The organism is Curtobacterium sp. PhB191, assembly GCF_004346515.1.
Lineage (GTDB): Bacteria > Actinomycetota > Actinomycetes > Actinomycetales > Microbacteriaceae > Curtobacterium.
In genome coordinates, this window is record NZ_SMBV01000014.1 from 1 (window position 1) to 48,218 (window position 48,218).

Annotated in this window: 42 protein-coding genes and 1 rRNA gene; 14 read left to right on the forward strand and 29 right to left on the reverse strand. The window is 68.9% G+C overall.

Annotation, left to right across the window (positions count from 1 at the left end):
• Positions 1-202: 202 nt before the first annotated feature.
• From EDF48_RS17785 to nrdH, 7 genes are all read right to left on the reverse strand, one after another.
• On the reverse strand, positions 203-787 hold the full coding sequence (locus EDF48_RS17785; protein ID WP_123701525.1) for a recombinase family protein: 585 nt from the start codon (positions 785-787) through the stop codon (positions 203-205).
• 80 nt (positions 788-867) lie between these two features.
• The gene (locus tag EDF48_RS17790; RefSeq protein ID WP_243698140.1) at positions 868-4,230 is read right to left on the reverse strand and encodes a right-handed parallel beta-helix repeat-containing protein; all 3,363 of its coding nucleotides are present in this window, start codon (positions 4,228-4,230) and stop codon (positions 868-870) included.
• Positions 4,231-4,575: 345 nt separating this feature from the next.
• Positions 4,576-8,226 carry a hypothetical protein gene (locus EDF48_RS17795; RefSeq protein WP_131881695.1) on the reverse strand — a complete coding sequence of 1,217 codons (3,651 nt, stop codon included), beginning with the start codon at positions 8,224-8,226 and terminating at the stop codon, positions 4,576-4,578.
• Positions 8,227-8,518: 292 nt separating this feature from the next.
• A complete protein-coding gene (gene nrdF / locus EDF48_RS17800) occupies positions 8,519-9,520 on the reverse strand; it encodes a class 1b ribonucleoside-diphosphate reductase subunit beta (RefSeq protein WP_111086559.1) in 1,002 nt (333 codons plus the stop codon).
• A gap of 94 nt (positions 9,521-9,614) precedes the next feature.
• Positions 9,615-11,720, reverse strand: coding sequence for a class 1b ribonucleoside-diphosphate reductase subunit alpha (gene nrdE, locus EDF48_RS17805; protein WP_123673615.1), 2,106 nt, complete (start codon positions 11,718-11,720; stop codon positions 9,615-9,617).
• A gap of 17 nt (positions 11,721-11,737) precedes the next feature.
• Positions 11,738-12,154, reverse strand: a complete 417-nt coding sequence (gene nrdI, locus EDF48_RS17810; protein WP_131881697.1) for a class Ib ribonucleoside-diphosphate reductase assembly flavoprotein NrdI — start codon at positions 12,152-12,154, stop codon at positions 11,738-11,740.
• A gap of 110 nt (positions 12,155-12,264) precedes the next feature.
• The gene (gene nrdH, locus EDF48_RS17815; RefSeq protein ID WP_017886897.1) at positions 12,265-12,498 is read right to left on the reverse strand and encodes a glutaredoxin-like protein NrdH; all 234 of its coding nucleotides are present in this window, start codon (positions 12,496-12,498) and stop codon (positions 12,265-12,267) included.
• Between the two features lie 333 nt (positions 12,499-12,831).
• Between nrdH and EDF48_RS17820 the strand changes: the two genes are divergently transcribed.
• The 3 genes from EDF48_RS17820 to EDF48_RS17830 all read left to right on the forward strand — a co-directional run bounded on the left by EDF48_RS17820 (position 12,832) and on the right by EDF48_RS17830 (position 15,674).
• Complete coding sequence (locus EDF48_RS17820; RefSeq protein WP_123673613.1) at positions 12,832-14,037, forward strand: MFS transporter; 1,206 nt, start codon at positions 12,832-12,834, stop codon at positions 14,035-14,037.
• 194 nt (positions 14,038-14,231) lie between these two features.
• Positions 14,232-15,050, forward strand: a complete 819-nt coding sequence (locus EDF48_RS17825; protein WP_131881699.1) for an aldo/keto reductase — start codon at positions 14,232-14,234, stop codon at positions 15,048-15,050.
• Positions 15,051-15,101: 51 nt separating this feature from the next.
• The gene (locus EDF48_RS17830) at positions 15,102-15,674 is read left to right on the forward strand and encodes a hypothetical protein (RefSeq protein ID WP_131881701.1); all 573 of its coding nucleotides are present in this window, start codon (positions 15,102-15,104) and stop codon (positions 15,672-15,674) included.
• Here the strand turns inward: EDF48_RS17830 and EDF48_RS17835 are convergent.
• Positions 15,671-15,922 (reverse strand): hypothetical protein, encoded by a 252-nt coding sequence (locus tag EDF48_RS17835; protein WP_123294958.1) that lies wholly within the window; start codon positions 15,920-15,922, stop codon positions 15,671-15,673. The genes EDF48_RS17830 and EDF48_RS17835 overlap by 4 nt on opposite strands.
• A gap of 105 nt (positions 15,923-16,027) precedes the next feature.
• Between EDF48_RS17835 and EDF48_RS17840 the strand changes: the two genes are divergently transcribed.
• From EDF48_RS17840 to EDF48_RS17850, 3 genes are all read left to right on the forward strand, one after another.
• Entirely contained in the window at positions 16,028-16,858 is an 831-nt protein-coding gene (locus EDF48_RS17840) for a LysM peptidoglycan-binding domain-containing protein (RefSeq protein ID WP_131881703.1), read from the forward strand.
• A gap of 70 nt (positions 16,859-16,928) precedes the next feature.
• The gene (locus EDF48_RS17845) at positions 16,929-17,450 is read left to right on the forward strand and encodes a ribonuclease H (protein ID WP_123294960.1); all 522 of its coding nucleotides are present in this window, start codon (positions 16,929-16,931) and stop codon (positions 17,448-17,450) included.
• Positions 17,451-17,536: 86 nt separating this feature from the next.
• The gene (locus EDF48_RS17850; RefSeq protein ID WP_131881705.1) at positions 17,537-18,574 is read left to right on the forward strand and encodes an NAD-dependent epimerase/dehydratase family protein; all 1,038 of its coding nucleotides are present in this window, start codon (positions 17,537-17,539) and stop codon (positions 18,572-18,574) included.
• Positions 18,575-18,605: 31 nt separating this feature from the next.
• Here the strand turns inward: EDF48_RS17850 and EDF48_RS17855 are convergent, their stop codons facing one another.
• Together EDF48_RS17855 and EDF48_RS17860 are read right to left on the reverse strand one after the other, a co-directional pair.
• On the reverse strand, positions 18,606-19,118 hold the full coding sequence (locus tag EDF48_RS17855; protein ID WP_131881707.1) for a GNAT family N-acetyltransferase: 513 nt from the start codon (positions 19,116-19,118) through the stop codon (positions 18,606-18,608).
• Complete coding sequence (locus tag EDF48_RS17860; protein ID WP_131881709.1) at positions 19,118-21,742, reverse strand: DEAD/DEAH box helicase; 2,625 nt, start codon at positions 21,740-21,742, stop codon at positions 19,118-19,120. The genes EDF48_RS17855 and EDF48_RS17860 overlap by 1 nt, the downstream gene beginning before the upstream one ends.
• An 87-nt stretch (positions 21,743-21,829) precedes the next feature.
• Here EDF48_RS17860 and EDF48_RS17865 point away from each other — a divergent pair, with 87 nt between their 5' ends.
• Complete coding sequence (locus EDF48_RS17865) at positions 21,830-22,846, forward strand: LLM class flavin-dependent oxidoreductase (RefSeq protein WP_131881711.1); 1,017 nt, start codon at positions 21,830-21,832, stop codon at positions 22,844-22,846.
• Positions 22,847-23,294: 448 nt separating this feature from the next.
• Here the strand turns inward: EDF48_RS17865 and EDF48_RS17870 are convergent, their stop codons facing one another.
• On the reverse strand, positions 23,295-25,754 hold the full coding sequence (locus EDF48_RS17870) for a glycoside hydrolase family 3 C-terminal domain-containing protein (protein WP_243698137.1): 2,460 nt from the start codon (positions 25,752-25,754) through the stop codon (positions 23,295-23,297).
• Between the two features lie 48 nt (positions 25,755-25,802).
• A complete protein-coding gene (locus EDF48_RS17875) occupies positions 25,803-27,071 on the reverse strand; it encodes an MFS transporter (protein ID WP_243698138.1) in 1,269 nt (422 codons plus the stop codon).
• A gap of 131 nt (positions 27,072-27,202) precedes the next feature.
• Here EDF48_RS17875 and EDF48_RS17880 point away from each other — a divergent pair, with 131 nt between their 5' ends.
• Positions 27,203-27,793: a TetR/AcrR family transcriptional regulator gene (locus tag EDF48_RS17880; protein WP_123341243.1), complete on the forward strand. Its 591-nt coding sequence runs from the start codon at positions 27,203-27,205 to the stop codon at positions 27,791-27,793.
• A 47-nt stretch (positions 27,794-27,840) separates the two neighbouring features.
• On the opposite strand, the gene EDF48_RS17885 is transcribed toward EDF48_RS17880, so the two are convergent.
• Positions 27,841-28,272, reverse strand: coding sequence for a hypothetical protein (locus tag EDF48_RS17885; RefSeq protein ID WP_131881715.1), 432 nt, complete (start codon positions 28,270-28,272; stop codon positions 27,841-27,843).
• Positions 28,273-28,412: 140 nt separating this feature from the next.
• Between EDF48_RS17885 and EDF48_RS17890 the strand changes: the two genes are divergently transcribed.
• Entirely contained in the window at positions 28,413-29,273 is an 861-nt protein-coding gene (locus EDF48_RS17890) for an NAD(P)-dependent oxidoreductase (RefSeq protein ID WP_131881717.1), read from the forward strand.
• A 34-nt stretch (positions 29,274-29,307) separates the two neighbouring features.
• Here the strand turns inward: EDF48_RS17890 and EDF48_RS17895 are convergent, their stop codons facing one another.
• Complete coding sequence (locus EDF48_RS17895; protein ID WP_207913295.1) at positions 29,308-30,855, reverse strand: methyltransferase; 1,548 nt, start codon at positions 30,853-30,855, stop codon at positions 29,308-29,310.
• A gap of 38 nt (positions 30,856-30,893) precedes the next feature.
• Positions 30,894-31,259: a helix-turn-helix domain-containing protein gene (locus EDF48_RS17900; protein ID WP_131881720.1), complete on the reverse strand. Its 366-nt coding sequence runs from the start codon at positions 31,257-31,259 to the stop codon at positions 30,894-30,896.
• A 100-nt stretch (positions 31,260-31,359) separates the two neighbouring features.
• On the opposite strand from EDF48_RS17900, the gene EDF48_RS17905 reads away from it, so the two are divergent.
• On the forward strand, positions 31,360-32,613 hold the full coding sequence (locus EDF48_RS17905; protein WP_131881722.1) for an MFS transporter: 1,254 nt from the start codon (positions 31,360-31,362) through the stop codon (positions 32,611-32,613).
• A gap of 97 nt (positions 32,614-32,710) precedes the next feature.
• Here EDF48_RS17905 and EDF48_RS17910 read toward each other — a convergent pair whose 3' ends face one another.
• Positions 32,711-33,166: a TIGR02611 family protein gene (locus EDF48_RS17910; RefSeq protein WP_243648858.1), complete on the reverse strand. Its 456-nt coding sequence runs from the start codon at positions 33,164-33,166 to the stop codon at positions 32,711-32,713.
• A gap of 131 nt (positions 33,167-33,297) precedes the next feature.
• Positions 33,298-33,630 (reverse strand): TraR/DksA C4-type zinc finger protein, encoded by a 333-nt coding sequence (locus tag EDF48_RS17915; RefSeq protein WP_111086578.1) that lies wholly within the window; start codon positions 33,628-33,630, stop codon positions 33,298-33,300.
• 50 nt (positions 33,631-33,680) lie between these two features.
• On the opposite strand from EDF48_RS17915, the gene EDF48_RS17920 reads away from it, so the two are divergent.
• Positions 33,681-34,718, forward strand: a complete 1,038-nt coding sequence (locus EDF48_RS17920; RefSeq protein WP_131881724.1) for an LLM class flavin-dependent oxidoreductase — start codon at positions 33,681-33,683, stop codon at positions 34,716-34,718.
• 9 nt (positions 34,719-34,727) lie between these two features.
• Here the strand turns inward: EDF48_RS17920 and EDF48_RS17925 are convergent, their stop codons facing one another.
• A complete protein-coding gene (locus tag EDF48_RS17925) occupies positions 34,728-35,198 on the reverse strand; it encodes an ASCH domain-containing protein (protein ID WP_243698139.1) in 471 nt (156 codons plus the stop codon).
• Positions 35,199-35,321: 123 nt separating this feature from the next.
• On the opposite strand from EDF48_RS17925, the gene EDF48_RS17930 reads away from it, so the two are divergent.
• From EDF48_RS17930 to EDF48_RS17940, 3 genes are all read left to right on the forward strand, one after another.
• Complete coding sequence (locus tag EDF48_RS17930) at positions 35,322-35,768, forward strand: DUF2510 domain-containing protein (RefSeq protein WP_165932463.1); 447 nt, start codon at positions 35,322-35,324, stop codon at positions 35,766-35,768.
• A gap of 112 nt (positions 35,769-35,880) precedes the next feature.
• Positions 35,881-36,717: a hypothetical protein gene (locus EDF48_RS17935; RefSeq protein ID WP_131881731.1), complete on the forward strand. Its 837-nt coding sequence runs from the start codon at positions 35,881-35,883 to the stop codon at positions 36,715-36,717.
• 16 nt (positions 36,718-36,733) lie between these two features.
• A complete protein-coding gene (locus EDF48_RS17940) occupies positions 36,734-36,988 on the forward strand; it encodes a hypothetical protein (RefSeq protein WP_131881733.1) in 255 nt (84 codons plus the stop codon).
• A gap of 55 nt (positions 36,989-37,043) precedes the next feature.
• On the opposite strand, the gene EDF48_RS17945 is transcribed toward EDF48_RS17940, so the two are convergent.
• The 11 genes from EDF48_RS17945 to rrf form a co-directional block, all read right to left on the reverse strand.
• Positions 37,044-38,060, reverse strand: a complete 1,017-nt coding sequence (locus tag EDF48_RS17945) for a site-specific tyrosine recombinase XerD (protein WP_243698141.1) — start codon at positions 38,058-38,060, stop codon at positions 37,044-37,046.
• Between the two features lie 19 nt (positions 38,061-38,079).
• Entirely contained in the window at positions 38,080-38,661 is a 582-nt protein-coding gene (locus tag EDF48_RS17950) for a DUF1349 domain-containing protein (RefSeq protein WP_131881738.1), read from the reverse strand.
• Positions 38,658-39,233: an NUDIX hydrolase gene (locus EDF48_RS17955; RefSeq protein ID WP_194673126.1), complete on the reverse strand. Its 576-nt coding sequence runs from the start codon at positions 39,231-39,233 to the stop codon at positions 38,658-38,660. Before EDF48_RS17955 ends, EDF48_RS17950 begins: the two co-directional genes overlap by 4 nt.
• Positions 39,234-39,396: 163 nt before the next feature.
• On the reverse strand, positions 39,397-41,112 hold the full coding sequence (locus tag EDF48_RS17960) for a CTP synthase (protein ID WP_173170571.1): 1,716 nt from the start codon (positions 41,110-41,112) through the stop codon (positions 39,397-39,399).
• A 131-nt stretch (positions 41,113-41,243) separates the two neighbouring features.
• Positions 41,244-42,938, reverse strand: a complete 1,695-nt coding sequence (gene recN / locus EDF48_RS17965; protein ID WP_131881740.1) for a DNA repair protein RecN — start codon at positions 42,936-42,938, stop codon at positions 41,244-41,246.
• Positions 42,939-42,963: 25 nt separating this feature from the next.
• Positions 42,964-43,893: an NAD kinase gene (locus EDF48_RS17970; protein WP_111086586.1), complete on the reverse strand. Its 930-nt coding sequence runs from the start codon at positions 43,891-43,893 to the stop codon at positions 42,964-42,966.
• The gene (locus tag EDF48_RS17975) at positions 43,890-44,702 is read right to left on the reverse strand and encodes a TlyA family RNA methyltransferase (protein ID WP_243692515.1); all 813 of its coding nucleotides are present in this window, start codon (positions 44,700-44,702) and stop codon (positions 43,890-43,892) included. Before EDF48_RS17975 ends, EDF48_RS17970 begins: the two co-directional genes overlap by 4 nt.
• A gap of 13 nt (positions 44,703-44,715) precedes the next feature.
• Positions 44,716-44,883 carry a hypothetical protein gene (locus tag EDF48_RS19250; RefSeq protein WP_165932464.1) on the reverse strand — a complete coding sequence of 56 codons (168 nt, stop codon included), beginning with the start codon at positions 44,881-44,883 and terminating at the stop codon, positions 44,716-44,718.
• A gap of 10 nt (positions 44,884-44,893) precedes the next feature.
• Positions 44,894-45,865 (reverse strand): HAD-IIA family hydrolase, encoded by a 972-nt coding sequence (locus EDF48_RS17980; RefSeq protein ID WP_131881744.1) that lies wholly within the window; start codon positions 45,863-45,865, stop codon positions 44,894-44,896.
• 31 nt (positions 45,866-45,896) lie between these two features.
• The gene (locus EDF48_RS17985; protein ID WP_131881746.1) at positions 45,897-46,712 is read right to left on the reverse strand and encodes a hypothetical protein; all 816 of its coding nucleotides are present in this window, start codon (positions 46,710-46,712) and stop codon (positions 45,897-45,899) included.
• 1,419 nt (positions 46,713-48,131) lie between these two features.
• Positions 48,132-48,218: ribosomal RNA gene (gene rrf, locus EDF48_RS17990) — 5S ribosomal RNA — on the reverse strand; the annotation flags it as partial.

The window sequence follows — 48,218 nt, forward strand, 5'->3', positions numbered from 1 at the left end:
AGCGACAGTAGGCGGGCAGCGTGTCAAGCGCGGCGACTGTCCGTCGTCCCTCTCGTGAGAATCGAGCCAGCGCAAACCGTCCCGGTAGCCGGTCGTTTAGCGGACGAGCTTGCTCGAAACTGCCTGGCCGCGTCCGTTACGGTTCCGGTCGCAGGTGAGGCTCCGCTCTCGAACGCCTGCGTTTGAGAGCGGAGCTGAGGGATTAGCGGTTGGGGTGTGCTTGTCGTTCGATGCAGCGGTAGACAGTGGCTCGTCCGATACCGAACAGCTCGGCGAGTTCGGCGACCGAGTGAGTGCCGGCTTGGTGGACCTCAAGGAGGTGGCGTTGTTGCGCGTAGCTGAGTTTGGGTTGCCGGCCGCGGAGATGGCCCTTGGCTTTCGCGATCTGCATCCCTTCCCGTGTTCGGGCTCGGATCAGGTCGGATTCGAACTCGGCCACCATGGCGAGGACGTTGAACAGTAGCCGGCCGACGGGATCGTTCGGGTCGTGGACGGAACCGCCGATGTTCAGCTTGACGTTCTTCGCAGTGAGCTCGTCGACGATGTCCTTCGCGTCGCGGAGGCTTCGTGCGAGCCGGTCGAGCTTCGCGATTACGAGAGTGTCCCCGTCACGACAAGATGCGAGCGCTTCGCGCAGCCCTGGTCGAGATCTGTTCGTGCCAGTCAGGCCATGATCGGTGTGGATGTTGGGCGGGAGGACTCCAAGCCGTTCAAGCGCGACTCGCTGAGCGGTGAGGTCCTGTTCGTAGGTTGAGACGCGGGCGTACCCGATGAGTAGAGCGTTCATGGCGCGAGGATCCGCCGACTTCCCGAGTCCGCCTCGTCTCGCACCGCGACCCCCAACCGGCATCGAAGCTCAATGAAGCCCTACAGTCGATGATTCGCAGTCCGCCGACGGCGTCGCTCGATCAGCCCCGTGACCGTCCCGGCGATGAGCAGGAGGACCGCTGCGGCGAACGGCGCGGCAAGTGACACACCGGTCCATGCGAGTGTTGTGGCCTCGCCGTAGGGGTTGTATCCGCCCGGGATGCCGATGTCTGATGCATTGGCAGGCGCGATTCCGCTGCCGCCCGGCACTCCATCAGAATCCTGGTCGCCACCGCCACCGCCACCGCCGCCGCCTCCGCCTCCGCCTCCTGGTGTCGGCTCATCGGCGGCGATCGTCCAGACGCCGTCGGCGTCATTGTCGGTCGGCGATGCGACCGCGTCTGTGTCGACGGTGGGCACGACGAGGGGGTTCGTCCGTTCGATGATCGGGTCCTCGTAGCCGTCACCGTCGACGTCCCGAGCCGCCGCGGGTGCGAGGAACGCAACGTTGTGCAGCGTTGCCTTAGACGTCCCTCCGATGCGGACGGTGACGGTGATCAGTGATCCATCCGCGCCGGACGGCAGCGGGGCCTCCGCCGTGCCGGTGGTGCCAGCGAACCGGTACCCGTCGCCGGTCATCGACACCAGGGTCACGCCGTCCGGCAGGAGCTGCGTCACCGTCCACCTGGCTGGCGCTGCGCCCGGGCCGTCGTTGTGCGGGGTGAGCGTCCACGTCACGGTGTCACCGACGCGCACCGGGGTGCCTGTCGGCGTCGTCGGCGTCTCGGTGAGCGACAGGTCGACACAGTTCTCCGGGTAGAGCACCGGCGCGACGGTCAGCTCGTACACGGCGGCTCCGCCGCCGTCGTAGCGGAGGTCGTCGTCGAGGTAGCCCGTGGCCTTGCAGGGCGACGCCCAGTCGTTCGGGTTGCCGTGGTTCCTCGCGTCCACCGCCACGGGACCGTTGGGTACCACCACCGATGCGGCGGCTCGAGCTGCACCGGCACGGTCCACGGCTCCGGCAGTGTCTTCGCCGACGACAGCGTTGGGGAACGTCCAGATGGCGGTCGAGTCGGCTGGGAAGGTGTTGCCGACCACGAGAACGGGGTCCTGCACTGTGCGGAAAGCTGCGCTGGCGCTGTCCGGTGGGGAGCCAACACGGATCCAAGTCCCGGCTCCGACGAAGCGGTTGTCGCGGACGGAGATACCGGAAGACGAGTACGACCCCCGCTGTTCGCCGTCTTCGTACGTCGGGACGACAATCACGGCCGTTGCGTCGTCGGCGCTCTGGGTGACGGTGTTGTCAGCGATGGTGACGTCGTGCGCGGGGGCGGCGGTGAGGACGGCCGGCTGGCCGGTGACGACGTTGTCGGTGAAGCGGACTGCACGGGTGCCGGCAGAGAGGTTCACACCGCCACGGTTGTCGGTCATCGTGTTGGCGTGGATCCGCACGTCGTGGCTGATGCCGTCGCGGGGAACCGTGACGACGATGTTCCCGACCGCGCCGTTGTTCCGGAAGATGCTGGTGCCGATGTTGAGATCGGCGCTGCTGCGGGCGTAGATGCCGTACTCGGACACGTTCTCGACGAGGATCCCGGTGACCACCGAGTCGGTGCTGGATGAGTAGAAGACGCCGTACGAACCGCCGTTGATGCTCGACAGCGAGAGGTTCACGCGCTGCGAGTCGTAGGCGCGGAGGACCGCAGCCCCGCTGGCGGAAGAAGTGCCGGGCCGCCCGGTGACATCGACGCCGGTCACGGTGACATCGGAGGAGTCGTGCGTGATGACGCCAGCACCGGCGATCTCCGCGACGATGTCGCTGATGCGGGTGTTCGTCACACCGAGGAGGGTGACCGCGTTGGATGAGTTCGGGGCGCCGACGACGGTGATGCGGCTGATGACAATGTCGGTCCGGTCGCTGTCAGCGGTGAGCTGAGACGTCGTGCCGACACCGTAGAGCAGCCCGTTCATCGTCCCATCGCGGACCGTCACCCGGCCAGCGTTCATGAAGTTGATGCCCGTGCCGAGGGCAGAGCCGGTGATGGTGGAGTCGGTGATGGTCGCACCCTGCGTTGAACCGAGGGTGATGCCTCCCGTGACGGCAGTGATGGTCGGCCGGATGATCCGCGGTCCAGCTCCGGTGTCGCCGATGTCCGTGTAGATGCCGTACGCGAAGGAGCCGACAGTTGGTTCTGTGATCGTGACGCTGGTGGCGCGGTAGATGTTCACGCCGCGGGAGGAAGCCGCACCGGTGCCAGTGATCGTGGCGCCAGTGATACTTGCACCGCTGGTGCTGCCGAGCGAGATGCCCTCTGAACCTGCACCGATGATGGTGGGATTCGTGATCGTCGCCCCGGCCGCGGTGCTTGTTCCCGTGGTGCCGATGCCGCGGTTGAACGAGGACACGTGCACGTTGCTGATGTCAGCGGCGGAGGCGTTCTGCAGGTCGATGCCGGTGCCCGCCGCTCCCGGCCCGGTCAACGTCGTGCCATCGACACGAGGCGCAGTCGCCGTGCCGAGAGCGATACCAGCCGTCGTCGCGGTGATGCTCCCGCCGGTGACACTGATCCCAACCGTCGTCGCTGCCGCGGTGCTGCCGATGCCGGTCGCGACGCCGCTGATGGTTGGGTCCGTGATCGTTGCCGCGCCGGTTGTGAGGTTGATGCCGTACGAGGATGCCTGCCCGACGCCATCCATGGCGAAATTCGTGATGCTGGTGCCGGTCACCCCCGCGCCGAGCTGCACGCCGGTCGGTCTCGCGACCGCGTTCGGGTTGCTCACCCGAAGGTCGGACAGCGTGACGTCGTTGCCGGTGACGGAGAACACCGGTGTCGCGACCACACCGAACCTGACCGTCTCCGCCGCGGTCAGCCCACCGCCGCTGATGGTGAAACGCGCAAACAGGGTCGACGCAGACGCTGTCTCCAGAGTGACCTGTCGGGGCACGGTCAGTGCGGTCGTGAACGCGTAGTCGTTCGAGTCGAACGAGACTTTCCCGCCGACGGGCACGGCGTTCAACGCGGCCTGCAACGTCAGCAGCGTGGCCGGCCGATCCGCCGCGGTTCCCACCCACGCCATCAGCGCCGTGTTCGCATTCGGAACCAACGCCAGAACGGTCGGAGGTGCTGCAGCAGGAGTCGAAGCGGCGGCGCCCGGGGCGCTCACCTGAGGAGTGGGATCCGGCGGGACGCCCGGGGATGCGGACGCGCCAGCGGTCTGGGTCGGAGCCGGGATAGGGGACGCGGTCGGGCTTGGCGCGGCAGTCGGGACTGAGCTCGGCACCGTAGTTGGGGCTGGGCTTGACGGGTCAGACGGCGTCGGACTGGGTGGCGTTCCCGTATCCGCTGTAGCCACTGCCGTCGGTGTCGGCGCTTCGGTCGAGGCAGTCGCAACACCTGGACTCGCGAGTATCAAGGTGATCATGAGTGGCACACCGGCTGTAAACGCGGCAACCATGCGTCTGCTACGCGGGGGCGTTTCGCGCCTCGGACGCGACGACTTCCCCCGTTGAGACCTCATGGCTCACTATGACCGCGGACGGGCTGGACTGTACATCGCCCGTCCCGGGTGAGAGGGGTTCAAGAGCGCGCTGACGACCGCGCACCCCAGGCGGCCGGGCCGCCCAGTGGTGGGATCTCGTCCGGATGACCATCGCCATGCGGAACTCGCCGTGAGGCGCGTAACGGGTGGGGCCACAAACGCAGGGCTTGCCGCTCACACCGAACGTCAGTATCGGAGCCACCGGCGCGTCCGCGTACACACATCCCGTTAGCTGCGGTGCATCGTCACGCGGAGTCGGCCGGCAGCCTCGTCTTTGAATCCGGAGACAATGCCGGCAGCGTGCAACCGCTGCAGAACGCTACGGAGCGCGGGAGTTGCAGGCAGCAGAGGCCGGCGTCTGCCGGGATCAGCGACCGCAGCGTACGGTTCCCCGAGTTGCCGGAGCGTTTGCCCGACGAGGTCGAGCGGCACAACCTCGCCACCTCGATTCAGAAGTTCGAGGATATCGGAGGCAGGTACGTCGCCACGTAGAAGCATCGCTATCTCCGACGGCTCGAGCTGGACCCGCCCGGAGAGAGCGCATTCGGCGATGGCGCGGAACGCGTCACTGGGGACGGTCTTGTACTCCCCGAAGGCGCTGACCAGGGCGGCCTGGGCTCGAGGAGAAATTTCGACGCTTCGCATTAAGGGTGCGATGAACTGCGGCTCTAGTACGTCTGGCCCGACAAGGTCCTCGAACGCGGCAGAGTTCACTACCGCGTGCTGTTGTGTCGGCCAGTCCAGCATCAAGCGGGTATCAAAGGCCGACGCATCATCGTCGATGAGTCCAGCTCGGAGGAGCTCCCCGACGAGCATGCCGCGCTCGGGGGTGAGTTCGGCAATTGGCAGCATCTCGGGATGCAGTGATGCGGCAAGCTTGATCCTGTGCGGCACGTCGATGTGCGCTGACCCAGCGTTGATGATCGCCACGGCGACGCGCGTTCGTGCCTCTTCATCCTCGTTCGGTACGTCGCCGATGCTGTCAGCGTCACGGAGCAACGCCGCCAGAGAAGCGTCGACGTCGTCGAAGTGGTTCAGGTACGCGCCGACGTTCTCGAAAGTTGCAGGCGCGCGGACTTCCTGAGCGAGGATTGGCCAGCTGACCGCCGGAACTTCACCGAGCACGTCAACCCTGCAGTCCTCGCTTGCCCCTTCCACCAGCGCGGCGAGGTGTTCTGATTTCCAACGTTCTGTGTCTCGGAGTACGGCTGCAAACTTCGACGCGTCATCAATGGTTGGAGAGGCTTCCGATGCTGCGGTGCGAGCGGCGAAGTACATCTCAGGTTCGTCGAGCGCGTACCTGTACATCTCATCGTTGTGCTCTTGTAGGCGGTCTAGCGCCAATGACGTCGACCCCGTCAAGTGCCTTAGGTTTCCGGCAGTGAAGCGGTACGCGCGCGTCCCGCCCATCGACTCGATCGCGGCGGGCGACAATGCGGAGACATCGGGGAGTGTTGCACCTGCGTACTGCACGAACTCGACGGCACGTTGAGCATGCTCGCCGGTTTCGATCGTGAGCACCGGCATCCGGGTGGCATGATGCTCGAGGAACACGGCGATTGAGTCGTCTAATTCGTACTCAACGTCAACGTCTCGGTGATCGATTGCGACGCTGACCAGATGAATGCGTTCGTCGAGCTCAAGGGGTGCGTCCTCCACGAGGTAGCGCAGGAGGAACTTCGCGTGCGGCACGAGCGCAGCGACAAACAGGGCCCTCTCCTGCCCGGCGTTGAGATACCGATTGATAAATACAATTCCATCCGCCCCTCGGAGAGACCTAATGATGGTCGTCGCTCCGGAAGGTTCAGATACCAATAGGCGGTCGATGATCGACACGTTGCGCACGCTGGGTTCAGACAGGATAGACCTGCCTTGGTCAGCCAGGATGGCGTCGACGTCCTCCGGTTCGAGTGGATACTCTGAATCGGCGGTTCCGTGGTCGATGTTGCGCATGATATAGGTCATCGCGTCCGGGCGGATCAGTTCGCCATAGAACGCTGAAACGTGGAGCGGGAAGTACTCGGTGACGTACCCATGCTCGACGAGCTCCACCATTAGCGAAGATGGCAGGAGCTCGGAAGCCCATTCTCGGAATGTGAGCGCCTTGCCCTCGGTTGCCGAGTAGCTGAATTCGGAATGGAGAAATAGGTCCTTCCAGGAATGGCGGCGCAGGAATTGTAGTGCCACACCATTCTGCACTGTCTCAGTGCGGTCTTTCGCAACTGCTGCGGCTGAAAACGCGGTGCTGTCGATTTGCAGGCCGAGGAGCAGTTCAAGCTCGTCGACCCCTATCTGCATCGTTTGGTGGCTATAGGAATTCGTCCTATGCGCCACGAGGTCGATCGTTCGATTGTGTTCTCGAAGGTCATTCCAAAATGAAGCCGTGCGCATGCGTTTCTCGTCGATGGCGCTCCCATTCACGCTGATGGACCCACTCACCAGGCCGCTTCCGGGCGCCTGGACAAGGCCTTGAATGCGCGAGAGCAGAGTTTCCGCAAGTTGCTTAGCGTGCTCCTCGACGGCTGTCTCGCGTTGGATGCGGCGTTGTCGTTGATCGGTGTCGGCTCGAAGTCGGTCCTGGTTGGCGACCACGAATGCGCGCCAGGTGTCGTAGAGCTTGTCTAAACTGCTTTCGCCGTGGCGTATCGCTTCGAAGTCTTTTGCCTGTGTGTTTTTGACCAGCATCAGAGCGAAGAGCCGCTCATGCGTGAGCTCGGGAACCGGAGTGGGAACATCGAGGAGCTGCCGCTTGAAGACTTCATATTCGTTGATGATGTTATGTATGAGGCGCATATCCGGGAGATGTCTCGCGGCGAGATCGATCAGCTCTCTGGACATGGAGTAGCCACGGGATTGCAGGGTGCGCTGCAGGAGGTCTCGCGCGTTCTTGTGGGTGATGAACGGCACCATGGGGATGATGAGTTCGAAGAACTTGGTGCGATTTCCACGACCAAGCTCGGCGCGCGTGTCGTCTGTTGGGCCGTCGGGTTCGCGGCCAAGTCGTTCGAACACGCTGTCGCGGACGGCGTACACGAACCGGATGTTCCGCCGACGGAGTTGGTGAGCTGCATTGAGGAGCGAATTTAAGGACCGTAGCGACTCGTAAATGAGAGGGTCACCGAACCGGTCGAGGTCTTCGATGACCACAATGTCGCGTCGTCGGTTTACCTCGAAGAAGTAAATAAGTTCGTCGAGGTATTCATCAAAGTAGCTCGTTGACCTAGCAGGGAGGGAGATCGTCGCGGGCCCAGCCGCAACCTTTTCGATACCGATGCGGCCGCGGCTGACCATCCGAGCGAGCAGGACAACGCACCCCGCTGCACCGACCGCGAGTACCGCGAGTGCCACGAGAGGAAGCCACTCTTCGAACGACGGCGGTTCGATCCCGACGGATCGCAGTGCTGGGTCCAGCAGGCCGGCGAGAAGAAGGACACCGACCAGAGCTGCGCCGCCGATAGTGGCGGCCAGCAGCTCGATCCACCAGTGCGGGCGATCGATACGGCGGAACCGGGACTGCTTCGTCTTTCCGGGACTCTGCTGGTAGAGCAGCTGCTTGACGATCTCCTTCTGTATGCGGTTGGTGGTCGTGTTCGCCGCCGGATTCATGTCGGCGTTGTCCCTCAACGGTTCCGGCTGAACTCCGAGTGTGAGCAACGAGATGTTGATGACCTTGCGTTTGCGTCGTCTCGCGAGCTCGCCGAGAACACTGCTTTTGCCGACTCCATATGGCCCAGCGAGCGCGATGTTGCGTGCACCCGGCTGACTGTCGATTGCGTGCTCGAGCGCCGCGAGATAGGTGCCGTGGTCCCGCGCTCGGTAGTCGGGGGCTAGCGAATCTAGTTGCACAACATCGTCAGGGCTGAGTGGGGCTTTGCGCACCTTCACACGGTACTCGACGCTAGTGTCATCAACGCCGCGCTGCGCTAGTCCGCACGCCGCGGGCGCGGATTTGCGCAGCTCTTACCCAGCCGCTGACGAACGATTCTGTTGGCGACCTGCGGCTTCCGATAGCCGGTCGACCACCGGAGAAACCGCTCCACGCTTCAGCAGGTAGACAAACCCTGTCTCACATAGCCCGTCCGCGCTCCATTTCGTTGACGGGACGATATACGGACACAGAAACGCCCCGCCAGCCGAAGCCAGCGGGGCGTCCCCACGAGTCAGACCAAGATCAGAAGTCCCAGTCCTCGTCCTCAGTCTTCTCCGCCTTGCCGATGACGTACGACGACCCGGACCCCGAGAAGAAGTCGTGGTTCTCGTCGGCGTTCGGCGACAGCGCCGACAGGATCGCCGGGTTCACGTCCGTCGTCTCCTTGGGGAACATCGGCTCGTAGCCCAGGTTCATCAGCGCCTTGTTCGCGTTGTAGTGCAGGAACTTCTTGACGTCCTCGGTCAGCCCGACCTGGTCGTAGAGGTCCTGCGTGTACTGCACCTCGTTCTCGTAGAGCTCGAAGAGCAGGTTGAACGTGTAGTCCTTGATCTCCTGCTTGCGCTCTTCGGAAGCGCCTTCGAGGCCCTTCTGGAACTTGTACCCGATGTAGTACCCGTGGACGGCTTCGTCGCGGATGATCAGGCGGATCAGGTCAGCGGTGTTGGTGAGCTTGGCGCGGGACGACCAGTACATCGGCAGGTAGAAGCCGGAGTAGAACAGGAACGACTCGAGCAGCGTCGAGGCGACCTTGCGCTTCAGGGGGTCGTCGCCGGTGTAGTAGTCGAGGACGATCTGGGCCTTCTTCTGCAGGTTCACGTTCTCGGTGGACCAGCGGAAGGCGTCGTCGATCTCGGGCGTCGAGGCCAGCGTCGAGAAGATCGACGAGTAGCTCTTCGCGTGGACCGACTCCATGAACGCGATGTTCGTGTAGACGGCTTCTTCGTGCGGGGTGATCGCGTCGGGGATCAGGCTGATCGCGCCGACGGTGCCCTGAATGGTGTCGAGCAGCGTCAGGCCGGTGAAGACCCGCATGGTGAGCTGCTGCTCTGCCGGCGTCAGCGTGTTCCACGACTGCACGTCGTTCGACAGCGGCACCTTCTCGGGGAGCCAGAAGTTGTTGACCAGCCGGTTCCAGACCTCGACGTCCTTGTCGTCCTGGATGCGGTTCCAGTTGATGGCACTGACCGAGCTGATCAGCGGGATGGACTTGCCCGTGGCGTGGACCGGGTCGGTGAGGGTCATGGGATTGTCTTCCGGATTCGAGATGGTGATCTGATGACGGACTGGAGGCGCGGGGCGGGGCCCGCCCCGCGCCTCCAGGAAGAGAGCAGCAGCTCTACAGCATGCAGCTGACGCAGCCCTCGACCTCGGTGCCCTCGAGGGCGAGCTGGCGCAGACGGATGTAGTAGATCGTCTTGATGCCCTTGCGCCATGCGTAGATCTGGGCCTTGTTGATGTCACGCGTGGTGGCGGTGTCCTTGAAGAACAGCGTCAGGGACAGGCCCTGGTCCACGTGCTGCGTCGCCGCGGCGTACGTGTCGATGATCTTCTCGGCACCGATCTCGTACGCGTCCTGGTAGTAGTCCAGGTTGTCGTTCGTCATGAACGGCGCCGGGTAGTAGACGCGGCCGAGCTTGCCTTCCTTGCGGATCTCGATCTTCGACGCGATCGGGTGGATCGACGACGTCGAGTGGTTGATGTACGAGATCGAACCGGTCGGCGGGACGGCCTGCAGGTTCTGGTTGTAGATGCCGTGCTCCTGGACGGACGCCTTCAGCGCCTTCCAGTCCTCCTGCGTCGGGATCGTGATGTTCGCGTTGTCGAACAGCGAGGCGACACGAGCGGTCGCGGGGGTCCACGCCTGGTCGGTGTACTTGTCGAAGAACTCACCCGACGCGTACTTCGAGTCGCGGAACCCGTCGAAGGTCTCGCCGGTCTCGATGGCGATGTTGTTCGAGGCGCGCAGGGCGTGGAACAGCACCGTGTAGAAGTAGATGTTCGTGAAGTCGATGCCCTCTTCGGAGCCGTAGTAGACGCGCTCACGAGCGAGGTAACCGTGCAGGTTCATCTGGCCGAGGCCGATGGCGTGCGACTTGTCGTTGCCGTCCTCGACGGAACGCACCGAGGCGATGTGCGACATCTGCGACACGGACGTGAGGCCACGGATTGCGGTCTCGATGGTCTTGCCGAAGTCCGGCGAGTCCATCGTCAGCGCGATGTTCAGCGACCCGAGGTTGCAGGAGATGTCCTTGCCGATCTCCTTGTAGGACAGGTCCTCGTTGAAGGTCGTCGGGGTGTTCACCTGCAGGATCTCCGAGCACAGGTTGGACATGTTGATCCGACCCTTGATCGGGTTGGCCTTGTTCACCGTGTCCTCGAATACGATGTACGGGTAACCCGACTCGAACTGGATCTCGGCGATGGTCGTGAAGAAGTCACGCGCCTTGATCTTCGTCTTCTTGATGCGCGAGTCGTCGACCATCGCGCGGTAGTTCTCGGAGATCGGGACGTCACCGAAGGGGACGCCGTAGACCTTCTCGACGTCGTACGGCGAGAACAGGTACATGTCCTCGTTGTTCTTCGCGAGCTCGAACGTGATGTCCGGCACGACGACGCCAAGGGACAGCGTCTTGATGCGGATCTTCTCGTCGGCGTTCTCGCGCTTGGTGTCGAGGAACTTCATGATGTCCGGGTGGTGGGCGCTGAGGTAGACCGCGCCGGCACCCTGACGCGCACCGAGCTGGTTCGCGTAGGAGAAGGAGTCTTCCAGCAGCTTCATCACGGGGATGATGCCCGAAGACTGGTTCTCGATCTGCTTGATCGGGGCGCCGGCCTCGCGGATGTTGGAGAGGAGCAGGGCCACGCCGCCGCCGCGCTTCGAGAGCTGCAGGGAGGAGTTGATCCCACGCGAGATCGACTCCATGTTATCTTCGATGCGCAGCAGGAAGCAGGAGACGAGTTCGCCGCGCTGGGCCTTCGCCGTGTTGAGGAACGTCGGGGTGGCGGGCTGGAAGCGGCCGGCGACGATCTCCTCGACGAGGTCGATCGCGAGCTGCTCGTTGCCCTGGGCCAGGCCGAGGGCGGTCATGACGACGCGGTCCTCGAAGCGCTCGAGGTAGCGCTTGCCGTCGAAGGTCTTGAGCGTGTAGCTCGTGTAGTACTTGAACGCACCGAGGAACGTCTGGAACCGGAACTTCTTCGAGTACGCCAGGTCGTTGAGTCGCTGGATGAAGTCCAGCGAGTACATGTCGATCGTCTCGCGCTCGTAGTACTCGTTCTCGACCAGGTAGTCGAGCCGCTCCTTCAGGTTGTGGAAGAAGACGGTGTTCTGGTTGACGTGCTGCAGGAAGAACTGCTTGGCGGCCTCACGATCCTTGTCGAACTGGATGTTGCCGTCCGCGTCGTAGAGGTTGAGCATCGCGTTGAGGGAGTGGTAGTCCATCCCCGTCTGCGGCGACGTCAGATCGACGTCTGCAACTGCTGCGTCCAAAATGCATCCAATCCTGAGTTGACCGCCGACACGTCGTCAGGGGTCCCGAAGAGTTCGAATCTGTAGAGAAGGGGGACGTTGCACTTCCGCGCGATGACGTCCCCTGCCAGGCCGTAGGCCTCGCCGAAGTTCGTGTTGCCGCCGACGACCACACCGCGGATGAGCGAGCGGTTGTGCGCGTCGTTGAGGAACTTGATGACCTGCTTGGGGACCGCACCCTCGCCGTTGCCGCCACCGTAGGTGGGCAGGAACAGGACGTAGGGGTCGTCCACGTGGAGGAAGGGTTCGCTCGGGTAGAGCGGGATCCGGTCCGCGTCGCGGCCGAGCTTCTCGACGAAGCGCGCGGTGTACCCGGACACGCTCGAGAAGTAGACCAATCGGCTCATGGCGCGCTCCTCGGTGGAAGGTGCGGACAGACGGACCGGGGGTGTCCTGTGGGCGGCGATCCGGGCCTCCTGAGCGGGTCCGGGGTGACCGTCCACAGGACGGGAGACGACTACGCCAGTTCGGCGCTGAGCGTCGCGATCTTGTCGGGGCGGAAGCCCGACCAGTGGTCGTCGTCCGTGACGACGACGGGGGCCTGCATGTAGCCCAGGCTCTTGACGTGCTCGAGGGCTGCCTCGTCGGTGGAGACGTCGTGCACTTCGTACTCGATGCCCTTGTTGTCGAGGGCCCGGTACGTCGCTGTGCACTGGACGCAGGACGGCTTGGTGTAGACGGTGACGGCCATGTTCTCCCCTGGTTTCTGGGCCTGATTCCAGGTCCGAAGTTCGTGTGCGGTGCTGAGGACGACGCTACTACATGTTGTGCCCGGCGGACCCGTCGACCACAAGAGAAAGTGTTACACGCCTGTAGTTTCCACAACCCGATCCACAGACTGTGGATTCCCGGAGGCCCGGTTTTCCGCCACTCTCGCACCCACCACCGACACTCTCCACAAGCTGTGGACGGAAGTTCTCGACACCTCCCGTCGGCGTGTCTGAGAACGGTGTCGACGAGGACCTCCTCCACACCTCCCCCGGACGGGTGACACCCCGATCCGTCCGGTCCGTACACTCGTCTCGTGAGCACGTACGGCCCCCTCCTGAAGACCCCCGGCGTGGGTCGTGTCATCGCTGCACAGCTCACCGCGCGCTTCCCGTTCGGGATGCTCTCGCTGGCCTACCTGCTGCACGTCGAGCACGTCTTCCACTCCTACGGCGCCGCCGGCCTGGTGCTCGCGACGACGAGTGTCGGGCAGGCCCTGGCGGGCCCGCTCACCAGCCGTTGGATGGGCAGCTGGGGCATGCGTCCCGTCCTCATCCTGACGAGCATCGTCGCGCTCGTGAGCATGGGGGTCATCGGCTTCGTGCTCATGCCGCTCTGGGGCTACGTGGTGGTCGGGTTCCTCGGCGGTCTCGCGGTCCCTCCCGTGCAGCCGGCGGTGCGCACCATCTACCCCAAGATGGTGACCTCGTCGCAGCTCACCCCCTTGTTCTCGCTCGACGCCAGCGCCCAGGAACTCATCTGGGTCGCCGGACCGGTCATCACCACCTTCGTCGCGACCCAGGTCGGCACGGTCGAGGCGATCGTCGTCGCCATGGTCTTCCTGGTGGTCGGCGGCATCTGGTTCATCGCCTCCCCCGAGCTCGGCCGCGTCCGCATCCCCCGCTCGAAGCGCGCGTTCGGCGTGGTGCTGAAGCGCCCGTCGGTCGTCGTCGCCACCCTGACCGGTCTGCTGCTCATCGGCGCGTGCGCGGCGGTCGAGGCCAGCGTCACCAGCGTCTTCGGCGAGGGCAGCCCGAACGCCGGCATCGTCCTGGCCGTCTTCGCGGTCGGGTCCCTGTTCGGCGGCCTGGCCTTCGGCCACCGTCCGATCTCCCCCAACACCCTGTGGACGCGCATGGCGATCGTCTTCGTCGGTCTCGCGCTCGCCCTGGGCGGCACGAACTTCTGGTGGCTCTGCATCGCCCTCGTGATCGCCGGCATCGGCATCGCACCGGCACTCGCGGTGATGTTCGGCTCGGTCTCCGCCACCGTCAAGTTCTCCGACACCGCCGAGGCCTACGGCTGGATGGGCACCGGCCAGCTCATCGGTGCCGCGGGTGGTTCCGCGGTCGCCGGCTTCCTGATCGACAGCAGCGGCCCGGTGGGCGGCTTCACGGTCGGCGCCGTGATGGCCGGGGTGGGCGTCGTCGTCGCGCTCGGGGCCAAGCGCTGGCTGCCCGACCTGCGCGGCCGTGACGCCAGCCCCATCCCCGACACCGAGCCGGTGGTCCTGCCGACCTGAGCGGGCGCGGGCTCTCGGCGGCGTACCTGGTCGAATCGGGCGTACCTGGTCGAAAGTTCTGACCAGGTATGCCCGATTGCATTTGCCATCGCGGCCGATGTGGGAAGGAACGAGCGTCCGGCGGGCGGGTCGCGTTCTCCACAGATGGCCGGGAGGCCCGGCGCGCGCCCGCCACGCACCGGCAGGATGGGTGCATGGTCAGTTCACTTCCCCTGCGTGACGGCGCCGCGATCCCCGCGATCGGGTTCGGCGTCTACAAGGTCGACGACACCGAGGCCGAGACGGCGGTCGGTCTCGCGCTCGAAGCCGGCTACCGGCACGTCGACACGGCCGAGATGTACGGCAACGAGACCGGCGTCGGGAACGCGATCCGGGCCTCCGGGCTCGACCGTGACGACGTCTTCGTGACGACCAAGGTGTGGAACGACCACCAGGGGCGCGACGCGACCCTGCGTGCGTTCGACGGCAGCCTCGAGCGGCTGGGGCTCGACGCGGTCGGCCTCTACCTGATCCACTGGCCGGCCGCGGCGAACGACCGCTACGTCGACACCTGGCGCGCGCTCGTCGAGCTGCGCGACTCCGGCCGGGCGCGGAGCATCGGGGTCTCGAACTTCCAGGTGCCGCACCTGCAGCGGCTCGTCGACGAAACCGGTGAGGCGCCGGTGCTCAACCAGGTCGAGCGGCACCCGTGGCTCCCGCAGCGCGAGCTCATGGAGTTCCACCAGCAGCACGACATCGTCACCGGAGCCTGGTCGCCACTCGGTCGCGGTCGGCTGATCGACGAACCGATCCTCACCGGCATCGCTGACGCACACGGGGTGAGCGTCGCGCAGGTCCTCGTCCGGTGGAACGTGCAGCAGGGGGTCGTGGTGCTGCCGAAGTCGGTGACGCCGTCGCGGATCCGGTCGAACCTCGACGTCGACGGCTTCGTGCTCAGCGACGACGAGCTCGCGGCGATCGCCACGCTCGAGTCCGGGCAGCGGACGGGCTCGCACCCCGACTCGGTGTCGTGACGGGAGCGCCGTCGTGACGTGGTGCTCGCGTGACGGCGTAGGTTCTTCGGGGTGAACGATCCTCAGCAGACCGCCCGTAAGCACCTCGGGCCCGATGAGCACCTGTACTGGGCCGGCACGAGCGACCAGGCGAAGCTCTTCACGGGGCGGGACGGCTTCCTCGTCCCGTTCTCCCTGTTCTGGACCGGCTTCGTCTCGTTTGCAGTGGCCGACGTCGTGCGGAACGGGTACCTCGGCGTGGGCGCGATCATCCCGATCGTCTTGTCACTGGTCGGCCTGCACCTCGTGTTCGGGCGCTTCATCGTGAAGGCCCACCGCAAGCGCACGACCGTGTACGCCGTCACCGACCGCCGCGCACTGATCATCACGCCGAACACCACACGCGAGGTTCCGGTGGGACGCACCGATCGCACCATCACCTGGACCGGGGGGCGACGACACTGTTCGGTGGAGTGGAACACCGGCGATCCGAGCGGAGTGGCGGCGTTCTTCGCCGGCGGAGCGACCGCCAAGATCTACGCGAACACCGGACTCGACGGGCTGTTCGGACCGCAGGTGTTCGCCTTCTGGGACGTCCGCGACGGCGAGGAACTCGTCCGCGAACTCGACCGGGTGTCCCGCTAGCCCCGGCGGTCTTCTTCCGACTGCCACGGCAGGTGCAGATCGCCCGGTGCGGGTTCCACGTCGCCGGCGTCGTCCGCGCCTCCCGTTCCCGGTGCGGCGGTGATCTTGGACGTGTCGATGCCGTCCGCCTCGAGTTCGGCGTCGCTGCGCTGGTCGGTCTGCGACGCCTCGGTCTCCCGCTCGCTCGACGGGCTGTACGCAGTGTCGGTCGAGTCGGGATCCGGCGTCTCCGGGATGCTGTCGCTCATGACCCGGACGGTAGTCCGTGTGCCCCGAGTACCAGTTCGGTCACGGCGGTCGATCGGGCCGGACCCCGGCGGTACGCTCCCTGCCGTGGGGGAACGATGACACGGATGCGGACCGCGGCGAGCGCGGTCATCGGTACGGCGATGGTGGGGCTGCTGCTGACGGGCTGCACGGCGTTCGGCGGGGACGACACCCTGCCGAAGCCGACCCGACAGGCCACCGAGCGGACGGCGGAGCCGATCCCCGATCCGACGCTCACGACCGAGCAAGTCGACGGGGAACCGGACGAGGTCGAGCAGGTCCTGCCCACGGGCACGGTCGCGGCGGAGACCGACGTCACGTCCCCGAGCGGTGACACGAGCATCCACGTGCGCATCGTGGCGAACGACGAGGGTACGTTCACCGCGCAGCTGTCCGGCTACCGCACGACCAACCCGCAGCAGATGAGCCTGCAGTTCCGGCACCGGACCGCCAGCCCGCTCGATGGCGGTGACGCCTCGGCGCGGGACACGACCGAGTGGACCGCCGCCTCCGGGCCGCCGAAGACCGTGGTCATGAACGACGCCGGTGCACGACCGGACTACTTGCGCAGCGTCGTCCTCGTCCCCGCCTCAGTGCCGGACGAAGACCCGTCGAAACGCCCGTGGGTCGGATCGGTGCTGGCCGTCGGTGCTCTGGACTGGAAGATCCCGAACCCCTACCCGGACTTGCGCATCACCGTGGGCAAGGACCGACCGGGGGCGTACGGCATCGTCACGGACGCCGACGGACGACCGGCCGACTACCTGGTGGCGCACGGCGACGAGCTGACCACGGTCGCGCAGCGGTTCGGCATCACACCGGCCGAGGTGCAGTGGCTCAACCCGTACATGGAGACCCGAGCCGACGACTGGTTGCTCGAGGGCAGCACGCTGAACCTCGACCCTGCGCGCCGATGACCTCGGCGCGGACGGCACGCGACCGTCCGTTACGCTCGACGGGCACCAGCCCCGACCAGGAGGTCCCCTCGTGACGATCGTCGCCGCAGCAGACGGCTCAGCCCTCGGCAACCCCGGCCCCGCCGGCTGGGCCTGGTACGTCGACGACGACCGCTGGGCCGCCGGTGGCTGGCCCCGGGCAACGAACAACATCGGCGAGCTCACGGCCGTCCTGCAGTTGCTCCGCGCGACGAAGGACTCCGGCGAGCCGCTGCACATCCTGTGCGACAGCCAGTACGCCATCAAGGCCTGCACCGAGTGGCTCGCCGGGTGGAAGCGGAAGAACTGGCGCAAGGCCGACGGCAAGCCGGTCATGAACGTCGAGATCATCAAGGAGCTCGACGCCGAGCTGCAGGGCCGCAAGGTCACGTTCGAGTGGGTCCGCGGGCACGTCGGCCACGAGATGAACGAGGCCGCCGACGTCCGCGCCCGTGGTGCCGCCACCGCGTACCAGAACCACACCGACGTGCCGCACGGTCCGGGCTGGCCCGGCGTCGAGGTCACCGAGCCATCCGCACTGCCCGAGGCGACCCCGCCGGCCACGCTCTTCTGACCGACGAGCTCGGTCAGCCTGGGTCTCGGAGACCCAGGAACACCGAGGCACTGGTCCGCATCCGACCCCGAGACGATGCTGGACGCATGGAGAACACCGAACACGTCCTGGTCACCGGCGGCTCCGGCTTCATCGCCGGCCACCTGATCCTGCAGCTGCTCGACGCCGGGCACCGCGTCCGCACCACGATCCGGTCCCTCGACCGTGCACCCGAGGTCCGTGCGGTCCTCGCCGAGGCCGGCCTGACCGCCGACGACCGGCTGGAGTTCGTCGCCGCCGACCTGACGTCCGATGACGGATGGGCCCAGGCGGTCGCGGACATCGACGTCGTGCACCACGTCGCCTCGCCGGTGATGCCCGGCCACGTCGAGGACGAGGACACCGTGATCCGTCCGGCGGTGGAGGGGACGCTGCGGGTGCTGCGCGCCGCACACACGGCCGGAGTCGATCGGGTCGTGCTGACCTCGGCCTTCCATGCGGTCAGCTGGGGTTACCCGCACTCCGACCACGTGTTCACCGAGGCCGACTGGACGGTGCTCGACGGGCCCGGAGTCGACGCCTACGGGAAGAGCAAGACCCTCGCTGAACGCGCCGCGTGGGACTTCGTCACGTCCGAGCCCGGTGCGCCGGAGCTCGTCACGACGATGCCGGTCGCGGTGATGGGCCCGGCGATGGGGCACGCGGTGTCTGGCGCGAACCACATCCTGCAGTCCATGCTCTCCGGGGCGATGCCCGCGACACCGCGACTGTTCATCCCCATCGTCGACGTGCGTGACGTCGCCGCGGCCCACGTCACCGCGACGACCGCCCCGGATGCAGCGGGCAAGCGGTTCCTCTTGTCGAACGGCCCGGCGCTCGAGATGGCCGAGATCGCCGCCACCCTGCGCGAGCACCTCGGTGACGACGCCCGGGCAGTCCCGACGCAGACGCTGCCCGACGACGTCGTGCGGACCGCGGCCGAGACCCAGCCGCAGTTCCGTGCGATGGTGCCCGACCTCGGCTACGCCAAGCGCACCTCGAACGAGCGGGCCCGCACCGTGCTCGGCTGGACCCCTCGTGATCCGCACGAGGCGATCGTGGCGGCGGCCCGGAGCCTGGTGGCGAAGGGCCTGGTCCGCCCCTGACGAACCCTGCTCCACCACTGACCCACGAGGATCAGACCGCCCGCTCCCACAGCGCCACCGTGCTCTCGAGCCCGTCGTACCGGTACGGCTTCCGCTCCCCTGTCGGTGCGTACCCGAGCGCCCGCCAGAACGGCTCGGCACCGGCCGCGTTCGTCGCCACGATCCCCAGTCGCAGTCGGTCGGCGCCGGCATCGGCGGCCAGGGACACGACGGCCTCGTGCAGGACCCGTCCGAGGCCCGAACCCTGCCGATCGCCACGGACGACGAGCAGTCCGACGTACGCCGTGGTCGGTGCCGGGTACCCGAGCAGCACGTCAGCGAACGCCACGAGCGAGTCGCCGTCCCACAGCCCGATCCCGTGCTTGCCCGCCGGGTCGAAGCCGTCCGGAACAGACACGAGTGCGCTCAGCCCGTCGGACGGTCCCGGCGGGTACCCGGTGATCCGCTCGGCGTACTCCGGCACGGTCTCGAGCAGCCCCTGCAGCGCGTCGACGTCGTCCGCACCGAGCGCTCGCAAGACGAACGAACCAGCACCGGCCGGCATCAGTCCACGTCCACGTCGGCCCACCCGTCGAACCGACCGATCTCGGTGACCCGGACCACGGCCTCACCGGCTTCGTCCGAGGCGTCGAGGTCGATCGTCGCCGAGAACCCGAAGTCCTTGTCACCCGACGGGTCCGCGAAGATCTGCCGGGCACGCCACACACGCGCCGAGCCTGCAGCCCCAGAACCGGACGCCCCCACACCCGTCGCCCCGGCACCCGTCGCCCCCGCCTGGTCGAGCACCAGGTAGGACATCGACCGCGCCTCGGCATCGGTGCCGATCGTGTCGTGCTCCTCGTAGTACTCCTCGAGCACCGCGTCCCACGCGTCACCGTCGAACCCGGCCGCGGCGTCGAGCGCCCCGAGTCCGTCGACGTCGTCGCGCGCGGCGAGCAGCACCCGCTGGAACAGTGCGTTCCGCACGAGCACGGTGAAGGCCCGCACGTTGCCGGTGAGCCGCGCTGGCTGCGGCGGTGCGATCTCCTGCTCTTCGGCGAGGGCGAGCAGCACGTCGCCGTTGAGCAGCGCTTCCCACTCGTCGACGAGCGAGGAGTCGGTCTGTCGGACGACCTCGCCGAGCCACTCGATCAGGTCGTCGAGCTCCTGGTTCCGCTGTTCCTCGGCGATGGTCTGCCGCATGGTCCGGTAGGCGTCGGACAGGTACCGGAGCACGAGCCCCTCGGACCGGGTGAGCTGGTAGAACCGCACGAAGTCGCCGAAGGTCATCGCGCGCTCGTACATGTCACGGACGACGGCCTTGGGCGAGAGCTGGAAGTCGAGGACCCAGGGCTGTTCCGCCGCGTACGTCTCGTACGCCGCCTCCAACAGCTCGGACAGCGGGCGAGGCCAGGTGACCTCCTCGAGCAGCTCCATCCGCTCCTCGTACTCGATGCCCTCGCGCTTCATGCGGGCGACCTCTTCGCCGCGCTCCTTGAACTGCTGCTGCGACAGGATCGCCCGCGGGTCGTCCAGTGTCGCCTCGACGATCGAGACCATGTCCAGCGCGTACGTCGGAGAAGCAGGATCGAGCAGCTCGAACGCGGCGAGCGCGAACGGGGACAGGGGCTGGTTGAGGGCGAAGTTCGACTGCAGGTCCACCGTGAGCCGGTAGGAGACCGGAGGCCCCGGCACCCGCTCGATGACCTGCGCGTTGATGAGGGTCCGGGCGATGACGAGCGCACGCCGGGCCATCGCGAGCTGGCGGGCACGCGGTTCGTGGTTGTCGAACACCAGCGAGCGCACCTCGTCGAACGCCGAACCGCCGCGGGCCACCACCGACAGCACCATCGCGTGCGTGATGCGCATGCGCGACACCATGGGTTCCGGTTCGGCGCCGATGAGCCGGTCGAACGATGCCTGCCCCCAGGACACGAACCCCTCCGGTGCCTTCTTCCGCTTGATCTTGCTCTTCTTCTTCTGGTCGTCCCCGGCCTTGGCGACCGCACGGGCGTTCTCGATGTCGTGCTCGGGGGCCTCGGCGACGACGTCACCCTCGGTGTCGTACCCGGCACGTCCGGCACGGCCGGCGATCTGGTGGAACTCGCGCGCGGACAGCTGCCGCATCTTCGTGCCGTCGAACTTCGTCAGCCCGGTGAAGAGCACGGAGCGGATCGGCACGTTGATGCCGACGCCCAGGGTGTCGGTGCCGCAGATGACGGGCAGCAGCCCGCGCTGTGCGAGCTGCTCGACGAGCCGTCGGTACTTGGGGAGCATGCCGGCGTGGTGCACGCCGATGCCGGCGCGGATCAGGCGGGACAGGGTCTGTCCGAAGCCGGCGCTGAACCGGAACCCCGCGATCGCTTCCGCGATCTGGTCTCGACGCGCCCGATCAGCGACCTTCGCCGACATCAGCGATTGCGCCCGCTCGAGCGCAGCCGCCTGGGCGAAGTGCACGATGTAGATCGGCGCCTTGCCCTCCTCCAGCAGCCGTTCGACGGTCTCCTGCACGGGCGTCATCACGTACTCGTACGCGAGCGGCACCGGTCGGCTGACGCCGGTCACGCGGGCGGTGGGTCGGCCGGTGCGTCGGGACAGGTCGTCGGCGATGGTCGTGACGTCGCCGAGGGTGGCGGACATCAGCAGGAACTGCGCACGTTCGAGCACGAGCAGCGGCACCTGCCAGGCCCAGCCGCGGTCGGGGTCGCCGTAGAAGTGGAACTCGTCCATCACCACGACGTCGACGTCGGCGTCCGGACCTTCGCGCAGGGCCAGGTTCGCCAGGATCTCGGCCGTGCAGCAGACGATGGGGGCGTCGCCGTTCACGCTGGAGTCGCCGGTGACCATGCCGACGTTCTGCGCGCCGAACAGCTCGACGAGCTGGAAGAACTTCTCGGACACGAGCGCCTTGATCGGTGCCGTGTAGTAGCTCCGCTTGCCCTCGGCGAGCGCGGCGAAGTGCGCGCCGGCCGCGACGAGCGACTTGCCGGTGCCGGTCGGGGTGCTCAGCACGACGTTCGCGCCGGAGACGAGCTCGATGACCGCTTCGTCCTGTGCCGGGTACAGCGGCCGGCCGCCTTCCTCGGCCCAGGCCGCGAAGGCCTCGTAGACCTCGTCGGCGTCGACGACGCCGTCCACCGCCGCCGGGATCGCGGCGACGAGCGGGGGCACGGTGGTGACGTCGGTCATGGCCCCATCCTCCCAGGCTGCGGTGACGAGGTGGTCGGCCCGGTCGACCGGGAGGCCCGGCTCCATACGCGCGCATAGACTCGCGTCATGCGCGAACTCGGCTTCCTCACCTTCGTCCCGAACCACGGCGGCACTGCGGGTGCGGCGAGCGCCCTGCAGGACGGTCTGCGGCTGTTCGAGACGGCCGAGACCCTCGGCTACGGCACGGGCTGGGTCCGTGGCCGCCACTTCGAGCCCTTCCTGACGAGCCCGATGACCTTCTTCGCCGCCGCGGCCCAGCGCACGAGCACCATCGCGTTCGGCACCGCGGTGCTCGGCATGCGCTACGAGGACCCGGTGCGCCTCGCCGAGGACGCCAGCACGGTCGACCTGCTGAGCGGCGGGCGTGTGCAGCTCGGCGTCAGTACGGGCATCGCCGGGTACGGGCCGATCCTCGACCCGGTGTTCGGCTCCGTCGACCGCTCGTTCCGCGACGAGGCCGAGGCCCGGGCTGCCCGACTGCTCGAGGTGCTCGACGGCGACGCACTCGGCAGCGCCGGCTCTGGCTACGAGAGCATCCCGGCCGGTGCGGACCTGACCCTGCAGCCGCTCAGCCCCGGCCTACGCGACCGCGTCTGGTGGGGCGGCGGCAGCATGGGCACCGCGGTGCGCACGGCCGAGAAGGGGCTGCTCCTGCACTGCTCGACCCTGAACACCGAGGACACCGGTGCACCCTTCGCCCAGGCGCAGGCCGACCAGATCGCCGCCTACCGCGAGCGGTTCACCGAGCTGCACGGCGGGACCGGCCGCACGTCGAAGGTCGCGGTGGGCCGCATCGTCGTGCCGTTGCTCGACGACCACGACCGCGCGGTCCACGACGAGTTCCTGACCGGGTACGCCTCGGGAATGGACGACGAGGGCCGACCGCTCTCCGGTCCGCCGTTCCGGTTCAGCAAGGTGCTGTCCGGCGAGCCGGCCGCCATCGTCGACGCCCTGCTCGCCGACCCCGCCGTCACCGCCACGGACGAGCTCGTGATCACCCTGCCCGCGAACGGGGACGTGGCCGCCCACGAGCGGATCCTGCGCATCGTCGCCGAGGAGATCGCGCCGGCACTGCGGGCCTGAGAACGGATCAGGACACCCGGCGGGGCTCAGATCGAGTCGGTGATGCTCGAGAGCCCTGCCGGATGACCATCTCGTCCCTGATCCGCACGGGATGGTGGGACCATCGTTCCACCTACCGAGCGGTTTGTCACACTCGGTTGCGCCCTCAGGACGAGAAAGTTGATCATCCGTCACCCGTTTTGCCCGGATCGCACGAAGTCCGTCAACCGGTTCGCCGAACCCCTTCCAGGACGGAAACAGTCGGGACGAACGAATGCGCCCCCGCGCGGACGCGGGGACGCATTCTGGACGCACCGGGGAAGCTGGGGCATCGTCAGCCGGATCAGGAGGCTGAGTCGCACAACCAGCGACCCCGTAGTCGGTGCGTGCGCCGACGGTAACCAGCCGACTGGCGCACATCGATGTTACTCAACAGGCGTCGTCGGTGCGCGGAAACCGGACGAACTGGTCAGACCAGTTCGAGGGCCGCGCTCCCGGACTCGTCGGTGACCGAGGCTCCGACGTGCAGCGTGAAGGTGCCGGGCTCGTACTGCCAGGCTCCGTCCCAGTGCGCGAACGCCCGGGCCGGCACCTCGATCGAGACCTCGGTCGACTCCCCCGCGCCGAGGCGGACCGGGGCGAACCCGACGAGCCAGCGCGCCGGACGGTCCACCGCCGAGGACTCGCGCGAGGCGTAGACCTGCACGACGTGCTTGCCGGCGCGCGGTCCGGTGTTGGCGACCGTCGCCGTGACGATGACCGCGTCCCCCTCGGACACTGTCGGCGTCGCGACGACGCCGTCGATGGTCCACGAGGTGTAGCCGAGGCCGTGCCCGAACGGGTACGCCGGCGTGGTGCCGGCACGGAGCCAGGCACGGTATCCGATGTGGACACCCTCGTCGTACGACACCTTGCCGTCGACGGGGGTGACGTCGAGCACGGGCACGTCGGCCATCGCGACCGGCCAGGTGGTGGGCAGTCGACCGCCGGGCTCCTGCGCGCCGGTCAGGACGTCGGCGAGCGCGTTGCCGTACTCCTGGCCACCGAACCAGGTGAGCAGGACCGCGGCGACGTCGTTCCGCCACGGCAATTCCACGGGCGAGCCGGCGTTCACGACGACGACCGTGTTCGGGTTCGCCGCCACGACCGCACGCACCAGGTCGTCCTGGTGCCCGGGCAGCGCGAGCGACGAGCGGTCGTACCCCTCGGACTCGACCTTCGAGTTCGTGCCGACGACCACCACGGCGACGTCAGCCGTGCGGGCAGCCTCGACCGCGGCATCGATGAGCACCGACGGGTCCTCGTCGGAAGGCTCGGTGCCGAACTGGTACGCGAGCACGCCGCCGAGGGTCTCGTCCTGGATGACGTCGTACTCGATGCGGATCGCGACCTGCTGCCCCGAGGTCACCGACACGGGCACCGAGCGGGCCGGCGGGTTGAGGAACGCCGCGCCGAGCTGGTCGCCCTCGAACGGCACGTCCTCGTCGAGCACGAGCTCCCCGTCGATCCACATCCGCGACCGGCCGGCCGCCCCGATGCCGATCCGCACGGTGCCGGAGGACGGCGCGGTGTAGGTCGTGGTGATGTCGAGCCGGTCGGCCTCCCGCGTGGGGGCGTCGCCGCCGAACCAGAACAGTGCCGTGGCGCGGCGGTCCTCGACGTACAGTTCCTGGTCGTCCTTGACGAAGGCGACGCGGGCGCCGGGCTCGCCGGTGCCGGGGTTCGTGATGGTGGACAGCGGGAACTCCGCGATGCCCTCCTGCACGACGGCACCGATCGCGTAGTCGACCGTGGCGCCCGGGAAAGCCGAGCGGATCCCGTCGAGCGGCGAGACGACCTGCGACGGCACGACCGTGGCCGAGCCACCGCCCTGTGTGCGGGCCTGGTCGGCGTTGTGGCCGATGACGGCGATGCGGGAGACGGCGGGGGCGTCGAGCGGCAGCACGCCGGTGTTGCGGACGAGGACGGTGCCCTCGGCCTCGGCTTCGCGGACGAAGGCGACGCCGTCCTCGACGTGCACCGGCTGCGCGGCCACGGGCTCGAAGCCCTCGAGTGCGCCGACGCGGGCGGCCAGGGTCAGGATGCGGCGGACCTTGCGGTCGATCGCCTCGATCGGCACGTCACCGGACTGCACCGCGGCGAGCAGCGGACCCTCGCTCCACCACTGGTTCGGGCCGGGCATCGCGACGTCCTGCGACGCCTTCGCCGAGTCGACCGAGCGCACGCCGGTCCAGTCGGACACGACGATGCCGTCGAAGCCCCACTCCGAGCTCAGCGGCGTCTCGAGCAGGTCGTGCTCCGACGCGGTGACGCCGTTGATGGAGTTGTACGACGACATGATCGCCCAGGCGTGCGCCTCGGTCACGGCCTTCTCGAACGCGAGCAGGTACAGCTCGCGCAGGGCCCGGTCGGAGACCTCGGTCGACGCGGTGAAGCGGTCGGTCTCGTAGTCGTTCGCGATGTAGTGCTTCGGGGTCGCGGCCACGCCGTTCTCCTGCACACCGTCGACGTACGACGCAGCCAGGTCACCGGTCAGGACCGGGTCCTCGCTGAACGCCTCGAAGTGCCGGCCGCCGAGCGGCGAGCGGTGCAGGTTGATGGTCGGGCCGAGGACGACGTCGACGCCCTTGCGGCGTGCCTCGACGGCTGCTGCTGCGCCGTAGCGCTTCGCGATCGCACGGTCCCACGACGCCGACAGGGCGGTCGCCGAGGGCAGGTTCAGCGACGGGTCGCGTTCGTCCCAGACCTCACCACGGACGCCCGAGGGGCCGTCCGACATCAGGATCCGGCGCAGCCCGATCTTCTCGATGGGCCAGGTGGTCCAGAAGTCGCGCCCGGTCAGGAGCTGCACCTTCTCGTCGGTGGTCAGCTGGTCGACGAGCGCGTCGATGCGCTCGGCCGTACTGGAGGCAGGGGTCACGTCGTTCACGGTAGTCACGGTGGTCGGTCCTTTCGTTCAGAGCCTGGGGAAGTGTGGTCAGCGCACGCCGCGGATGCGGGACACCGAGACGATGCCGAGCAGTCCGACGACGGCGCCGGTGATGAAGAAGCCGCTGTACCCGCCGGTCAGGGCGATGACGCCCGGGGCCGCCGCGGGCACGATCGACTGGGGCAGGGCCTGCGCGATGTTGACGACGCCGAGGTCCTTCGCGTTGTCCTCGTCGGACGGCAGCACGTCGGTGATGAGCGCCAGGTCGACGGCGTAGAAGACGCCCATGCCGGCACCCATCACGAACTCGCCGACCAGGACCATGCCGAGCGACGGCGCGAGCGCGATGATCACGAGCCCGACCACGCCGACGATGCCCGCGATCGCGACGAACAGCTTGCGGCGGCCGAGCTTGTCCGACAGCCAGCCGGCGATGAGCGAGGTGAGCACGATGCCGACGACGTTCCACAGCGTTCCCTGGAACACCGCGTTCGCGACGTGGTCCGGGTCCACGCCGATGTCGTCCCGCAGGAAGTACGTCAGGTAGCTCACCGCGGTGTACTGCGCGGCGACCATCAGGAACCGGGTGAGCCAGGCCCAGCCGAGGTCCGGGTGCTTCACGGGGTTGAAGACGAACGAGCCGAAGACCTGCCCGACGCTGAGCTTCGACGTGGGCCGGTTGGTGAGCACGCGGTCGCGGAACACGAGCGCGTAGAGCACGACGACGATCGACCCGATCGCACCGGGGATGATCATCTGCGTCGCCGAGGTCGAGAAGAGCTGCACGAGGAACGTGCCGCCGACGAGCGCGAGGTTCTGGGAGAGCCCGAGCAGCGCCGCGACCCGGCCGCGCTGGGACCGCGTGACGTGGTCCGGCAGGACCGCGGTCATGGCGGCGATCGTGGCGTTGTAGGCGATCTGCGTGACGCCCCACGCGAGGACGAGCACGACGGTCGAGGTCGTCGTCGCGACGACCACGAGGCCCGCGAAGCCGACCACGGTGCCACCGATGATCCACGGACGACGCATGCCGAGCCTCCCGGCAGTCCGATCGCTGAAGCGACCGGCCAGGGGGTTGGCGACCATCGCGGCGAACGCGCCGACACCGAGTGCCAGGCCGAGCACACCCGCTTGGTTGTCCGGCGCGATCTCGGCGACCTTGAGCGCCATGGCGACCAGCACCGGCGGCAGCAGCGCGATGTACAGGCCGAGCATCGCGATCGGCATGCCGAGCGTGTACATGAGCGGGGCACCTCGGCCGCGCGTGGGTGCGACTGCGGTCGGGGTGTCGTTGACGGTCAGGGCGTCGTTGGCCACTGCAACCTCTTCTCGGGTACGCCACCTGCACCGGTGACTCGCACGCCTTCGTCGGCGGCTCCGCCCACGGTAACACCAAAACCAAGTGCGGCTAGGTTTTCTGTGTGCACTCCGAGCGGTACAGTCCTGCCATGGCACGACGGGGTTCGTACGCGAAGGGCATCGCGAAGCGCGAGGAGATCCTCACGGTCGCGCTCGACCTCGTCGCTTCGCAGGGGTTCCGCCGCACCAGCATCAAGGACATCGCCGACGCCGTCGGGCTGACCCAGGCCGGCCTGCTGCACTACTTCGACTCCAAGGACGAGCTCTGGGTCGAGATCCTGCGACGACGCGACGAGCTCGACCTCGCCCACGACTGGCAGGCACCCGACCCCGCTGCACTGCTCGCCGCGATCGTCCGGCACAACGCCGAGGTCCCCGGCCTGGTGCAGATGTTCGTCAACCTCTCCGCCGCCGCTGCGACCGACCCCGAGCACCCCGCGCACGCGTACTTCCAGGAGCGCTACGAGCGCAGCCGTCGCGACCTGTCCGCCGACTTCCGCACCATGCAGCAGGACGGACGGCTCCGCGCCGACGTCGATGCCGAGGAGCTGACGAGCGTGCTGCTCGCGGTGTCCGACGGCATGCAGATCCAGTGGCTGTTCGACCCGTCGCGGGACATGGCGCAGCACGTCGAGCTCGTCGCCCGGCTCGCGATCGCCCAGGTCGCCCCCACCGCCTGACAGGAGGCACGGCGCGGTCCAGCGCGGCGGCTCCGGTCACGCGACGGTCAGGGCAACCGCACCGAGGCCAGCGCGTACGACGCGTCGGCCCACGCACGGACCTGCGCCTTCGACAGGGGCTCCTCCGGCGAGGTCGACCAATCCGAGATGTTGCGCCCGCGCATCTCCTTCGCGAGGTGCCCAAGCACGTCTCGCTTCGACTCTGTCGCCAATGCCGCGCCGAACTGCTCCGCGCCGGGGACGTCGGCCAGCTCGGTCAGGTAGGCCTGGCAGAACCGGTCAGCCGCTTCTGCGCGCAGGTACGGACTGTCGAGCGTGGCGTACCAACGCCGGAAGAACTCGTCGTACGGCCCAGAGTCTCGCATGAAGCCGCCGGACGCGAACAGGAGTTCGCGAACCCGCCCCGGGGTGAGCCCGCGTGCTTGCTGCACGGCATCACCGATCTTGCCCGCGTCGACCAGGTCAGCGAGAGTGCTCACACTTGCAGCGTAGCCGGAACATCACATTCGGCGCTCCCCGCCGGACAGCGGGGTACGGACAGGGCCTGGTCGGGTCAGGCGGCGCCGGGCAGGATGGGGCGTGCCCGGAGGGCGACCCGACGAGGATGTGGAGTGACGCGATGACGCGTGTAGTGGTGACCGGCGGCAGCGGCAAGCTCGGACGAGCGGTGGTGCGCGACCTCGATGCGCACGGGTACGACGTGGTGCTGCTCGACCGCGTGCCCTCCCCCGACCAGCCCGAGGGCGTGCAGTTCGTCCGGATCGACCTGACCGACTACGGCCAGGTCCTGAACGCCCTGCTCGGCATCGACGACCGGTACGACCACGTGGACGCCGTCGTGCACCTCGCGGCCGTGCCCGCTCCGGGGCAGGTCCCCGACGTGGCGCTCATCACGAACAACGTGACGGCGTCGATCAACGTCTTCCACGCCGCACGGGCCGCGAAGATCAAGAACCTGGTGTGGGCGTCGAGCGAGACCCTGCTCGGCATCCCGATGGGCGAGCACCACCCGCCCTACCTGCCCGTCGACGAGGAGTTCGCGGTCCGCCCGCAGTCGTCGTACTCGCTCGGCAAGGCGGTCGAAGAGGAGATGGCCCGCCACTTCACCCGCTGGGACCCGGAGCTGAAGATGATCGGCCTGCGGTTCTCGAACGTGATGGACGAGACCGACTACCCGGCGTTCCCGTGGGACGCCACCCCGGAGGCGAAGACCTTCAACCTGTGGTCCTACATCGACTCGCGTGACGGCGCCCAGGCGGTCCGCAAGGCCGTCGAGGCCGAGCTCACCGGGTTCGAGGCGTTCGTCATCGCGAGCCCCGACACCGTGATGGACACCCCGACGATCGAGCTCGTCGAGCGCTGCGTGCCCGACATCGAGCGTCGCGCGGACATCGACGGCGTCAGCTCGCTGCTGTCGTCCGAGAAGGCCCGCGAGCTGCTCGGCTACGCCCCCGAGCACAGCTGGCGCGACGGCCGCTAGCAGCGCCCGCGTCCGCCGCTGAGCGGCCCCTTCGCTAGGCCGGCAGCAGCAGCCCGTCGAGCACCAGGTCGCGCGCCACCGGCAGCAGGTCGGCGGCGAGCACCTGCTCGTCGACACCCGTGATCTGCGCCAGCGCGCCGACGATCGCCGCGACGGACAAGTCCCCGTCGCAGGCTCCGACGAACGCAGCGAGCGCCGTGTCCGCGTCCACCCGCCGTCCGAGTCCGCCGCCCTGCACGAGCGTCATCACCGTGGGGTCGTCGTTGCCCGGCCAGTAGTAGCGCTCCTCGGTGACGTCGCCCGCCACCGTCAGGTGTGCCGTGGCGAGCGCGGCGTCGTCGTGCGCGGCGAGCCACGCGGCCGCGTCGAGGACGCGAGCGACCGTGGCGCCGAGCCCGGCGGGGTTGGAGCCGAGCGTCTCGGGGACGCGCTCGAACCGGCGGAGGCTCGCCGTTCCTCCTGGCAGGGCTCGACGCACCACGACGTAGCCGAAACCGACGCCGGTGACGCGGCGGTCCGCGAAGTCGTCGAGCCAGGCGCCCATCAGCGTGTCGAACTCGGGCGTCCCGGGCTTCGTGCCGCCGTCGCGGATCCAGGTCTCGGCGTACGACGTGGGGTCCTGGCGCTCGCGCTCGATGACCCACGCGTCGAGGTCGGTGTCCGCGAACCAGCTGCGCACACGGTCGAGGCCGTCGACGCCCCAGTGGTACTCCCAGTTGCCGAGCAGCTGCGCGGTCCCACCGGGCTCGAGGTGCTCGGACAGGCCGCGGAGCACGGTCTCGACGAGCGCGTCGCCGACCATGCCGCCGTCGCGGTACTCGTACGAGGGGACGCCCGGCCGACGGGGTGTGATGACGAACGGCGGGTTCGACACGATGCGGTCGAACCGCTCCCCCGCGACGGGCTCGAAGAGCGAACCGTACCGGAAGTCGATCCCGTCGATGCCGTTGAGCTGCGCGTTGAAGCGGGCGATGTCGAGGGCGCGGCGCGAGATGTCGGTGGCGACCACGTGCTCGGCGAAGCGCCGGGCGTGCATGGCCTGGATCCCGCATCCGGTGCCGAGGTCGAGGACCGTGCGGACGGGGACGGGGATCTGCAGGCCGCTCAGCGTGGTGGTGGCGCCGCCGATGCCGAGGACGTGCTCCTCGCTGATCGCGTGGCCGAGGGCGAGTTCGCCGAGGTCCGAGACGATCCACCAGCTGCCGGCGCCGAGGTCGTCGACGAAGGCGTAGGGGCGCAGGTCCACCGTCGGCTCCACGACTGCGGCGTCGGTGTCGCAGACCCGCAGCAGGCCTGCCGCGACCACGGCGTCGAGCCCGGCGGTCGGGAACGCGGCAGCTGCGTCCGCGCGGGACGTCGGCAGCCCGAGCACGAACAGGGTGGCGAGGGTGCCGAGCGGGGATGTCTCACGAGCAGCCAGGGCACGGCGGGCCGCCACTCGCGACCCCCGGTGCAGCGATGCGGCCGCTTCGGTCCCCCAGAGTGCGTCGACCCGGTCGACGGTGAAGCCGGCGGCGTCGAGGTCCGCGGCGAGCGCCGTCGTCGCGGCCGGGTCAGCACTGATGTCGGGGAGCGTGTGCACGGCCGCCCCGGCGCCGGCACCCGCGCCGGGTACCGTGCTCACGACTCGATCCCGTCGCGGAGCAGCGCCGCGGGCACCTGCCAGTCGAGCACCAGGTCGAGCAGCCCCGGGAACCGCTGCTGCACGTCCTCGATCCGGACCCGGCTGATGCGGGTCAGGCCCTCGAGGTGCTGCTCGAGCAGTCCGGCCTCGCGCAGGACCCGGAAGTGGTGGGTGAGCGTGGACTTCGGTCGGTCGATCCCGACCCAGCCGCAGCTCCGTTCGCCACCGGCGGCGTCGACGAGGTAGCGGTGCAGGATCGCCAACCGGATCGGGTCACTCAGGGCGTCCAGGACGACGGGGAGGTCCATCTCGGCCGCGGACGGCTGGGGCAGCCGCTCGGGGGCATCGACGTGCGCGGGCATGGACGGGACGCTACCACCGTTCGGCTTGCTGTACGACTTGCGTCGTACTGCGGACTGCGGTACGAATGCAGTCGTACAACGGACCATCGGAAGGATGCTCATGCAGCAGTCAGCTCGCTCGGTCGCCGGGTTCTGGATCCTCGCGGCGATGCTCCTGGTGTCGGTCGCGTCGTCCGCGGTCCCCTCGCCGATCTACCCGGTCTACGCCGCCGAGTGGCACCTCACGCCACTGATGCTGACCGGCGTCTTCGCCATCTACGTCGCCGGGTTGCTCGCGAGTCTGCTGATCGCCGGCCGACTGTCCGACCACGTCGGCCGCAAACCCGTGCTCGTCGCCGGCGGTCTGGGCGTCGCCCTGTCGCTCGGACTGTTCGCGATCGCGGACGGCGTCGGCGCGCTCATCGTCGACCGCATCGTGCAGGGTATCTCCGTCGGGCTCCTGATCGGTGCGCTCGGGGCGGCCCTCATCGACAACTCGCTCGAGCGGCACCCGACCCTGGCCGGCGTGCTGAACGGCGTCATCCCGCCGATCGCGCTGGCCACCGGTGCGATGTCGAGCGGTGCACTCGTGCAGTGGGGTCCGGCGCCGGAGCAGCTCGTCTACCTGGTCTTCGGCGCACTGCTCGTGCTCCTCGTGCTGGCACTGTTCGTGGTCCCCGAGCAGGTCCAACGGCGCCCCGGAGCACTCCGTTCGCTGCGTCCGACGATCAGCGTGCCGCGGAGCTCGCGTCGACTGTTCCGCGGCGTCGTCGGTTCCCTCGTCGCCAGCTGGGCGCTCGGCGGCATGTTCCTCTCGCTCGTCCCCTCGGCCCTCGGTGCCGTGTTCGGCATCACGAACCACTTCGCGGCCGGCGCACTCATCGCCGTCGTCACGGGCGTCGGCGCGCTGACCGGACTCGCGACGCAGCGGATGGACGCTCGTCGCGCGGTGCTCGTCGGGCTCGTCGCCCTGGTGCTCGGGCCGATCGTGACCGTGGCGTTCGTGATGGCCCACTCCCTGCCCGGCCTCGTCGTCGGCAGTGCGATCGCCGGCATCGGCTTCGGCGCCGGGTTCCAGGCACCGCTGCGGATGCTGCTCGCGACCGCGGCACCGACCCACCGCGCCGGACTGCTCTCGACGATCTACGTCGTCAGCTACCTGGCGTTCGGGGTCCCCGCCGTGATCGGTGGGCTGCTCGAACCGTCGATCGGACTCGTCCCGGTCATCGCCGGGTACGGCGGGTTCATCGTCCTCGCGGCCGTCGTCGCGCTCGTGCTGCAGCTGACGTCGAAGGACGCGGCCGCCGTCGAGGAGCAGGCCGCCGAGGTCATCGAGCGCACCGCCACCGGCTCGATCCGCGTCGCGGCGGAGTAGGCGGGCCGTCCGCCCGGCACCCGCTTGGTGCGAGGTTGGCCACACGGTGCGAGGCCACAGCACCGCACGGAGTGATCAACCTCGCACCAGCTGACGGCTAGTGCCCCGGGTGCGCCGAGTTGGCGCCGCGCGCCCGTCCACGAGCGCGCACCCCGACCGTCCGCGCAGCACCCGTGTGGGCGGCGTCGACGTCGGCCTTGCCCCGGTCGGCAGCATCACGCAGCCGCTTCGGTCCGTGCCGCTTGGCCCAGTCCCAGAAGCGGTGCAGCTGCGCCTTGAGCCACACGATGATCTTGTGGAAGAAGTGGAACTCGCTCGCCAGCACCGTGAGTCCGATGAACACCACGAGCCACCCCGGCCCGGGCAGCGGCACCAGGATGAGTCCGATGATGACGACCAGCCCGCCGACGATGCCGACGAGCACCTTGTAGAAGAGGTGCAGGTGCGGCCTGGCGTGGATCCAGGTCCGCATGTCGTGGAACCACTGGAAGCGCTGACGCGGCGCACCGTCGGTCCGGCTCTCGCCGGGTCCGTCGTTCGCGTCGCCGTCCATGCCGAAAACGTAGGGCGTGCGGCTGGGAATCCGCGGCGCACGCGGTGGACGCGCGGTGCGCGTGACGGAAGTCGCGTGGCGGGGATGCGCCGTGCCTCCCGTCCGTCAGCGGGTGTCCGCCGGGAGGCCCGTCACGCGTGGGCGACGCACGTCGCGGCCCACGGGACGGCGGCCAATCGGGCCGCTGGGATCGGTTCGCCGCCGACCGCGCAGGTTCCGTAGGTGCCGGCGTCGAGCCGCGCGAGCGCGGCGTCCACCTGCTCGATCCGCTGCCGGGCCGCGTCGCGGACGGCGCCGAGCGAGCCGCGCTCCCACGCGAGGGTCGCGCCCTCGGGGTCGTGCTCGTCGTCGGAGTTGGCGTCCTGGCGGGCGTCACTGACGTCGCGCATGCTCCGCTCGACGTCGGCGAGCAGCCGTTCGTTGCGAGCGCGTTCCGTGTCGAGCGCGGTGCGGGGGTCGTCCATGGCGGACACCGTAGTCGTGACGGAATGCCCGACTCTCCGGATGCGTTTGCATCGACATGACGAAGATCGGGTTCCTGTCGTTCGGACACTGGCGCGACGTGCCGGGGTCGAAGGTGCGCAGCGGGCGTGAGTCCCTGGTGCAGGCGATCGACCTCGCGGTCGCTGCTGAAGAGGCCGGCGTCGACGGCGCCTACTTCCGCGTGCACCACTTCGCACCGCAGCAGGCGGCACCGTTCCCCCTGCTGTCCGCGATCGCCGCGAAGACCAGCCGCATCGAGATCGGGACCGGCGTGATCGACATGCGCTACGAGAACCCGCTCTACATGGCCGAGGAGGCCGCGGCGACCGACCTGATCTCCGGCGGACGACTGCAGCTCGGCGTCTCCCGTGGCTCACCCGAGACCGCCCTCGCCGGTTACCAGCAGTTCGGCTACGTGCCGGACGCGTCCGACGAGAACGGCGGCGACATGGCCCGCGCGCACACCAGCGTGTTCCGTCGCGCCATCGCCGGCGAACCGATGGCGAACGCCAACCCGCAGATGACCGGCTCGGTCGGATCGTTGCCGATCTCCCCGCTCTCCGACTCGCTCGGCGACCGCATCTGGTGGGGCGCCGGCACACGAGCCACCGCCGAGTGGACTGCCGAGCAGGGCATGAACCTGATGTCGTCGACGCTGCTCACCGAGGACACCGGCGTGCCGTTCGACGAACTGCAGGCCGAGCAGATCGAACGCTTCCGACGAGTCTGGGCGGAGTCGGGCTGGGACCGGACCCCTCGGGTGTCGGTGTCGCGCAGCATCATCCCGATCATCGACGACGAGTCGCGGCACTACTTCGGCGTCCGCGCACAGGTCGAGGGGCAGGACCAGGTCGGGCACCTCGACGGCGGGCTCGCCCGCTTCGGCCGCTCGTACATCGGCTCACCCGAGGACCTCGTCGCGGAGCTCGCGGCCGACCAGGCCGTCCGCGCTGCCGACACCGTGCTCGTCACGGTGCCGAACCAGCTCGGCGTCGACTTCAACGCGCGGCTGCTCGCCGCTGTGAAGGACGTGTTCACCGAGGTCGACGCGGCACCCGTCCCGGCCTGATCTGCTCGGTCAGGCGCTGACGGTCGGCGTCGGCCAGATCAGCCGGAAGCGCTCGCAGACCACCGGCATGTCCGGTTCGAAGCCGCGCGGGTTCTCGGAGTGCGCGCTCCAGTACGCCTCGTGCACCGTGCGCCAGTGCTCGAGAGTCCGGTCTCCTTCGCCTTCGGCGCGCGCGTGCTCGGCCCCGACCGCGTCGAACGGGACGATCCGGACGTCCGTCGTCTCGATGACGGCCCGGGGAACACCGGCGCCGTCGGTCACGATGCTGCACTCACCGGTCGCCGGGAGCGGGTCACCCGTCGCCTCGTAGTCCCAGAGCGATGACGCTGTGCCGTCCTTGACCCCGCGGAGCACCAGGCCGAGCAGCTCGTCTGCCTGCTCCGGAGTGGCACCGAACGACCACGCCTCCGGCACCTCGGCCGGCAGTTCCGAGGCCTCGTCGCGCCGCTCGTTCCAGAAGTCGTCCAGGCTCGCGGTCACCAGCTGACCGTAGCGCACCGCCGGGTGTCCGCACTTGTGCCGACACCCGCCTTGGGACTGTGGCGGCGGGGCGGCGTCCCCTACCGTCGAGGAGCACCATCCGCCGCACCTCAAGGAGTCCCCGTGACACTGCCGGCCGCAGGCTGGTTCCCGGACCCGCAGGACGCCAGTCGTCTCCGCTGGTGGGACGGTCACGCCTGGGGTGCCGCGACCCGTGTCCTGCCGAGTGCTCCGGAACCGGTCCTGCCGATCGTCGTCGTACCTGTCGGCCCCTCGTTCTCCGTGCACACGGCATCGATCCGGACCCACGCGTGGGCGTCCGGCGGCGGTCGCGACCGCCGGCTGTGCGTGTTCACGGTGCTCGCGGTGCTGCTGGCCCTGACGTCGATCCTCATCAACCCGCTTGGTGTCAGCAGCGCGCTCGCTCTCGTGTGCGGGCTCGTCGGTGTCGTCCGCCCCGGTGCGACCGGCGGGTGGGCGGTCGCGGCGAGGAGTGCGTCCTCGAGCGCGGTGGTCGTGGCGGTCGCGACGGGCGCGGTGGCGGCGTCGGCGCGGTTCCACCTCTTCTGACCGGGGCGTCGATCAGTCTCACCGATGGCAAAGGATTGCCAGGGGTTGAGGACTCTTAGATCCATCATGCAGTATTCCAGTACGGCACTGACGCCGTACTGGAGGGAGAACCATGAACAAGCTCGGGACGCGCGGGGCATCTGCTCTCGCGGCCATGTCGTCGGTCGTGCTGGGGTGTGCGCTCCTGTCCGCAACACCAGCCGCAGCGGCTCCCCTCGGAGAGGATCAAACGATCCGGGCCGTCGAGGCTGCGGAGCGCGCGCTTGGCCTCGCCGACGATTTCCTTCCGGACAGCCCTGCGGTGCTCGCATCGGGTGCCCCCTCAGCGGCCCCGGGCACATCATCGGGTACCACCATCACCCCCGGCCCGAACTCGGACCACGAGGCCGGCGTCCAGTACACAGCGGACCGGCTCGATGAGAACTCGACACGGTACGCAGCGGTGATGAGCGCTCCGGCATCGTCCAGTGCGAGCTGGGCGTTCAACGACGATGTCGAACTGGTGCTCCTCGAGGACGGGCGGGTGAGTGTGAGCGACGGCAACGGTGGTCTGATCGCCGGAATCGACGCACCGTGGGCGGTCGATGCGAGCGGACGAGCTCTGCCGACGAGCTACCGGGTCGACGGGGCAACGTTGGTCCAGGACATCCAAGTCGATTCGCGGACGGCCTATCCGGTCGTCGCCGATCCGCGCTACAGCACGTTCCCCGGTTACTGGACCGTCACCTTCAACCGAGCAGAGAGCGCCACGGTCGTCGGGACGGTCGCGAGCTGCGCCGCGCTCTTCTCCAAGTCACCCGTACCGATACTGCGGGCACTAACGGTCACCTGCGGTGTGCTCGCCGCGTTCAGCACGGCACAGCTCGCAGGGGGCAAGTGCGTGAAACTCCACCTGGCGGGGCTCCCCGGCGTCATCGCCCAGTGGTGGCCGACGTTCCCGAAGTGCTGAGCCGATGATCGCGCCCATGTTGGTCGGACTCTTCGTCGGGTTCGCCTTGTCCACGGCCGGGGAATTCACCGATCGCTGGACCTCGAGGCTCCTGCGTGTCCTGCCGATCGTCCTCTGGTTCGGATGGCTGGTCAGCGTGATGCCGGACGGGATCTCCGACGTCGAGCTGCGCCTCCTCGGTGTCGGGATGTTCGGTCTCCTGACCGGGATGTTCCTCGCCTGGGCCTCGTTCGGCCATCGGACGCGTCGCCGCCGGGCGCACTCGAACTGATGCGTGGCGGAAGGGTCTCGCCTTCGTGGGCGAGACCCTTCCGCCGCGACGAGACCTACCGCCGCGCCCGCGGATGCGCCGTCTGGTAGACGTCCCGCAGCATGTCCGCCGTGACCATCGTGTAGATCTGGGTCGTCGCGACGCTCGCGTGCCCGAGCAACTCCTGCACCACGCGCACATCGGCACCGCCCTCGAGCAGGTGCGTCGCGAACGAGTGCCGGAACGTGTGCGGCGACACGTGCGCCTCGAGGCCCGCTGCCCCGGCCGCGGATTGGATCACGAGCCACGCGCTCTGTCGTGAGAGCCGAGCGCCCCGGGCACCGAGGAACAGCGCCGGAGTCGAGGCTCCTCGCGCTGCGAACACCGGACGTGCCCGGACCAGGTAGGCGTCGATCGCCGCCCGGGCGAAACTGCCGAGCGGCACGACCCGCTGCTTGTTCCCCTTGCCGGTGACCTTCACGACGGCGAGACCGTCGGCGTCGGGGGCTGAGTCGTCGGACAGTGTCGTCACGTCGTCCACCGACAACCCCACCGCCTCGGAGATCCGCGCGCCGGTGGCGTAGAGCAGTTCGAGCAACGCCTTGTCCCGCAGCCGCACGGGGTCGTCCACACCGGAAACGCCGTCTGCGGAGACGTCCGTCGACACCGCTCCGAGCAGCCGCTCCATGTCCTCGACCGAGATCGCCTTGGGCAGCCGCATCGGGGCCTTCGGCGGCCGGACGGCGGTACCGGGGTCGAGCGGCAGCCAGCCCTCCCCCGCCGCGAAGGCCGTGAACGAGCGCACCGAGCTGAGCATCCGGGCGATCGACCTCGGTGCCAGCGGACCGTCCGGCTTCGTCGCCAGGTAGGTCACGAACTCCGAGACGTCTGCCCGAGCGAGCCGCCCGACGTCGTCGATCGCAGATGCCCCGCCGGCCCGGTCGGCACCGTCGGACTCGACGACCGAAGCCGTCGCCAGCCACGAGGTGAACACCGCCAGGTCACGCCGGTACGCCGACAGCGTGTGCTGCGACAGCCCGCGCTCGATCGCGACGTGCCGCAGGTACGTCTCCGTGGCACGGTCCAGGGGAATCACGACAGCAGGCGCACGGTCAGTGCAGTGCATCTTCGGGGGCCCCGACCCGGTACCCGGTGAACGTCACGGTCAGGCCGGCACGCGTCGGAGCTGCACACAACAGTCCGGCCGACACGGCAGCATCGGGATCGAGGTACGCAACCCGCACCAGCCGGGGTTCCTCGTCGTCGGCCCACGCCCGGACGGTCACGGCATCGCCGTCGCGGCTGGCCCGGACGGTCACCACGCGTCCCGCCCACTCCGGCACGGGCGCGACCGACCAGTCCGAGAAGTCACGGGTCACCACGGCGCCGAGCTGCGGCGTCCCGTCGGAGAACTCGACACCGGCCTTGATCCAGTTCCGCTCGTCGACGCGCAGGAAGACACCGGCCTGGTCGAACTGCTCCGTGTAGTCGAGGACGAACGATGCCTCGACCGAGAACGACCCATCGAGGGGCTGCACCAGCGCGTGCTCGGAGTCGTGGACGAACCCGTACGAGGTGGTCCGCCAGGCGTCGCTGCCCTCGACCGCGGTCACGCGCAGCACATCGCCGTCGAACTCCACGGCCTCGGGCTCGTGCGTCCACGTCGCCGCGTCGACCAGTTCTCGCAGGCTCATGCGCGGCCTCGCTCGAGCGCATCCACCGCGAGCACGGCCACGACCAGCCCGGAGTTGTGCAGCCGACCATCGAGGATCGCCTCCACCAGCTCGGCCCGCGGCACCCACCGCTTCACGATGTCGGCTTCCTCAGCCTCGCGCTCGAACGCCGTCGTCGTGGGCCGCACGCCCCGGGCGCGGTAGACCTGCAGGAACTCGTTGCTCCCGCCCGACGAGGTGTTGTACCGGACCAGCGGCTCCCAGGTGTCCGCTTCGAGGTCGGCCTCTTCGGCGAGTTCGCGGGCGGCAGCGACCTGGAGGTCCTCGCCCTCGACGTCCAGCAGCCCGGCCGGCAGCTCCCAGTCGCGCACCCGCACGGGGTGCCGGTACTGCTGGATCACGAGCACACGGCCCTCGTCGTCCTCGGCGTAGACCGCGACGGCACCGGTGTGGTCGATGTACTCCCGCACCATCGTCTCGTCGTGGTACGCGATCGCGTCGCGGCGCACGTCCCAGACGGCGCCCTCGTACACGACGGTGGACTCGGTGACCTCGAACGAGGCGGCTTCGTCAGCGATGGGTGCGTCAGTCACGGAACCATCCAAGCACGCGCCCCTCGCGGAACCAGGTTCCGGACACAGCACCGCGTCGTTCCGCGGTTCCGTGTCCGGAACCAGGTTCCGTGGGCGCGACCAGACGACGGACGGGAGGCGCGGTGCCAGCTGGCACCGCGCCTCCCGTCATCGACAACGCGCGTTACGCGACCTGCTCCTCGTTCTGCGGGTCGAACAGGCTGGACGCCTCGTGGCGCTCGATCGCGGCCGCGACGAGCCCCGCGAACAGCGGGTGCGCGTTCGTCGGACGCGAGCGCAGCTCCGGGTGCGCCTGCGTGGCGATGTAGAACGGGTGCACGTCACGCGGCAGCTCGACGTACTCGACCAGGCTGCCGTCGGGCGACGTGCCCGAGAACACCAGGCCGGCGTCCGCGATCTGCTGCCGGTACGTGTTGTTGACCTCGTAGCGGTGACGGTGGCGCTCGGACGCCTCGGGCGCACCGTAGAGCGACTCGGCCAACGACCCGGAGCTGAACGTCGCCGGGTACAAGCCGAGGCGCATGGTGCCGCCCAGGTCGCCGCCGGCGATGATGTCCACCTGCTCCGCCATGGTCGCGATGACCGGCGTCGAGGTCTCCGGGTCGAACTCGGTGCTCGACGCGTCGGTCAGGCCGGCCTCGTGGCGGGCGTACTCGATGACCATGCACTGCAGGCCGAGGCACAGGCCGAGCGTCGGGATGCCCTGCTCACGGGCGAAGCGCAGCGCGCCGAGCTTGCCCTCGATGCCGCGCACGCCGAACCCGCCGGGGATGCAGATGCCGTCGACGTCGCCGAGCTGCTTCGCAGCGCCCTCGGGCGTGGTGCAGTCGTCGGAGACGACCCACTTCAGCGTCACCTTCGCGTCGTGCGCGAAGCCGCCGGCACGGAGCGCCTCGGTGACCGACAGGTAGGCGTCCGGCAGGTCGATGTACTTGCCGACGAGGGCGATCGTGACGTCCTTCTTCGGCTCGTGCACGGCACGGAGCACCGGGGTCCACGCGGTCCAGTCGACCGGGCCGGCCTCGAGCTTGAGCGCGTCGACGATGACCTGGTCGAGGCCCTGGTTGTTCAGCAGCGTCGGCAGGTCGTAGATCGACGGGACGTCCACGGCGTTCACCACGGCGTCCTCGTCGACGTCGCACATCAGCGCGATCTTCTTCTTGTTCGAGTCCGACACCGGGCGGTCCGACCGCAGCACGAGGGCGTCGGGCTGGATGCCGATCGAGCGGAGCGCGGCGACCGAGTGCTGCGTCGGCTTCGTCTTCTGCTCACCCGAGGCGTTCATGAACGGCACGAGCGACACGTGCACGAAGAACACGTTGTTGCGGCCGAGCTCGTGGCGCACCTGGCGCGCCGACTCGATGAACGGCTGCGACTCGATGTCGCCGACGGTGCCGCCGACCTCGGTGATGATGACGTCGGGCTGCGGGTCGTTCTCCGCCTGCTCGCGCATCCGACGCTTGATCTCGTCGGTGATGTGCGGGATGACCTGCACGGTGTCACCGAGGTACTCGCCGCGACGCTCCTTGGCGATCACCGTCGAGTACACCTGGCCGGTCGTGACGTTCGCCGACTGCGCCAGGTTGATGTCGAGGAAACGCTCGTAGTGCCCGATGTCGAGGTCCGTCTCCGCACCGTCGTCGGTCACGAAGACCTCGCCGTGCTGGAACGGGTTCATGGTGCCCGGGTCCACGTTGAGGTACGGGTCGAGCTTCTGCATGACGACCTTGAGGCCGCGAGCCGTCAGGAGATTGCCGAGGCTGGCTGCCGTCAGGCCCTTGCCGAGAGACGAGACGACCCCGCCGGTCACGAAGATCTGCTTCGTCACCTTCGGGGTCGGGGTGTTTGCCTGGGTACCGCTGCTGAGAGTGTCCGCCACGGGATTCCATCGTACGTCAGAACTGCCGGGAGGCGCGACCTCGGTTCGCCGTGGGCGTTGCGCGGGGTGGGTGGCCGGGTCTTCGGGCCGTGCGCGCGTGCTTGCGTGCGTGCTTGCGGCCGTGTGGCAGGTCAGGCCGTCTGGCCGGCCACGTCGAGCAGTTCGCGGGCGTGTTCCACGCCGCTCGCGCTGTCGCCGAGCCCCGAGAGCAACCGCGCCATCTCCTGCAGGCGGTCGTCGCCCTCGAGCCGTCGCACACTCGACGAGGTCACGGCGCCGCTGGCGTCCTTCACCACGTTGAGGTGGTTGTTCGCGAACGCCGCGACCTGCGCCAGGTGGGTGACGACGATGACCTGCGTGCGCTCGGCGAGCTTCGCCAGCCGACGGCCGATCTCGATCGCCGCGGCACCGCCCACGCCGGCGTCGACCTCGTCGAAGACGAACGTCGGCACGGTCGTGCTGCCGGCCATCACGACCTCGATCGCGAGCATCACGCGCGAGAGCTCGCCGCCCGATGCCCCCTTGCCGATCGGTCGGGGGTCGGTGCCGGAGTGCGGCTGCAGCAGGATCGACACCTGGTCGCGTCCGTGTCGGCGGTACTCCCCCGCCTCGGTGACCTCGACCACCAGGGTTGCGCCGGCCATCGCGAGCGTCTTCAGCTCGGTCGTGACGCGCTTCGCGAGGTCCGCTGCTGCCTTCGTGCGGGCAGCGGTCAACGCGGCCGCGGCCGCCCCGAGTGCCTGTTCGTCCTGTTCGACGGACTGCTGGAGGGCGGCGATGCGGTCGTCGTCGCCGTCCAGCTCGAGCAGGCGGTCGCTCGCCCGCTGCCCGTAGTCGATGACGTCGTCGACGGTCTCGCCGTACTTGCGGGTGAGGCCGGCGAGCAGGGCGCGCCGTTCGTTGATGAGCTCCAGGTCGTGCCCGGCCTCGGGCTCGAGCGAGCCGAGGTAGCTGGAGATGCTCGCCGAGGCCTCGGCCGCCTGGATGCCGAGCTCCGTGAGCTGTTCGAGCACGGGCTGCAGGGCGGCGTCGGAGTCGGCGACCCGCTCGACGGCGCGTCGGGCGGACTCGACCAGGCCGACGACGTCGGAGACGCCGTCGAGGGACTCGCTGGACAGGGCCTCGTGCGCCAGGGCCGCGGACAGCCGGAGTTCCTCGAGGTTGCCGAGCCGGTCGGCGCGCTCGGCGAGCTCGACGTCCTCGCCGGGCTGCGGGTCGGCCGCTTCGATCTCGTCCGAGGCAGCGCGGATCCGGTCGGCCTCGGCCACCCGCTCGTCGCGGTCGCGCGTCAGTGTCTCCAGTTCGCCCGTGTGCTGCTGCCACGCGTCGTACGCGGCGACGTACCGGTTCAGGACCTTCTCGAGGGCCGCCCCGCCGAAGCCGTCGAGCGCCGCACGCTGCGCGGTCGACGACGTCAGTCGGATCTGGTCGGACTGGCCGTGCACCGTCACGAGCTGGTCCGCGAGTTCACCGAGCACGGCGACGGGAGCGCTGCGGCCCCCGACGGTCGCACGGCTGCGCCCCTCGGCCGAGACCGTGCGCGTGAGGATCAGTTCGCCGTCCTCCACCGCGCCGCCGGCGTCCTCGACGCGTTCGGCGACGGCAGCGTGCTCGGGGACGTTCCACCGGCCCTCGACCACGGCGCTCGAGGCACCACGGCGGACCGAACCGGCGTCCGCCCGAGCACCGAGCAACAGCCCGAGGGCCGTGACGATCATGGTCTTGCCGGCACCGGTCTCGCCCGTGACGACGGTGAACCCCGGACCGAGTTCGAGCGTGGTCTCGCCGATGACCCCGAGGTCACGGATCGCGATCTCCTCGATCATCGGTGGTGCTCCTCGCCTCGGCCGGTCACAGGTGGTCCTCGTCCTCGTCGGTCTGCGGCCCGCGCCACCCGGTGACCGGGAGCCGGAACTTCGCGACCAACCGGTCGGTGAACGGGGCGTCCTTGAGGCGCGCGACCCGCACGGGGTCCGGCGACCGTCGGACCTCGACGCGAGCGCCCGGCGGCAGGTCGTGCGTCCGGCGACCGTCGCACCACAGCACCCCGACACCGCTCGTGCGCCGCAGGACCTCGATCGCGAGCGTGCAGTCCGGGCCCACCACGATCGGGCGGGCGAACAGGGCGTGCGCGCTGAGCGGCACCATCAGCAGGGCGTCGACGTCGGGCCAGACGATGGGACCGCCGCCGGAGAACGAGTACGCCGTGGACCCGGTGGGGGTCGACACGACGACGCCGTCGCACCCGAACGAGGACAGCGGGCGTCCGTCGACCTCGGTCACCACTTCGAGCATGCGCTCGCGCGATGCCTTCTCGATGGTGGCCTCGTTGAGCGCCCAACTCGAGTAGACGATCTGGTTGCCGACGACCACGTCGACCTGCAGGGTGACGCGCTCCTCGACGTGGTACTCACCCGACAGAGCACGCTCGACGGTCTCGGCGAGGGCGTCCCGCTCGCTCTCCGCCAGGAAGCCCACGTGCCCGAGGTTCACGCCGACGATCGGTGCCCGCGTCTCGCGCACGAGTTCGGCCGCGCGCAGGATCGTGCCGTCGCCGCCGAGCACGATGACGATCTCGAGCTGGTCCGCCTGGACGTCGACGCCCAGGATGTCGACCTGCCCCACCGAGGCTTCGGCCCGCCGGATGTCGGCGTACTCGTCGAACGGCATCACCGGGATCAGACCGGCGGCGTGCAGGAGGTCGCAGACCTCGACCGCAGCGTCGATCGAGTCACGGCGACCCGTGTGGGAGACGAGCAGGATGTGCCGGTCGTCGCTCATGCGGTCCCCTCTGTGAGTTCGGTTGCTCGGACTCTCCATTCTGTCGGATTGCCACCGACACCACGCTGGAAGCGCGCGAGGTACTCGTGGTTCCCGTGCGTCCCGATGATGGGCGACGCCGCGAGCCCGGTGGTCCCGAAGCCCAGGTCCCACGCGGCCCACAGGACGTTCATCAGGGCGTCGTCGCGGAGCGCCGGATCGTGCACGATGCCCTCGCGCACCCCACCGCGACCGACCTCGAACTGCGGCTTCACCAACAGGACGAAGTCGTCGGCGGGGACGGCCTCGGCCAGGGCGGGCAGCACGAGCCGGAGCGAGATGAAGGACAGGTCGCCGACCACCAGGGTCGTCTCGGCTGCGGCGCCGTCGAGCGCGAGGTAGTCCGACCGGGTCAGGCTGCGGGCGTTGGTGCCCTCGACCACGGCGACACGTTCGTCGACGGCGATCGTCGGGTGCAGTTGCCCGTGCCCGACGTCGAGCGCGATGACCCGGCGAGCACCACGGGCCAGGAGCACCTGCGTGAAGCCACCCGTGCTCGCACCGACGTCGAGCACCACACGGCCGGACGGGTCGACGCCGAACGCATCGAGCGCTCCGATCAGCTTCTGGGCAGCGCGGGAGACCCACTCGTCGGCCGCGTCGACCACGATGTCGGCAGCCGGCGAGGTCGGGGTGGAGGGCTTCACGACAGGACGACCGTCCACCGTCACCCGGCCGTCCTGGATGAGCTTGGTGGCAGCGGTGCGCGAGCGCGCGAGGCCACGTGTCGCGAGCAGGGCATCGAGGCGGACCGGGGTCGCGTCGGGCACGGCTCCGTCCGGTTCAGGCACTCGCGGTGCCGCCGCTCTCGAGCCGCGTGCGCAGCTCGTCGTGGAGTGCCGAGAACGCGTCTGCACGTTCGACGAGCGGCAGGGTCTCGGCCGCCGAGGTGCGCACGGCGAACTCGTCCTGCGGTTCCAGGTCGGCGGACGGCTGCTCGGGGTTCGGCACGTCCGACACGCTACTCGCCGCCGTACAGCTGCGGGTCCACGTCGAGGCCGTAGATGGCCAGACCGGACTCCCAGATCAGCGCTGCGCCGGCGCGGAGTCGATCGATGTCGCTGCCGGCGTCGAGCACCCGCACCACGTGTCCCCGCATCGCCACGGTGGCGCTGCCGACGGTGACGTACCGCGTGCCGTCGTCGTCCTGCCGCCGGACGATCACCGGGTAGGGCTCGGACAGACCACGGAGGTCCTCGAGCACGAACACCGGACGTGAACGCTGATCGGCCGCGAGCACCTGCTTCGCCTGGTCGATGCCCGTGAGCACGAGGACGCTCGGGATCCCGACGTCGTTCGCCCCCTTGATGTCGGTGTCGAGACGGTCGCCGATGAACAGTGTCTTCCCACCGCCGAACCGCTCGACCGCGGCGTCGAAGATCGGGCGCTCCGGCTTGCCGGCGACCACGGGCATCCGCCCCACGGCCTGGTGGACCGCGGACACGAGCGTGCCGTTGCCGGGGGCGATGCCGCGCTCGACCGGGATCGACCAGTCCATGTTCGTGGCGACCCACGGGATCGCCGGGTCGGCCAACGCGAACGACGCCTCGGCCAGTTCCTTCCACCCGAGGTCCGGGGAGAAGCCCTGGATGACCGCGGCCGGGGAGTCCCCGGCACTGGTCGTCACCGTGAAGCCGGCGGCCTCGACGATGCTCGACAGTCCCAGCCCACCGGTGACGAGCACCGTCGCGCCGGCGGGCACCAGCGTCGACAGGAGCTGCACGCCCGCCTGCGACGACGTGACGACGTCGTCCTCGGACACCTCGAGCCCGTAGCGCTCGAGGTGCTCGGCGACGTCGATCGGTCGTCGGGACGCGTTGTTGGTGATGTACCCGACCCGTGCGGTCAGCGATGCCCGTGTGAGCGCCTCGACCGCGTGCGGGATGGCGTTGCGCCCCCGGTAGACGACGCCGTCGAGGTCCGTGAGCACCACGTCGACGCCGTCGGTCGGCGCGGTCGGGACGTCAGTCGGCTGCGGAGCCGTCGACGTCGCGGGGGTTGTCGTCGTCGAGCTCGCCGGGCTCGTCGGCGTCGCCGGGTTCGCCGACGACGTCGGGCTCGGCGAGGGCTGGCTCGTCGTCGTCGAGGTCGGCGTCGTCGTCGTCGTCGAGCTGGTCGGTGTCGTCGAGCTCGCCGGCGTCTCCGTGTTCTTCGACTTCGAGCGTTTCCTCGACCACATCAACTGTCTCCCAAGCGTTCTCGTCGGCGGCTTCGGCGAGAGCCGTTGCCGCACGGTCGACACGGGCCCACCACTCGTCGGCCTCGTCCTGGCGGCCGAGCTCTTCGAGCGTGGCCGCGTAAGCACTGTAGAGCGCCGGTGACCACGTGTAGGCCGTGGACGGGTCCAGCTGTGGAATCTCCAGCTCGCCCAGGGCAGCTGTGGGGTTCCCGAGGTCGATGCGTGCGCCGGACATCGCGATCGCGAGTTCGACCTGCACCGCGGTGTCGAGCGCGGCACGCTCCACCGAACGACCGAGTTCGAGCGCACGCTCGGGGCGGCCGAGGCCTCGTTCGCAGTCCACCATCATCGGGAGCTGGTCGTTGCGGCCGGAGATGCGCCGGTAGGTGCGGAGCTCGCGCAGCGCGGTCGCGAAGTCCCCCAGGCGGTACGCCGTGATCGCAGCGGTCTCGCGGACGACACCGACGCGACCGGCACGGCGGGCGGCGCTCAGGGCGTGCTCGTTCGCCAGAGCGGGGTCCTCGTCGACGAACAGCGCCGCGGCCACGAGGTGCCGGGCGACCCAGTCGGCGTTGTCCTTGCTGAGCGTCTTCAGCTCCATGCGCGCTGCGGGGTCGAGGTCGCGCGCATCGATCTCGTCGGGGATGTCCGGGTCGTCGTGGCGCGGGCGGATCGACTTCGTGCCGTACGGGTCGCGGTCTTCCCAGTCGTCGCGGGCTGCCTCGCCGAACCGTGCGCCGGCGTGACGCGTCCCGTCGCCGAAGCGGCGTCGGTCGTCGCCACCGTCCTGACGCGGGCGGTCGCCACCGCGGGCCGGACGGTCCGAAGCACCCCGGAAGGACGGACGATCGCCGTCACGACGCGGACGGTCGGCGTCGCGGGCCGGACGGTCGGAACCACCGCGGTACGCGGGACGGTCGGAACCACCGCGGTACGCGGGACGGTCGCCGTCACGACGCGGACGGTCCGATGAGCCGCCACGGTACGACGGACGGTCGCCATCACGAGCCGGGCGGTCAGAACCACCGCGGTACGGGCGGTCTCCACCGCGGTCGGGACGGTCGGAACCACCGCGGTACGCGGGACGGTCGCCATCACGACGCGGGCGATTCGAGCCGCCCTGGTACGGGCGGTCACCATCACGACGCGGACGATCCGAACCACCGCGGTGAGCAGGACGATCGCCGTCGCGGGCGGGACGGTCCGAGCCACCGCGGTAGGCCGGCCGGTCGCCATCGCGGGCGGGACGGTCGGGACGGTCCGACCCACCGCGGTACGCGGGACGGTCGCCATCACGACGCGGACGATCCGAACCACCCTGGTAGGGGCGGTCCCCATCACGACGCGGACGATCCGAACCACCACGGTAGGCGGGACGGTCACCATCACGCGCGGGGCGGTCCGACCGGAACGGACGGTCCCCGTCGCGGCGCGGACGCTCAGCACCGCGGGGGCCGTCGCCGCGCGGCGGACGGCCGGAGTCGCCGCGATCGCTCCGCCACGACGGACGATCATCACGGTCTCCGGAGCGGAACGGACGGTCGCCACCGCTCCGCGGCGCACTGTCGCGACGTGCAGCGCCGTCGCGGAACGGACGGTCGGAGCGCTCAGGACGGTCACGACGGTCATCCTCACGGCGTTCGAAGTCACGCGGACCGGACGACCAACGGCCTCCGCTCGCAGCGTCTCCGCGCGGACCTCCGTCGCGTCGAGGGGCTCGGTCGTCCCGTCGGGGTCGGTCTCCCCGGTCGCCGTCGTTCCGCCGCTCGTCGTCGTTCGCCACCGTTGCTCCTCATCGCGTGCCCGAGCCGAAGGCCGGGCGTTCGTCCGCTGTGTCGTTGTGTTGGGTGCCGCGTCGGTCGGACCGACGTTCGAGCTCCAGTCCATCACGAACCGGAGCCGACGTCGAGCGACGAGCGACGAGCGGCAAAACAGAAATGGCCACCGGCCACCACCGTGAACGAGGGTCTCCCCTGCGATTTCACGATGGAGGGCCGATGGCCACATCTTCTTACGTTAAGTCCGGCGGCGTCCTACTCTCCCACAAGGTCCCCCTTGCAGTACCATCGGCGCTGAGAGGCTTAGCTTCCGGGTTCGGAATGTGACC

Bases quoted from the DNA above. Each gene is read 5' to 3' on its own strand.
- EDF48_RS17840 (WP_131881703.1), top strand. From the start codon at position 16,028: ATGCGGACCGCGGCGAGCGCGGTCATCGGTACGGCGATGGTGGGGCTG.
- nrdH (WP_017886897.1), bottom strand. From the start codon at position 12,498: ATGGCCGTCACCGTCTACACCAAGCCGTCCTGCGTCCAGTGCACAGCG.
- EDF48_RS17910 (WP_243648858.1), bottom strand. From the start codon at position 33,166: ATGGACGGCGACGCGAACGACGGACCCGGCGAGAGCCGGACCGACGGT.
- nrdI (WP_131881697.1), bottom strand. From the start codon at position 12,154: ATGAGCCGATTGGTCTACTTCTCGAGCGTGTCCGGGTACACCGCGCGC.
- EDF48_RS17880 (WP_123341243.1), top strand. From the start codon at position 27,203: ATGGCACGACGGGGTTCGTACGCGAAGGGCATCGCGAAGCGCGAGGAG.
- EDF48_RS17985 (WP_131881746.1), bottom strand. From the start codon at position 46,712: ATGGAGCTGAAGACGCTCAGCAAGGACAACGCCGACTGGGTCGCCCGG.
- EDF48_RS17905 (WP_131881722.1), top strand. From the start codon at position 31,360: ATGCAGCAGTCAGCTCGCTCGGTCGCCGGGTTCTGGATCCTCGCGGCG.
- EDF48_RS17940 (WP_131881733.1), top strand. From the start codon at position 36,734: ATGTTGGTCGGACTCTTCGTCGGGTTCGCCTTGTCCACGGCCGGGGAA.
- EDF48_RS17865 (WP_131881711.1), top strand. From the start codon at position 21,830: ATGCGCGAACTCGGCTTCCTCACCTTCGTCCCGAACCACGGCGGCACT.
- EDF48_RS17825 (WP_131881699.1), top strand. From the start codon at position 14,232: ATGGTCAGTTCACTTCCCCTGCGTGACGGCGCCGCGATCCCCGCGATC.
- EDF48_RS17900 (WP_131881720.1), bottom strand. From the start codon at position 31,259: ATGCCCGCGCACGTCGATGCCCCCGAGCGGCTGCCCCAGCCGTCCGCG.
- EDF48_RS17950 (WP_131881738.1), bottom strand. From the start codon at position 38,661: ATGAGCCTGCGAGAACTGGTCGACGCGGCGACGTGGACGCACGAGCCC.
- nrdE (WP_123673615.1), bottom strand. From the start codon at position 11,720: ATGGACTACCACTCCCTCAACGCGATGCTCAACCTCTACGACGCGGAC.
- EDF48_RS17860 (WP_131881709.1), bottom strand. From the start codon at position 21,742: ATGACCGACGTCACCACCGTGCCCCCGCTCGTCGCCGCGATCCCGGCG.
- EDF48_RS17915 (WP_111086578.1), bottom strand. From the start codon at position 33,630: ATGGACGACCCCCGCACCGCGCTCGACACGGAACGCGCTCGCAACGAA.
- EDF48_RS17890 (WP_131881717.1), top strand. From the start codon at position 28,413: ATGACGCGTGTAGTGGTGACCGGCGGCAGCGGCAAGCTCGGACGAGCG.
- EDF48_RS17850 (WP_131881705.1), top strand. From the start codon at position 17,537: ATGGAGAACACCGAACACGTCCTGGTCACCGGCGGCTCCGGCTTCATC.
- EDF48_RS17790 (WP_243698140.1), bottom strand. From the start codon at position 4,230: ATGATCACCTTGATACTCGCGAGTCCAGGTGTTGCGACTGCCTCGACC.
- recN (WP_131881740.1), bottom strand. From the start codon at position 42,938: ATGATCGAGGAGATCGCGATCCGTGACCTCGGGGTCATCGGCGAGACC.
- nrdF (WP_111086559.1), bottom strand. From the start codon at position 9,520: ATGACCCTCACCGACCCGGTCCACGCCACGGGCAAGTCCATCCCGCTG.
- EDF48_RS17835 (WP_123294958.1), bottom strand. From the start codon at position 15,922: ATGAGCGACAGCATCCCGGAGACGCCGGATCCCGACTCGACCGACACT.
- EDF48_RS17935 (WP_131881731.1), top strand. From the start codon at position 35,881: ATGAACAAGCTCGGGACGCGCGGGGCATCTGCTCTCGCGGCCATGTCG.
- EDF48_RS17855 (WP_131881707.1), bottom strand. From the start codon at position 19,118: ATGCCGGCCGGTGCTGGTTCGTTCGTCTTGCGAGCGCTCGGTGCGGAC.
- EDF48_RS17785 (WP_123701525.1), bottom strand. From the start codon at position 787: ATGAACGCTCTACTCATCGGGTACGCCCGCGTCTCAACCTACGAACAG.
- EDF48_RS17970 (WP_111086586.1), bottom strand. From the start codon at position 43,893: ATGAGCGACGACCGGCACATCCTGCTCGTCTCCCACACGGGTCGCCGT.